At 68.1% G+C, this 57,671-nt stretch carries 39 protein-coding genes and 1 tRNA gene (2 of these 40 running past the window's edge); 20 read left to right on the forward strand and 20 right to left on the reverse strand.

What is annotated here, in order from left to right; translation table 11 throughout:
• The 4 genes from CMC5_RS19125 to CMC5_RS19140 all read left to right on the forward strand — a co-directional run.
• A protein-coding gene (locus CMC5_RS19125; RefSeq protein WP_050431780.1) for a M1 family metallopeptidase crosses the window boundary here: on the forward strand, positions 1 to 148 show its 3' portion. 1,898 nt of this gene lie to the left of the window's left edge; only the last 148 of its 2,046 coding nucleotides appear in the window; the start codon falls outside the window, past its left edge; its stop codon occupies positions 146 to 148.
• Positions 145 to 1,053 carry a hypothetical protein gene (locus CMC5_RS19130; protein WP_050431781.1) on the forward strand — a complete coding sequence of 303 codons (909 nt, stop codon included), beginning with the start codon at positions 145 to 147 and terminating at the stop codon, positions 1,051 to 1,053. The genes CMC5_RS19125 and CMC5_RS19130 overlap by 4 nt, the downstream gene beginning before the upstream one ends.
• 64 nt (positions 1,054 to 1,117) lie before the next feature.
• A tRNA-Phe gene (locus CMC5_RS19135) sits at positions 1,118 to 1,190 on the forward strand.
• Positions 1,191 to 2,179: 989 nt separating this feature from the next.
• The gene (locus tag CMC5_RS19140; protein WP_050431782.1) at positions 2,180 to 2,911 is read left to right on the forward strand and encodes an alpha/beta hydrolase; all 732 of its coding nucleotides are present in this window, start codon (positions 2,180 to 2,182) and stop codon (positions 2,909 to 2,911) included.
• A 23-nt stretch (positions 2,912 to 2,934) separates the two neighbouring features.
• Here CMC5_RS19140 and CMC5_RS19145 read toward each other — a convergent pair whose 3' ends face one another.
• The 7 genes from CMC5_RS19145 to CMC5_RS19175 form a co-directional block, all read right to left on the reverse strand.
• On the reverse strand, positions 2,935 to 3,471 hold the full coding sequence (locus CMC5_RS19145) for a hypothetical protein (protein WP_050431783.1): 537 nt from the start codon (positions 3,469 to 3,471) through the stop codon (positions 2,935 to 2,937).
• Positions 3,472 to 3,503: 32 nt separating this feature from the next.
• Complete coding sequence (locus tag CMC5_RS19150; RefSeq protein ID WP_245678511.1) at positions 3,504 to 3,860, reverse strand: hypothetical protein; 357 nt, start codon at positions 3,858 to 3,860, stop codon at positions 3,504 to 3,506.
• A 90-nt stretch (positions 3,861 to 3,950) separates the two neighbouring features.
• Entirely contained in the window at positions 3,951 to 4,865 is a 915-nt protein-coding gene (locus tag CMC5_RS19155; protein WP_050431785.1) for an SH3 domain-containing protein, read from the reverse strand.
• 41 nt (positions 4,866 to 4,906) lie between these two features.
• Positions 4,907 to 7,252 carry a DUF4340 domain-containing protein gene (locus CMC5_RS19160; RefSeq protein WP_050431786.1) on the reverse strand — a complete coding sequence of 782 codons (2,346 nt, stop codon included), beginning with the start codon at positions 7,250 to 7,252 and terminating at the stop codon, positions 4,907 to 4,909.
• Positions 7,249 to 8,925, reverse strand: coding sequence for a GldG family protein (locus CMC5_RS19165; RefSeq protein WP_082363471.1), 1,677 nt, complete (start codon positions 8,923 to 8,925; stop codon positions 7,249 to 7,251). The genes CMC5_RS19160 and CMC5_RS19165 overlap by 4 nt, the downstream gene beginning before the upstream one ends.
• Positions 8,925 to 9,671 (reverse strand): ABC transporter permease, encoded by a 747-nt coding sequence (locus CMC5_RS19170; protein ID WP_050431788.1) that lies wholly within the window; start codon positions 9,669 to 9,671, stop codon positions 8,925 to 8,927. Before CMC5_RS19170 ends, CMC5_RS19165 begins: the two co-directional genes overlap by 1 nt.
• Positions 9,668 to 10,708, reverse strand: a complete 1,041-nt coding sequence (locus CMC5_RS19175) for an ABC transporter ATP-binding protein (protein ID WP_082362610.1) — start codon at positions 10,706 to 10,708, stop codon at positions 9,668 to 9,670. The genes CMC5_RS19170 and CMC5_RS19175 overlap by 4 nt, the downstream gene beginning before the upstream one ends.
• Positions 10,709 to 10,922: 214 nt before the next feature.
• Between CMC5_RS19175 and CMC5_RS19180 the strand changes: the two genes are divergently transcribed.
• Both CMC5_RS19180 and CMC5_RS19185 read left to right on the forward strand, forming a co-directional pair.
• Positions 10,923 to 11,390: a DUF3293 domain-containing protein gene (locus CMC5_RS19180; RefSeq protein ID WP_050431789.1), complete on the forward strand. Its 468-nt coding sequence runs from the start codon at positions 10,923 to 10,925 to the stop codon at positions 11,388 to 11,390.
• A gap of 115 nt (positions 11,391 to 11,505) precedes the next feature.
• Entirely contained in the window at positions 11,506 to 11,946 is a 441-nt protein-coding gene (locus CMC5_RS19185; protein WP_050431790.1) for a hypothetical protein, read from the forward strand.
• Positions 11,947 to 12,013: 67 nt separating this feature from the next.
• Here the strand turns inward: CMC5_RS19185 and CMC5_RS19190 are convergent, their stop codons facing one another.
• Genes CMC5_RS19190 through CMC5_RS19200 form a run of 3 tightly spaced genes read right to left on the reverse strand, consistent with a single transcriptional unit; the run spans position 12,014 to position 15,097 of the window.
• Positions 12,014 to 12,820, reverse strand: a complete 807-nt coding sequence (locus CMC5_RS19190) for a response regulator transcription factor (protein WP_082362611.1) — start codon at positions 12,818 to 12,820, stop codon at positions 12,014 to 12,016.
• Positions 12,817 to 13,776, reverse strand: a complete 960-nt coding sequence (locus tag CMC5_RS19195) for a sensor histidine kinase (protein ID WP_050431791.1) — start codon at positions 13,774 to 13,776, stop codon at positions 12,817 to 12,819. The genes CMC5_RS19190 and CMC5_RS19195 overlap by 4 nt, the downstream gene beginning before the upstream one ends.
• 10 nt (positions 13,777 to 13,786) lie before the next feature.
• Entirely contained in the window at positions 13,787 to 15,097 is a 1,311-nt protein-coding gene (locus CMC5_RS19200; protein WP_050431792.1) for a thymidine phosphorylase, read from the reverse strand.
• Positions 15,098 to 15,801: 704 nt separating this feature from the next.
• On the opposite strand from CMC5_RS19200, the gene CMC5_RS19205 reads away from it, so the two are divergent.
• Positions 15,802 to 17,253 carry an IgGFc-binding protein gene (locus CMC5_RS19205; protein ID WP_156338725.1) on the forward strand — a complete coding sequence of 484 codons (1,452 nt, stop codon included), beginning with the start codon at positions 15,802 to 15,804 and terminating at the stop codon, positions 17,251 to 17,253.
• Between the two features lie 64 nt (positions 17,254 to 17,317).
• Here the strand turns inward: CMC5_RS19205 and CMC5_RS47655 are convergent, their stop codons facing one another.
• The gene (locus CMC5_RS47655; protein WP_342673956.1) at positions 17,318 to 18,625 is read right to left on the reverse strand and encodes a formylglycine-generating enzyme family protein; all 1,308 of its coding nucleotides are present in this window, start codon (positions 18,623 to 18,625) and stop codon (positions 17,318 to 17,320) included.
• 275 nt (positions 18,626 to 18,900) lie between these two features.
• Between CMC5_RS47655 and CMC5_RS19210 the strand changes: the two genes are divergently transcribed.
• The 3 genes from CMC5_RS19210 (at position 18,901) to CMC5_RS47660 (ending at position 22,854) form a co-directional block, all read left to right on the forward strand.
• Positions 18,901 to 20,625 carry an OmpA family protein gene (locus CMC5_RS19210; RefSeq protein WP_050435987.1) on the forward strand — a complete coding sequence of 575 codons (1,725 nt, stop codon included), beginning with the start codon at positions 18,901 to 18,903 and terminating at the stop codon, positions 20,623 to 20,625.
• Between the two features lie 309 nt (positions 20,626 to 20,934).
• On the forward strand, positions 20,935 to 22,152 hold the full coding sequence (locus CMC5_RS19215) for a choice-of-anchor L domain-containing protein (RefSeq protein ID WP_156338726.1): 1,218 nt from the start codon (positions 20,935 to 20,937) through the stop codon (positions 22,150 to 22,152).
• A gap of 63 nt (positions 22,153 to 22,215) precedes the next feature.
• The gene (locus CMC5_RS47660; RefSeq protein WP_245678513.1) at positions 22,216 to 22,854 is read left to right on the forward strand and encodes a hypothetical protein; all 639 of its coding nucleotides are present in this window, start codon (positions 22,216 to 22,218) and stop codon (positions 22,852 to 22,854) included.
• 54 nt (positions 22,855 to 22,908) lie between these two features.
• Here the strand turns inward: CMC5_RS47660 and CMC5_RS19225 are convergent, their stop codons facing one another.
• The 4 genes from CMC5_RS19225 to CMC5_RS19240 form a co-directional block, all read right to left on the reverse strand.
• Positions 22,909 to 25,740 (reverse strand): MopE-related protein, encoded by a 2,832-nt coding sequence (locus CMC5_RS19225; RefSeq protein ID WP_050431795.1) that lies wholly within the window; start codon positions 25,738 to 25,740, stop codon positions 22,909 to 22,911.
• Positions 25,737 to 29,720: a MopE-related protein gene (locus CMC5_RS48560; RefSeq protein ID WP_169796595.1), complete on the reverse strand. Its 3,984-nt coding sequence runs from the start codon at positions 29,718 to 29,720 to the stop codon at positions 25,737 to 25,739. The genes CMC5_RS19225 and CMC5_RS48560 overlap by 4 nt, the downstream gene beginning before the upstream one ends.
• A 319-nt stretch (positions 29,721 to 30,039) precedes the next feature.
• The gene (locus CMC5_RS19235) at positions 30,040 to 32,874 is read right to left on the reverse strand and encodes a MopE-related protein (protein ID WP_050431797.1); all 2,835 of its coding nucleotides are present in this window, start codon (positions 32,872 to 32,874) and stop codon (positions 30,040 to 30,042) included.
• The gene (locus tag CMC5_RS19240) at positions 32,871 to 36,779 is read right to left on the reverse strand and encodes a MopE-related protein (RefSeq protein WP_050431798.1); all 3,909 of its coding nucleotides are present in this window, start codon (positions 36,777 to 36,779) and stop codon (positions 32,871 to 32,873) included. The genes CMC5_RS19235 and CMC5_RS19240 overlap by 4 nt, the downstream gene beginning before the upstream one ends.
• A 1,640-nt stretch (positions 36,780 to 38,419) precedes the next feature.
• On the opposite strand from CMC5_RS19240, the gene CMC5_RS19245 reads away from it, so the two are divergent.
• A complete protein-coding gene (locus CMC5_RS19245; protein WP_245678514.1) occupies positions 38,420 to 39,649 on the forward strand; it encodes a helix-turn-helix transcriptional regulator in 1,230 nt (409 codons plus the stop codon).
• A 150-nt stretch (positions 39,650 to 39,799) separates the two neighbouring features.
• Here the strand turns inward: CMC5_RS19245 and CMC5_RS19250 are convergent, their stop codons facing one another.
• The 4 genes from CMC5_RS19250 to CMC5_RS19265 form a co-directional block, all read right to left on the reverse strand.
• On the reverse strand, positions 39,800 to 41,215 hold the full coding sequence (locus CMC5_RS19250; RefSeq protein ID WP_050431800.1) for a KamA family radical SAM protein: 1,416 nt from the start codon (positions 41,213 to 41,215) through the stop codon (positions 39,800 to 39,802).
• Positions 41,216 to 41,447: 232 nt separating this feature from the next.
• Positions 41,448 to 42,197, reverse strand: a complete 750-nt coding sequence (locus tag CMC5_RS19255; protein ID WP_169796596.1) for a lytic transglycosylase domain-containing protein — start codon at positions 42,195 to 42,197, stop codon at positions 41,448 to 41,450.
• Positions 42,198 to 42,408: 211 nt separating this feature from the next.
• Entirely contained in the window at positions 42,409 to 44,472 is a 2,064-nt protein-coding gene (locus CMC5_RS19260) for a hypothetical protein (protein ID WP_050431801.1), read from the reverse strand.
• A 190-nt stretch (positions 44,473 to 44,662) separates the two neighbouring features.
• Positions 44,663 to 45,655: a CPBP family intramembrane glutamic endopeptidase gene (locus tag CMC5_RS19265; RefSeq protein WP_156338729.1), complete on the reverse strand. Its 993-nt coding sequence runs from the start codon at positions 45,653 to 45,655 to the stop codon at positions 44,663 to 44,665.
• A 350-nt stretch (positions 45,656 to 46,005) separates the two neighbouring features.
• On the opposite strand from CMC5_RS19265, the gene CMC5_RS19270 reads away from it, so the two are divergent.
• The 3 genes from CMC5_RS19270 to CMC5_RS19280 all read left to right on the forward strand — a co-directional run bounded on the left by CMC5_RS19270 (position 46,006) and on the right by CMC5_RS19280 (position 49,597).
• Positions 46,006 to 46,383, forward strand: coding sequence for a hypothetical protein (locus tag CMC5_RS19270; protein ID WP_050431802.1), 378 nt, complete (start codon positions 46,006 to 46,008; stop codon positions 46,381 to 46,383).
• 282 nt (positions 46,384 to 46,665) lie between these two features.
• Positions 46,666 to 48,597, forward strand: a complete 1,932-nt coding sequence (gene speA, locus CMC5_RS19275; RefSeq protein ID WP_082362616.1) for a biosynthetic arginine decarboxylase — start codon at positions 46,666 to 46,668, stop codon at positions 48,595 to 48,597.
• 313 nt (positions 48,598 to 48,910) lie between these two features.
• A complete protein-coding gene (locus CMC5_RS19280; protein WP_050431803.1) occupies positions 48,911 to 49,597 on the forward strand; it encodes a heme exporter protein CcmB in 687 nt (228 codons plus the stop codon).
• Between the two features lie 36 nt (positions 49,598 to 49,633).
• Here the strand turns inward: CMC5_RS19280 and CMC5_RS19285 are convergent, their stop codons facing one another.
• Complete coding sequence (locus CMC5_RS19285; protein ID WP_050431804.1) at positions 49,634 to 50,920, reverse strand: 2Fe-2S iron-sulfur cluster-binding protein; 1,287 nt, start codon at positions 50,918 to 50,920, stop codon at positions 49,634 to 49,636.
• A 93-nt stretch (positions 50,921 to 51,013) separates the two neighbouring features.
• On the opposite strand from CMC5_RS19285, the gene CMC5_RS19290 reads away from it, so the two are divergent.
• The 6 genes from CMC5_RS19290 to CMC5_RS19315 form a co-directional block, all read left to right on the forward strand.
• Positions 51,014 to 51,625 carry a hypothetical protein gene (locus CMC5_RS19290; protein WP_050431805.1) on the forward strand — a complete coding sequence of 204 codons (612 nt, stop codon included), beginning with the start codon at positions 51,014 to 51,016 and terminating at the stop codon, positions 51,623 to 51,625.
• Between the two features lie 41 nt (positions 51,626 to 51,666).
• Positions 51,667 to 52,260 (forward strand): nicotinate (nicotinamide) nucleotide adenylyltransferase, encoded by a 594-nt coding sequence (gene nadD, locus CMC5_RS19295; RefSeq protein ID WP_063796601.1) that lies wholly within the window; start codon positions 51,667 to 51,669, stop codon positions 52,258 to 52,260.
• Complete coding sequence (locus CMC5_RS19300; protein WP_179955528.1) at positions 52,257 to 53,345, forward strand: DUF2520 domain-containing protein; 1,089 nt, start codon at positions 52,257 to 52,259, stop codon at positions 53,343 to 53,345. Before nadD ends, CMC5_RS19300 begins: the two co-directional genes overlap by 4 nt.
• A gap of 257 nt (positions 53,346 to 53,602) precedes the next feature.
• A complete protein-coding gene (locus CMC5_RS19305) occupies positions 53,603 to 57,187 on the forward strand; it encodes a sigma 54-interacting transcriptional regulator (protein ID WP_050431807.1) in 3,585 nt (1,194 codons plus the stop codon).
• 32 nt (positions 57,188 to 57,219) lie between these two features.
• Positions 57,220 to 57,555, forward strand: a complete 336-nt coding sequence (locus CMC5_RS19310) for a hypothetical protein (protein ID WP_050431808.1) — start codon at positions 57,220 to 57,222, stop codon at positions 57,553 to 57,555.
• 106 nt (positions 57,556 to 57,661) lie between these two features.
• Positions 57,662 to 57,671, forward strand: the start of a protein-coding gene (locus tag CMC5_RS19315; protein ID WP_050431809.1) for an ATP-binding protein. 2,195 nt of this gene lie beyond the right edge of the window; only the first 10 of its 2,205 coding nucleotides appear in the window; the start codon lies at positions 57,662 to 57,664; the stop codon falls past the right edge of the window.

Raw genomic sequence — 57,671 nt, forward strand, 5'->3', positions numbered from 1 at the left:
TGCCGTCGTCGATCCCGAGCGCCGCGTCCTTCTCGACGAGGATCTCACCAACAACGCTCGGAGCCTGCGCCCTCGGTGGGTCGCGCCCCGCGTCCTCGAACGCGCGACCTTCGCTGCAGGCGCCGCCCTCTGGACGATCGGCCCGTGAGTTCCGACGACGTGCACAGCTCGCCGCCGCGCGCTCGTCACCCGGGGGTGTGTCGGCGTCCTGGCGTGGTCGCCGTCTACTTCGCCTACCGGACCCTCGCCGCGTGGATCCTCGCAGGGCCTCTCGCTCTCCTCGTCGGCGGCCTTCTCGGCCACTTTCCAGGCAATGACGCCGCCCTCTTCGAGCCTGGGGCCCTCGTCCTCTCGGAGGTCGCGCGTCTCTCGACGATCGCTGTCGCCCCCCTGAGCTTCCAGCTCGGGACGGGAGCCGTCCTCGCTGCGGCGCTGGGCCTTCTCCCTCTCGCCGTCCTCATCGTCGCCCTGGCCCACGAGGGGGCGCTTCACGCCACGTTCCTGGCAGCGCGCGTGGGGCGTGCCCTGGGGCCGCTGGTCCTCCTCTGGGGGATCGCCTCCGTCACGCAGCTCGTCGTGGCCGGCTTTCTGCTGGTGGCGGGTGGCAAGCTGCTCGTGCCCCTTGGCTTGACGGAGCAGGCCGCAGGGATTGCCCATGCGGTCCTCCTGGGACTTGCGCTCCTCGTGGCCGCCTTCATCGGAGCGATTCACGACCTGGGCCGGGTCGTTCTCCTGCTGGATACGTCGAGCCTCCTCGATGCCATCGAGCGCTCGTTCCGACTTCTTCGCGCGGCACCCCTCACCATCGTCCAGCCCTGGCTTTCACGCGTCGGCGCTGGGGCAGTCCTTCTCGGCCTCTCCTTCTGGTTGGTCCCCTACCTGGGCCTCGCGACGCCGATGTCCATCGGCGTGAGCTTTGTCATCCACCATGGTGTGCTGCTCGTTACTGTGTTGCTGCGTGCCTCGTGGCTCGCTGCGGCCATCCCACGAATCTCACCGCCAGATTTCAGGGGAACTCCAGAGAACGCATTTTCTCCCGTCGATCCACCTTGACAGAAATGACCAGCTGCGTAACTTAGCCCGCCCGTGACGACGCAACGATGACGTTGCTCGGAGCGCCCAGGTAGCTCAGTTGGTAGAGCAGGGGATTGAAAATCCCCGTGTCGGCGGTTCGATTCCGTCCCTGGGCACAAAGAGTCCCTAAATTCCCTGCAAATCCTTACGCAGCGCTTTCTCAACCGAGCACGGTACGTGGACAGCAAGTGACGACCTGACGTCACGGCGCCGTCACGTCGAATCCGTGGTTCTGGCAGCACATCTCGGGTCACGGACTGGCTGCCTGCATCTGGCGGCCGCACCCCGAGCGTCTCGACGAGGTGCGTCGCGCAGTATCGCCGCGCTTTTTCGTCGCTCGGGTGGCGAAGGCCCTTGCGAAGCTCGTCGAGAGCAGCCCGCTGCCGCGCGGAGCCAACCGTTTCCGGTGGTCGCTTGGGTGCGTTGTCACTCGGCCAGACCGTAACGGGTGTCAGGCGCAGACGTAGGCGACGCAGCTCCGGCCTGGGCACAAAGCACAGTGGAGAAGTGGAAGCACGGAGCTTCCGGTAGCGATGGCTTCGTCCAACGTTGCCTTCATGAAGCTGAGTCGAGCATTGCGTCGAGGGGTATGGAGCGTTCTCCAGGGACTGGCCCGACGGTTTCAGCGTCGTCTGAGTTCGTCCGAGTTTGCAGGGGAGATGGTGCGCCCCTCCACGAGAACCGAGCGGGGGGTAACGGGGAGCGAAGGGGCTCGAACTCCGCTCGAGCGGGGAGAGTCGGGCGCGGAGCGCAAAGCACGCACGACGGAGGGGCAGTCGTCGCGGCGATCGCATTCTCCGCGGAAGGGGGGAACCTCGGGGGGGCGTAACAGTGCGCGCGGCCGTGGGACCCTGAACCGTGGAACTCAGCGTCTTCAGGACAACGAGGAGGAGCTGGCCGTCCAGCCACTCCACCAGCGGCCGGAGCAGGTGGAGCCCCAGGCACGGGAGGAGCGGATGCCAGGCGGCACCCGCCACATGCGCTCGATGCGTCGTGGTGCCTGAGGTCGCGCGCATGGGAGACGTCCGAGCGCGGTGTCTCTCCGGTGCGAGGCCCGTCGACGGGGTACGCTGAGCACCGGGCCGAGTTGCGCTATGGTCGCGCGATGACGACCGTGACCTTGGGACCCCTGAAGGTCCACACCGTGGGGGGGGCTGACCGAAAGGGAGGGGGAGATGGCCCCGCCATCCTGCTTTGCCACGGATTTGGCGCGCCTGGAGACGATCTCGTGCCGCTCGCGCGTGTGATCGACGCGGGTGAAGGGGTTCGATGGTTTTTCCCCGAGGCGCCGCTCACGGTGAACCTCGGCTACGGGATGAGCGGGCGCGCCTGGTGGCCGCTCGATCTCGCCCTCCTTCAGCAGCAGATGATGGAGGGGCATGCGCGGGATCTGGCGCAGGAGACCCCGCCGGCACTCGCCGAGGCGCGCGCTGCGCTGGAGGCATGCATCGAGGCCCTGGTGACCCACCACGGCGTGAGGAGAGACCGCCTCCTCGTGGGCGGGTTCTCTCAAGGGGCGATGGTCACCACGGAGGTCACACTCCACGCGGAGGAGCCCTTCGCCGGCCTCGCTGTGCTCTCCGGGTCGATTCTGAGCGCGGACCGCTGGCGTGTGGCCTCGAAACGGACGGCGCCAGGCCTGAAGGTCCTGATGACCCATGGACGCGCCGATCCCATCCTGCCTTTCCCGAGCGCAGACGCTCTCCGCGCGCTGCTCACGGACGCGGGGGCCGAGGTGGACTGGCTGCCCCACGCCGGCCAGCATGAAATTCCGCGGGAAGCCCTCCTGCGCCTGGCGTCGTTTGCGCGAGGCTGCTTCCTTTCCGCGACAGGTTAGTCGTACCGCGCGACAGGTTCGCCTCAGTTGTCCGCGTGGTCCTCCGGCCGGGCTGGCCAGAGCCTACGAAACCCGACGGCGAGGAGGCCTCCCTGGTCTTGCTGGACGAGCGCTCCGTAGCGGCACTTCTCCACGAGCAGGCCCTCCCCCAGACCAGCGTCCGTCTGGTACTGGATCCGCTGTCCTTCGCTGAGCGCGCCGAACACGCAAGCGTCTGCGGCGATGGCGGCCAGCTGTCTTGGAACAGGGGGAGGCAGGGGGACGAGGGTATTGCGGTTCGTGCGACGCACGATGCCCGCTCCAGAGGGTGAAGCGCCCGTCGGTGGTCTTTCCAGCCAGACGTCGACCACGTCTCCAGCGGTGAACAGGACGACGCCCGGCAGCTCTTCACCGCCGGGAGTCGTGAGCATCACCAGCTCTCCTGCGCCCGGGCCCGTCGACGCGCGCCCTCCGAGTCGGGCACGCACCTCGTCCGCGGTCGGTCGTCGCGCCGCGCCCGGGGCAGGGGATCCAGGATCGCGCCCCAGGTTGAGCAGCGGGAGTGGCAGCTTGCGGCCCATGGCTGGACCTCAAGCTTAAGCATGCCAGTGCCTCAGCGGTAGGTCTGGCCGGCGAAGCTGCCCTGCGTGGTGGCGGGCTTCGTGACGCCCTGGCTGCTCAGCAGCTCTCGCTCGAGCTTGACCACTTTGTTGTACAGGCCGATGACGAGGAGGCTCGGTGCCCACTGGCCGATGAAGTTCGCCGCTTGCTTTTTGCCTGCGAGCATGAGGCCGGCGGAGGCGGCCATAGCCCCGATCGACAGCGCCAGGTAGGTGCCCGACGGGACTTTGCTGGTCCGCTCCTCGATCTGAGTCGTGATTTTGCCTTCTTCCTTTTTCTGGAACGACGTATCGAACGTGCCCATATCGCAAACCTCCTGGGCGCTGCCGCATTGCGACATCCAGGCCATGCAGGCACCTGCACGAACTGCCCAGCGGTGAGCGAGTGACCTCATTCCTTCCCCCGCTGAGCGCGTCTCTGAGCGGTCGTTCGGGGGGATCTACAGGCCGATCGCTCCGCGGTAGAGCCAGCCCGATTTGCCGCGATGTTCGACCTTGTACCAGTCGTTCTCCCGGCCGATCAGCTTGATGCGGGTGCCGCGCACCAGCCGGAGCACGACGTCACCGTTCTTGGGTCGGCTGCGGACCAGGGCCGTGTCCCACGCGACGTCGGCGGTTCCCGTCGTCCCATCTTCACTGGGAGCGGCCCCCTCTTCACCTTCGGCTGGTTTCGTACCGGCGCTCCCGGCTTCGTCGGGGTGCTTGCCAGGTGGATAGAAGGTCGCGGTGTACGCGAGCGAGTAGCGCGCGTGCTTGTGAGGGATGGCGTCGAGCGCGACGTTGGTGAACTCGCGCGCCGCGCACTGGAGGATGCCGTTGATGGTCGAGGAGGGAAGATTCGACTTCTTCTTCCCCTTCACCACCTGCACTTCGCTCTTATCGAAGTTGATATCAAAGCCGAGCGAGAGCTTTCCCTCCAGCCCGAGCGCCGAGGGGCACTGGGCGAGCTCCTGTAGCTTCGGCAGGGCGACGGCGTCGAACTTCAGCTCTCCGCAGTCATCGACCTTCTTGTTCTTCTTGTCGGCGCAGCGCGTGACAGACCCTGGGCCGACGACCACGAGCTGCTCGTTCTTGCGGCTGGCCTCCGCCGGAGGCGGCGTGGTCTCGGGCGCTGCCGTGTCAGGAGGCGGGGCGAGCGCAGGGGCAGCCGTGGGCGTGGCTTCTGCTTCGGTCTTGCGGCCATCCCCTGGAACGCTCGGCCCGATGCGCACGCCAGCGAGCCGTGGCCAGGCGACGCCGATCACGAAGCCGATCGCGGCGATGACGCCTACCCGCGTCCACACCGGCTGCTCCTCCGCGGGGCGAGGAATCTGCACGGTGACCGGGCGCTCCTTCTTCACGGTCCCCTTCACCATCGCCTGTCGCCTAGCACAGATGCCGCTGGGCTCAGAAATTGTCAGCGTATTCCAGCCGCTTCCAGGAGCGGACGGACCCTGGACTGGGCGATGACGTAGGTCGCCGGGATGCCTTCGCGCCGTGCGTAGTACACCGTGGTGCCACGGATCACGTCGCCGGCTCCCAGGGTGAAGCGGAGCGGCCCCTCCGGAACGTCACCCGGAGACAGGGCGATCTCGACCCGCAGGCGTGGTTTGTCCAGCCCCTGAGCTGCCGTGGGCGCCCCCAGAGACACCGCCTCTTCGGCAAGGAGGCCGTTCAAAGCGTCCCTGACACCGGCCGCCAGCATCGTCGCCTCCGCTCCTTCGTGCAGGGGTCCGCTGGTGAGGCGAAGCCCCCCGGGGCCAGCCGTGACCACGGTGGGAGTCCCACGTTCAGGAGTGAGGGTGATCTGGCGGATGCGGTCCAGGGGCGGCATGAACACCGCTCGGCTGAGCAACAAGCGCGAAGCGGCCGTCTCCAGGGAGGCTGGCGCGACGAAGACCGCAGGGGACTCTCCCGTGCGCGCATAGGCGCCAGACGTCGCCGGTGCGCCGAGTTCCACGCGGATCTCACGGGTCTGGCGGGCAGCGTCGCTGTTGCCGCCTTCGGCATCCTGCTGGATCTCCGCGGTGATGATGGCTCTGGGACGGGCGAGACCATAGCCGTTGCCGGCGTCCGCGCTCACCCAGCGCTGCGCCGAGAGGCCTGCAAGCAGCTCGGCGACGTCCGTCGCGAGCCCGATGTCGGCGACGAGTCCTTCGGCGCTGGGTTCGACGAGATCCCATGCACCCGTGGTCGTGCGCTGCAGCCGTTGCACACGACCGCCCACTTCCAGTCTCAGGGAGCGGATCTGGCTCGTCCGGAACGAGAAGATCTTCAGCGGTCGCACCGCGAGTTCGCTGGGCACGAGCGCTTCGGCTTCGGCGCGTGGGATCTCGAGGATCACGCCGTCCTCGGCCCGACGTACATGGACGAACTCGCCCACGGGAGCGCCGATGTCGAGCGTCTCGATCCGTTCGCCGGGGGTTTGCTGCCCGAAGGCAGGAGGCGTGGAGATGACCTTCAACGTGGCGCGCGGTGACTCCAGACCGCGGGCGTCGCCGGCGGGGATGATGCGAGCTGCCTGCACGTCGACGAGCGACTGGGCGAGCGCACGGCCCGCGTCGCTCGAGACCCTGCGATCTTCGGGGGCACGCTGATGCCACCCAGCGTCCTCGCGCGCGAGATCGAGTGTCTGCGCACCAGCCCAGGTCATCTCCACGATCTCGTCGATTGGTGCGGCGATCGGCCAGAGATCGACGTAGTCGTCCACAGGCCTGGTCAGTGCCTCCAGGACCGATGCAGGAACGCATGCTGCGGCGATCGTGGGCTCACGCCGTACGGCCACCACGAGGGAAGAAGCGGGATCGTCGTTCCCTGAAGGCGCGGCGGAGTCTTCTCCAGGGGGCTGTGCCGCGCGGGGGGTCGACGGTGTGAGCTTGGTGCGCGGGCAGTCTCCGCCCAGCTCGATGATGGCTGGCGCGTCCGCCGCATCGCGAGGCAACAGGGTGAGGGTGACCCTCGGCTTCGCGGATGCGGTGGCTTCGTCGCTGGACAGAAAAACGTCGGCCTGCATTTTCCCGAGAGCGATCAGCGTCCGATCGATGGCTTCGGCCCGCACCCGAGCGGTGCCTTCGGGTGTCGTCCCGTCGAAGCGGAAGCCATCTCCGCGGGTTCCGCCCCAGGGCGCCTTGGTAAACCGCCGGGTTCCACCTTCCCCTTCGAGACGCAGGCCCGAGAGCTGGGTCGAGAGGTAAGGGACGATGCTGCGAGAGCGAAGTCGCTCTATATCCAGATCGAGCGCCGTGGCGAGTTGCTTGGTGACGACGAACGTGCCGCGGCCCGCGACCTCAGCATACATGGCGCCCTGCGGTGTGGGCGCGCTCCCTCCCAGCGTGATGCGCTCACGACGAGCCCCCATGACGAGCTCGACGATGACTCTCGGGGTGCCCAGGCCGAGCGCGCTGGGGTCGGCGGCATCTGCAGAGACGCGACGTTCGGCGGTGGCGAACTCCAGCGTGCCGAGGAGCTGGTCCACCATCTGCTCATCTGCGGGGTGAGTGCGCCCGTCGAGGGTGACCGTCCACGGCTTCTGTCCGATGCTGTCGGGGGGACTGCGGCGAAGGATCGCCGTCTTGCCGCCGGCGGTCAGGGTGAGTTCCGAGATGTCTGCTGGACGCCAGGCTTCGAGGAGGTTCCGCTTGCGACCCTCGGCCTCGTCGGTCGTCACGACATCGCGGTCGACCACGAGCACCACGACGGCCGCGGATGCGGCGAGCAAGACCAGGGTCAGTGTGGTCGCGTGTCGACGCAGCGCGAGCTTCACGACGCGCTCTCCGATGCCCCGGGACGTGCGACGGCGTCATCAGGCTTCGACGACCCGGATGGGGTGGGCTCGTCGGGCTCGGATGGCTTGTTCGTCGCAGGGCCTCTGGGGCGGCGAGCAAGATGGACCGCCACCCCGAGCAGGGCCGCGGCGAGAGGCATGTAGAGCACGACGTAGCGGAAGATCGACGCCAGCGAGCCCTCGCTGATCTTCAAGCCAGCGACGATCGCTGCCTTGTCGGGAATGTCGAGGAGTGCCGGACGTGCCGACAGCCACGAGATGGCGCTGTCCACGAAGACCGCCGTGCCACGAAGCTCGGGGTTCTGCCAGTTGGCACCGAACAGCAGGCTGGGCGAGCTGACCACCACCATCCGTGGCCCGATCGACGAGGAGGAATTCTGCGGCCTGGGCAACTCGACGGCATACCCCACCGTGAGAGGCCCTCGATGATCGCCCTCGGAGGGCTTGGGCGCCGAGGGATCCTTGGCCCAGGCGAAGAAATCGACCATGCCAAAGGCCTTCTCGCTGGTCTCGAGCAGGCTCACCGGTGCCGCGCTGCCAGAGCCGGTGGGCCGGAGCGCGCTGGCGATCGTGAGGACGGGCTCGAGCCCGAGCTTGCGCGCCTGAAGAAGCCCTTCGGTCACCGGGTGGGGTCGCACGATGGGCAGGAATGTCTCCCCGTGGCCCTGCGTGGATCGGTGGGCGGGATCGAGCTCGAAGATGAAATCCTTCTCGAGCCGCACCCCTGCCAGCGAGAGCAGCTCGTCGAGGCCCAGCTCGAGATAGTGGCGATCGTCGCTGTCCGGGACCGGACCGGCCACGACGAGCGCGCTGCCGCCCTGCTCGACGTAGCGGCGCCACGCCGAGACCTCCGCCGTGGGGACGGGGTCGCTGGGCGAGGCGACGATCAGCAACCGGCAGGACGCAAGCTCTTCGGCAGAGGGCGTCCTGGCGCGAACGACGGCGCCTTGATCATCGTCGTGCCCGACCTCTTCACCGAGCTGGACGACCTCGAAGTTGTTCTTGTTGAGGCGATCGCGCAGAGCAGCGAGGCCCATCGTACCGCCCGCCTCGACGGAGCGCTCGGCGTGCCCACCCGTGAAGCAGATGCGCGGACGCTCGGTGGACAGCACGCTCCGGATGGCACCGGTGAGTGCCTGCTCCAGGCGAGGGCGGGAGCGGAGATCTTCCTCATCCTCGACGGCGACGAGATCACGCGCCGTGAGGTAGTGAGGGCGGTCGCCTCGCGCGACGATCACCACGGCATCCGTGATGATCTGACCCTCGTCGGTCTTGCCAGCGACCACCCCGAAGCGCTGCTGGACGGCGAGAAACTCGGCCGGATGGTTGTCGGGGTCGGTGTACTGCACCTGAAGGCGTCTGGTCTCTCCGCTGTAGGCTTCGAGCAGGTGCCGGATCGACAGATTGAGTGGATCGCTGGCGGGCAGAAGTACGTAGACGTTGATCGGCTCCTCGAGCGCTCTCAGCGTCTGCACGGTGGCATCGCTCAGGGTGTACAGGCCGCCCCGCGTCCAGTCCCATCGCTTGTAGTGCCGGGAGGCGAGCACGTTGACCAGCACCGCGAGCACCATCGCGGCGATGATGCCGGCGCTCGCGGAGAGCTTGGTCAGCAACGGCGTACCGTGTCGGGCGTGAGACGTGCGCTCGGACATCACCCCCACCTCCAGGCATCGACCGCGCGCACCGTGATGAACAAGGGAAGCGCGATGAGCGTCGCATCGAACGTGAGACGACGCAGGTCGACGATCCCCCTAGAAAAGTCATTCATCTGAGTCCACACCGAGAGGTACGCGCACAGATCGTGGACCGGGCCGCTGGGGACGATGAACTCCCCGATCCCGAGCATGAACAGCGCAACCAGTGTCATGGTGCTGAGCCCCGCGGCGAGCACCTGGCTGCTCGACATGGCAGAGGTCATCGTGCCGATCGCGAGATAGCCTCCGCCCACCAGGATGAGCCCCAGGTACGAGGCCCCCACCACACGCCAATCGACCTCGCCCGTCTGCTGGATGAGCACCAGGTAGAGCAGCGTTGGCGCCCACATGACGATGTACGTCACCAGGGCCGCGAGGTACTTGGCGAGCACGACGCCGGTCGTCCCCACCGGAGCCGTGAGCAGCGCCTCGATGGTCCCGCTCCGTCGCTCCTCGGCGAAGAGCCGCATAGTGAGCAGCGGACAGATGAAGAGGAGTGGCAGGTAAAGAAAGATCGTCTGTCCGAAGAAGCTCTGCACTGGCCCACCATCGGCTGCGAGATCGGCCTGGTTGGCGAAGTGAGTGACGATCAGGAAGAAATGCAGGCCTTGTACGACCAGGAAGGCCGTGAGCAGCACCCAGGCCAGGGGCGTGACGAAGAGCGAGAACAGCTCTCGCTTGAAGATGGGCCAGAAGCCTCTCATCGCTTCCCCTTTTTGCTCTTCCGGGGAGGCGTCGGCGTCCCAGGCACGCTCCCCGTGGACGCGCCTGGCTCGTGCGGGAGCGCTGCGTGAGTAGATTCGCCTCGTGTCAGCTCGGAGAAGACCTGCTCGAGCGACTCCGCACGATGGGAGATGGAGCGGATGCCGATGTCGGCTCCCACGAGTGCGCGCACCACGGCTTCGGTGACCTCACCCGCATCCACCTCTTGATCGAGCTCGACCTCGACACTCCCGGTGGCGTCGTCGCTGAATGCTGACGGCGTGAGCACGGTACGCACGCCCGTGACGGCGCGCGCTGCTGCAACCGCTCGCTCCGTGTCACCCCTGACGGCGAGGCACACGGCGGGTGGGCGACGCATCGCACGGATCTCGTCGATGGTCCCCTCGGCCACCAGACGTCCCCGGGAGATGACGATCGCGCGGGAACAGGTCGCTTCGACTTCCGAAAGGATATGCGTCGACAGCAGCACGGTGCGGTCGTCACCCAAGCGCCGGATCAGCGCGCGAACCTCGCGGATCTGGTTCGGATCGAGCCCTGCGGTGGGCTCGTCCAGGATGAGCAGGGGAGGGTCGCTCACGAGCGCATCTGCAAGGCCGACGCGCTGACGATACCCCTTGGAGAGGTGGCCGATCGGGGTGCTTGCGACGTGCTCGACGCCTGCGTCCCGCATCGCCCGTTCCACTGCACTGCGGCGAGCGGCACGCGGCACCAGCTTCAGCTCGGCGCGGAACGTGAGATACTCGGAGACGCGCATCTCCGGGTACAGCGGTGAGGTCTCGGGCATGTAGCCGAGCGCCGCTCGCGCTTTCAGTGGATCGTCGACGAGATCGTGCCCCGCGACGCTGACCCGCCCGCTCGTCGCACCCAGGAAGCCTGCGAGGATGCGCAGGGTGGTGCTCTTGCCGGCACCATTGGGGCCAAGGAATCCTACAATCTCACCCCGGTCGACCTTGAAGCTGATGTCGTCGACCGCCAGGTGGGTGCCGTACCGTTTGGAGAGGTGCTCGACCTCGATCATGGGTTCCGGGGCCTGGGGCGACGCAGGCTCATCCAGCGAAAGCCCTCTGGCGTTGCGCAACGGCTTAGCGCACCCTCCGGAGCAAAGGAAGCGGCCCTCTCGGACACCACCTCCTTCCATCCCCGAGTGTATCGGGGCATAACCCAGCGTTTCCTGGCGTCTAGCCAGGGTCGGGACTCTCTGATAACCCTCGCCCGGCGTTCGGGCAAAACCGATGGATCAAGCGCTTCTTCGTTCGTATTTCTCCACGATCTACGAGTTGCCGACCGCGAATGGCCCACTGCGGGCCTCGCTCGACGGCGAGATCGTCCAGGATCAGTCGTTGCTGCCCGAGCTGCTCAACCGGAAGTTCGCCGTGCTCACGGCCTACAATCCCCGGTCGATGCTGATCCCCCGGCGCGTCAACGATCAGCGCCACATGGTCCTGCGCGACCTGCTGATCCTCGGCTGCTACCGGGTCGAACCTTGCGTGGGTTCCGAGGCGGAGCCGGAGGGCGTGTGGCGTGAGCCTGCGTGGCTCGTCCACGGGATGGATCGGGACGAGGCCATCTCGTTTGGCCGTGTGTTCCGGCAAAACACCGTCGTTTTCGCACAGAATGGCCGGCCAGAGCTGATCATCACCGATCCGACGGCCGATGACATCGGAAGAACTTTTCAAGGGAACTGGCGGGTTCGCGCCTGACCGCATGCCCTGCGCAGGGCAGGACGGCAGCCTGTCGCGAAATATCGTTTCATCCCGAACCACTTCGCGGCTAAGCGAAGGTGCGCGCGATCCATATCCAGGAGAGGACAGCAGAATGCGGGATCAGGTCATCAAGGCGGCGCTCCTCGTCGGGGCCGGGCTCCTCGCCCTCGTGACCGGCTGTGGGCAGAACAAGATCTCCGAGTGCAATGCCCTCATCGAGGTCATCAACAAAGGCGTTCAGAGCCTCGAGAAGGGCCAGAAGGCCAACCCGGACCCCACCGGTGCTGCCGACCTGAAGGTGATGGCCGACGCCATGGAGAAAGTGGCGGCGGATGCCGCGGTGGTGAAGCTGACCCTCCCGGAACTGCAGAAGTTCTCGACCGACTATCAGGGCATGGCCAGAGAGGTCTCCAAGGCAGCGCGCGACATGGCAGCTGCCGCCGAGGCGAAGGACCCGGACAAGATCAACGTCGCGCAGGCCGCGATGGAGAAGGCCGTCAAGCAAGAGGACCCTCTCGTCGACGGCATCAACAAGTTCTGTCAGGCGCCCTGAGGCGCGCCGCGCCATCTCTTCCGACGGAGGAGGCTACGCCAGGAGAGCCTCCTCCGCACGTCGTGCTTCAAGCGATGAAACGGTAACCAACGCCGCGTACCGTGATGATGTGTCGCGGTGCGGCGGGGTTCTCCTCCAGCTTGCTTCGTAGCTGGAGGATGAAATTGTCGATGGTTCGCGTGGTCCCGTGGTGAGCCGGTCCCCAGACGCGCGCCTGGATCTGCTCTCGTGACAGCACGCGGCCGGACGACTCGACGAGACAGAGGAGCACGTCGAACTCGGTGGCCGTCAGCTCCACCAGCGTCCCCCCTCGCCGCACTTCCCGCGTGTCGCGGTTGATCTCCACCTCACCCGAGCGGAGCATCGAGCCGTCCGGCCTGGCGATGGCATCGCGGCGCAACACGGCCTTCACGCGAGCGAGCATCTCGGCGAGTCCAAACGGCTTGGTGATGTAGTCCTCGGCGCCGAGCTCCAGGCCCATCACCTTGTCCATTTCGGCACCCCGCGCCGACAGCAGGATGACCGGAAGCACATGACCTTCGGCGCGGAGGATGCGCAGCAGCTCGAAGCCATTCAGCCGTGGCAACATCAGGTCGAGGATCAGGAGATCGAAGTCATTCGACCGGGCCAGGGACAGGCCCTGCTCTCCGTCCTTGGCCACGGTGACCTGGTAGCCCTCGGCCTGCAGGTTCATCTCGAGCCCCATGGCGATGCTGTCGTCGTCTTCGACGACGAGGAGCCTACGCGCCGACGCGAGCCTGCGAGCCGTGGTGTCGTTGAAGACGTTCCCTCGCTCGGATCCAGCGATGCGGCGGCTGGGGTTCACGCTTGTCACGGCGGCTTCGTCTCCGTCTCCCTGGGTCGGGTGCTTCATGCGGGCTGGCTTCCTGTGACGGCCTGGGATCGTGATGAGAGCTTGCTGGGCAAGATCAACGTGAAGGTACTGCCCTTCCCCGGTTCGCTGTCGACCGTGATCCTGCCGCGGTGTGCTCTCATCACGTGCCGCACGATCGAGAGCCCGAGGCCAGAACCTTCTTGCTGCCTCGCGAGGAGGTCGTCGACGCGGTAAAATTTCTCGAAGATTCGCTTGTGTTCGCGGCGTGCGATCCCCTTGCCATTGTCGCGAACCGAGATCGATACGCCCTTGGGGATGGCCACCACGTTCACGCCGATCCACCGCGGTGAACCCCCGTACTTGTAGGCGTTCGACAGCAGGTTCACGAGCGAGTCGACGATGGCGCTCTTGTCGCACGAGACCTTGGGGATACTGGCGTCGATGGAGATCTCGAGTTCGACGTCCCGTCTCTCGCGCGTGGGCTCGAAGGCCTTGATGGCCTCGTCGATGATCTCGTGGATATGGTACTCACCCAGCTCGTAGATGCGTCGGCCGCTCTCCATGCGGCCCCAGTCGAGCAGGCGATCGATGAGCTGCTGGAGCCGAGAGCTCTCCTTCGTCAGCGCCTCGATGCACCTGTCCTCGCTGAGAGGATCCCCCCGCCGCAGCTGCAGGGTCTCGGTGAACATCCGGATCGAGGTGAGCGGCGTCCTGAGCTCATGCGAGACCTTCGAGACGAAATCGGCCTGAAGCTCGGACAAATTGCGTTCTCGGCGGAGAAACACCCAGACCAGGATCACACCGGTCGCCAGCGTCCCGCAGAACGTCAGCACCAGGATCCCCATCAGCAGGTTGTACTGCGCCTCGCCAAGCACGAGGAGGAGGAACCCCACGGCGCTGAGCAGCACGCCGGGGACGATCACCAGGTAGACGAGCAGCTGGATGATCCGGCGGTAGCCGAGCGTGGTGAGGTCGCGCCGAGGCCTGACCGCCATGTCCGTGCTCTTAGGCGTCGATCCGGTCGATGACCAGAGGAGAATCCGGGGCAGGGGAGGGGCCGAGCTGGAACGCCGCCTTGACCCGCTCCTGGATTCCCTCTCCGTCCGTCCGGCGACGGGCATGGATGTGGCAGAGCGGCTGCCCGCGCGTGACGCGAGTTCCCATCGGCGCGAGCAGCGTGAGGCCCACCGCTGGATCCACCTTCTGATCGGCACGCGTGCGACCGGCACCCAGCGCAACGGCGGAGAGCCCGATCTCGAGCGGATCGATGGCCACCACGTACCCATCCTGCTCGGCCGTGATCTCGAGCTTCTCGGGCGCCTCGGGGAGGCGGTCCGGGTGGTCGACCACCTTCGGATCCCCGCGCTGCGCTTCGATCATGCGGCGCAGCACCTCGGCCGCGGCGCCACTGGTGATCGCGCGCTCGAGGTGCGGGCGAGCCTCGGCGGCGGTCGGCGCCACGCCGCCGGCGACCAGCATCTCCTCTCCGAGGGCCAGCGTGCACGCGACGAGGTCTCTGGGGCCTCGACCATGCAGCACCTCGATGGCCTCTCGCGTCTCCAGCGCGTTGCCGACGGTGTGGCCGAGTGGCGCGTTCATGTCGGTGAGCAGCGCCGTGACCCGCTTTCCAGCCAGCGTCCCCACCCGCACCAGTGCCTTCGCGAGCGCCCGCGCATCGGCTTCCGTCTTCATGAATGCACCACGCCCGACCTTCACATCGAGGACCAGCGCATCGATCCCCTCGGCTAGCTTCTTCGAGAGAATGCTCGCCACGATGAGAGGGATCGACTCCACCGTGGCCGTCACATCTCGGAGCGCGTACATCCTGCGATCGGCAGGTGCGATGCGATCGGTCTGACCGATCATGCACGTCCCCACCTCACGGACCGTGCGTGTGAAAGCCTCGACGTCGAGTCGCACATCGAAGCCAGCGATGGCCTCCAGCTTGTCGAGCGTACCGCCGCTATGGCCGAGGCCCCGCCCGGACACCATGGGCACCGGAACACCGCACGCCGCCACGAGAGGAGCGAGGCAGATCGACACCTTGTCGCCGACCCCCCCGGTCGAGTGCTTGTCGACTTTGATCCCGGGGACGCTCGACAGATCGATGACATCACCCGAGTGGAGCATCGCCCGGGTGAGCGCCACGATTTCGTCCTCCTCCATACCGCGCAGGAAGACCGACATGAGCCACGCGCTCATCTGGTAGTCGGCGAGATCGCCATCCACATACGCGCGGATGAGCCGGGCAATCTGCTCCTCCTTCAGGCGCCCGCCATCACGCTTGCGGGCAATGAGTTCGACCAGGGTCTCCATGGGCACGAGAGCTTAGTACACGCAGCCTCCTGCCTGCCGCTGTCCTGGACACCGGGGTGACGATGAGGGACTGAAAGGAAGGGCTGGAGCACAGACGAAAGGCGACTCACGCCATGGCGCTCGCGCACGTCATCGCACCTCGTTGCTCGATTGCCACGTGGTGTGTTCGGTCCATGGCGCCTCAGGTGCGACCCGAGTCTCCGCGCGCAACGCCCGGATTGATGACTCGATGCAAGCGCATCTGGCAGAGGTCGTTCTCCCCAGTCGTCACCTGCCGTGTTAGGCTCCGGCCCATGTCCGCCTTTGGTTCTTAAGAGAAAGAGGAGGAGCCCGTACAGATGATCCGAAGCAATCCTCGCTCAGTTGTCCATGTGATCCTGGCAGCGGCCCTCGTCCCGGCGGCGGTCTTCGTCTCATGCACCGACTCTTACCGTAGCGACGTGTCTGGTGAGACCGGCGGTGGGGGCGTTGGCGCTGGCAACTCCGGCCCTGGAGGGACAGGCGGAGAAGGCGGAACGCTCTTCGGCGATGGAGGCGTGTGTAACAATACATGCTCCAATGACCTGAAGAAGGTCGTCGACTGCGAAGGCTCCCTGGTCAAGGAGTGCACCCCGGAGGAGGGGTGCGTCAACGCGGAGTGCGTCCCCGGACCCTGCCAGGCCGCGGTTGCTTCCAAGAGTTCGTATGGCTGCGAATTCTACGCAGTGAAGACGGCCATCAATGCGCCTGGCGCGTGCTTCGCCGCCTTCGTTGCGAATACCTGGGATCGTCCGGTCAAGATCTCTGTCGAGCGTAACGGGATCCAGTACAACGCCGCCAACTTTGCCTATATCCCCGTCGTTCAAGGGCAGTCGGTCGATTACGAGCCTTACGACGACGCCGCCGGACTCGACGTCGGCCAGGTCGCGATCCTGTTCCTGTCGCGTAACAATTCTGGCGGCCCTGTGGCGCCACCTTGCCCGCGTACTCCGGCTGTCTCGGCGGAGACGGGGGTGAATACGACGGGAATGGGTAACGCCTTCCGCATCGAGACGGATTACCCTGTCGTGGCTTATCAGCTCGTGCCCTTCGGTGGTGGACAGACCAACGTGACAGGGGCCTCACTTCTCCTGCCTACGAGCGCCTGGGACACGAACTACATTACGATCAATGGCTTTGCCTCCTCAGAGCCCGAGGTCCAGAATGGCAATCCCTCGTTGACCGTCGTAGCTTCGCGGGATGGAACCGAGGTGAACCTACTCCCGGGGGTCAATGTCGTGGGAGGCAATGGCATCCCGGCCACGGTGGCTGGAACGATGGCAACTTACTCTCTGGACAAAGGGAGGTTCCTCCAGATCACCCAACCGGAAGAACTCACGGGGAGTCCGATCTCCTCGAATCATCCAGTCGGTGTTTGGGGAGCTCACTCCTGCATGATGGTCCCCAACACGGGCGTAGCCGATTGCGATTCATCACAGCAGCAGCTTGCCCCCGTTCGCGCGCTGGGGAGCGAGTACGCGCCGGCTCCCTATGTGAAACGAGGCGCCAATGATCCTCCCTTCTATCGGCTCATCGGTGCAGTCGATGGAACACAGTTGACCTGGACTCCGAGTGCCCCTCCAGGCGCTCCGACCTCCCTCAGCTTGGGCCAGGTAGCTCAGTTCTCTGCGCCCGACGCCTTCGTTGTTCGCAGCCAGGACAGCAGCCATCCATTCTATGCCGGTCAATACATGACAGGCGGTGCACAGTTTGCTGGTTCGACGGCCGGCATCGGCGACCCCGAGTGGGTCACGGTGATCCCTCCTTCCCAGTTCATGGACTATTACGCCTTCTTCACGGATGCGACGTACCCCGAGACCAGCATCGTGGTCGTCCGGACACGATCGAAGGTGGATGGCTCTTTCGCTGATGTGACCCTGGACTGCACCGGCCCTCTGACGGGGTGGCAGCCTTTTGGAGACTACGAGTACACCCAGGTTCGTCTAGTCACGGGTAACTTCCAGAGCGTCGACGGCTGCATGAATGGGCGTCACGAAATGTCCAGTACGCTGCCGTTTGGCGTGACCGTCTGGGGGTGGGGGACGACTTCGACGACCTCTCTCGTGTCCTATGCCTACCCCGCTGGGGCTGGGTTCCAGCCCATCAACGAGGTCGAGATTCCGACGGCGCCTCAGTGAAGTGACGATGCGAATGCCTTGTGGGGCTTGGTCGACCGACGCAGGCCCCACAAGCGCAACGTCGTCAGAATCGCCGTACGCATCTCACACCGAGGATGACGCCTCTCGTGGTGGGATTCTCCCAGGTTCTACTCGCGCTCATAAGACCCGATGTGGTTGGAGCCCAAGCGCTTCCACCTTTCAGGATCTTGTTGGTTCCTGCGGTGAGTTGAGCACAGTCGTCACAGGGAAGAGGATAGTTCGGGTTGGTGCTATGCCAATCCAGCATCATCTCGGCAGCATTCCCAGCTAGATCTGCATGCCCCCACCGCCCATCACCAGCAGGTGAATACGTGCCTACTGGCCGCAGGTCATTTGGCGTGCATGAAGGATCGCCATCGCCGAGGCATCTGTATGACGTCCTCGTCGCGTCAAACTCCGAACCCCACGGCCATTGCCGTTGCTGACTGCCGCCAGCCGCCGCGTGTTCCCACTCGGCTTCCGTGGGGAGTCGACCTCCATCCCAGGCGCAGAACGCGAAGGCCTCGTACCAGGAGATGCACCCGATGGGACGCTGTTCATTGGGCCCCACGCCGTCGGTCCAGTTCCAGGTGTAAGGGCACTTCAACGCAGCCCTGAGCAACGTGGTGCTTGCCTCCAAGGAATCGTTCCACTCGTATCGCCAGCCACTCCCTGCGAGCGTCGGGTGGGCTCCATCCCCCTCCATCGGTGGGTCAGCCTTGGTCCCCTTGCCTGCCTCTACGAAGGCCCGGAACCGCCCGACAGTCACCTCGTAGACATCGAGGTGAAAGTCGCGCACCGTCGCGGGGTAACTCGCATCGTTGCTCCGGTTGAACTTCCCTCCAGGCACCAGCGCGCTTGCACAGCAGTCGCGATCACCCTCGAGCCCGCAGTTCGTCCCCGCACCAGGGCCTCCTCCTGCGCAGCTCGCGGGAACGCAGGTCCCTTCATGGCAACCTGGCTCGGGATCCGCGCACGTCGTCTCGAGCACCCAAGCGCCCTCCTCGCAGCGTCGGGGTCTGTTGCCATCGCAGCCCCGCTGCTCCTCGACGCAGACGACGCACGCCCCCCCCGCGCACACGGGGGCGCCCCCGCTGCAAGGAGCCTGCGTCACCCACACGTCGTCGGCACACTCACGTGGTGTGTTTCCCACGCAGTCACGCGCCCCCTGGGAGCATCTCTGCGCGCCTCCGCTCGTGGTGCTGCTCGTTGGCGCCTCTCCTCCTGCGCCACCTGCCGCTGCATCCACGAACTCGTCCAGCCCGAGAACCCAGCCGCAGCTCGCTCCGCCGAGCGCAAGCGCAAGCGCAAGCGCGCCACCTTCCAGGGCTTTTCGTCTGAGCATCGTCCCGATCCCACTGACGCTCCGCATATCGCACCGTGAGCGTAGGTCACCCGTGAGCGCGTAGAAAGCTACTGCGCTGCTTGCTGGCGGTTGCTGTGGGCGGGGATGTCCTTCCTGTCCGTGGCGCTCGACGGTGTCCCGCTCGGAAGCGCCGCTCGCTTTCACGTTCGGAGACGTTCGGAGGACGAGCTTTCCTGCCTTCAGATGAGTAAAGTCCGCGCACGAGCAGCTGACTGCGCCCGAGGGACAGGACCATGCCGCTTGAAATACGAAAAGATCGCTTGGAGGATGGAGAGAGGGTGATGCAGGGGAGAGATGTTCCGAGCCGCCAGCGGCGGGGGTGGGCGCGGCGCAGCGTTGCGCTGGTGGTAGCGGCTACGGCGCTCGCACCGGCGGTTGCGACGGCTCAGGACAGGACGTTCTATCTCGACCGGCTGCGCATCGGCGGCGCTCCCGAGGATGGCCTCGGCGTGTGGCGCCCCGAAATGGGCAAACAGACCCGCATCTTCGGTCAGCTCGGGATGGGGTTCTCCCTCAACCCCCTCCGCACCGACAACTACGTCGACGATGAGCGGCTCGAGGAGCAGCTCGCGGGCAACCCCGTCGACCGGCAGCTCATCACCTATTTCAGTGCCGGCGCCGAGTTCTTCGATCGCGTCGCCATTCAGGCCTCGTTCCCGCTGATCGTCAACCAGGCGGGGGCGGTCACGGGCGAGGGGGCTGACGGCAGACCTGTCCCAGGCATCCGTGAAGCCGTGGGACCCGCGCCGGTCGCCCCGATGGATCTCCGGCTCGACGCGCGCGTCATCGTGTTCCGCACGCCCGATCGTGCCTTCAAGCTGGCGGTGACGGGCGCCGTCTTCGTCCCCACCGGCAATGAGGTGGAGTACGGCGGCGACATCAACGTGGCGGGCTCCCTCGGCCTGGCCGCGGAGTACGACTTCCGCAAGTTCTTCGTCACCGTGAACGTCGGTGGCGCCATCAGGCCACCTGCGCAGCTCCACGAGTTCAACGTGGGCAGCGAGCTGACCTACGGCGCTGCGGCCTACGTGCCGCTGCTCGACGACCGACTTCGCGTCGGCGCGGAGATCTTCGGCTCGTTCGGCCTGCGCAGCTCGACGTTCGGCGAGCTCGACGCCTCGCCCATCGAGTGGATGGCTGCGGGCAAGTACTTCTTCACCCAGAAGAAGCAGGTCTTCGTCGGCGCTGGCGCCGGCACGCGTCTGTCGGGCGGTTATGCCCCTGATTTCCGCGGGCTCCTGGTCGTCGGTGGCGCCTTCAACATTGCCGACGTCGAGACGCGTGCGCCTGACTTCCGGTTCGTCATCGAAAAGGAGAAGGACACGGACGGCGACGGCTACCCCGACGTCATCGACCTCTGCCCGGAGGACAAGGAAGACGGCAAGGCCCCCAAGCCGAGTGATGGCTGCCCCGACATGCCCGATCGTGACGGTGACGGCATCCCGGACGTGGTCGATCTCTGCCCGGACGAGCCCGAGGACATGGACGGCATCGACGACCGCGACGGCTGCCCGGAGACGGACGCCGATCAGGACGGTGTGCCCGACGCCGAGGACAAGTGCCCGAAGGAGCCAGGCCAGCCTGTGGCCGAGGATCCGAGCAAGAACGGCTGCCCGTACTACATCCGCAGGATCACCGGTTCGGCCGAGATCCAGATCTTGAAGCAGGTCGAGTTCCAGTTCGACAGCTGGACCATCCTGCCCCGCAGCTTCCCGATTCTCGACGAAGTCGTGCGCCTCTTCAAAGCGAACCCCGAGATCAAGCTGGTCAGCATCGAGGGGCATACCGACAACCAGGGCACCGTCGAATACAACCAGAAGCTCGCCGACAGCCGAGCCAATGCCGTGCGTCTCTACCTCATCAACCGAGGCGTCGAGCGTCAGCGCCTGACCTCCAAGGGCTTCGGCTCCACCAGGCCGCTGGACTCCAACGACACCGAGCAGGGACGGCAGCGGAATCGCCGCGTCGAGTTCCACATCATCTCCCAGTCGATCGAAGGGCGCTGAGCCCCGGCGGGCTGACGCCTACCTCCTGGACAACGGTTCACGTGGCCCGGCTCCGCGCCGGGCTGCGTCGAGCAGCCTCAGCACCCCCCCTCGTCGCGCCAGCGACTGGAAGAATCTCATCTCATCCGGGAGCTCGCTCTCCGGCTGCGGTCGAGCATTCCTGCTCGCGTTCTCGAGTTCTCGCTCGACACAAACGTTAAAGATCCGCCCGCTGTGCACGCTCGACATTCGCAGGCGTAGACGTATGCTGCTTACCCACGTGGCCCCTGTCCTGGGGACATGCTTTGCATCGCCCTACCGGAGGCCTCGATGTCGCGATTCGCACTAAAAATGCTTGGTATTGCTGGAGTCTTCGGCGTCTTCGCGGCGTGCTCGGCGACGAAGGGGGGCGACAACTCCTTCGGAGGGTCCGAGACCACATCCAGCGACGGGACCTCGCAAGGGGGTCACGGCGCAGCGGGAGGAGACTCTGGTGAAGGCGGTATCGCCATCGAGACGGGCTCGGGCGGCGGGGGGTCTCAGCCTCCGTGCATCGATACCCCCGGCGTCGACGACGACGGTGATGGCTTCGCCGATCCCGAGGACTGCAACGACTGCGACCCCAACGTGAACCCTGCCGCGATGGAGGTCATGACGGCGGAAGGAGCCGATCCCGTCGACGAGGACTGCGATGGCGAGATCGACAACATTGCGGGGACTTGCGACGAGAACCTCCTCGTCGAAGACCCCGACCCCATGAGCGCCGTGCGCGCCCTCGACATCTGCCGAAATGCGCAAGGCCCCCGGGACTGGGGCCTGCTCGGTGCGGCCTGGGTGCGAGCGAACGGCACTCCTCTGACCGCGCCCACCAATCAGTACGGCATTCAGCCCAACTTCGGGCCCAATGTCTCGCCCCGCGGTGGCGATCGCATGCTGGCCATCTCCTCCGGCCGCGCCAGGCTCCCGGGGCAGACGGGGGCCTGCACGACCGAGAGCTGCAATGGTCACGGCCTGGGCACGGCGCCTTCAGGCTTCCCGCAGAGCGTGACGGGGTGCCCGGTCGGCAGCAGCATCAACGATGACGTCGGCCTCCAGGTCCACATGAGGGCGCCCTCCAATGCGACGGGCCTGCGATTCAACTTCCGCTTCTATTCGTTCGAGTATCCCGAATTCGTCTGCATGTCCTACAATGACCAGTTCATTGCCCTGATGAACCCGGCCCCCGCAGGTGCAGCCAACGGGAACATCTCGTTCGACAGCATGGGCAACCCGGTCAGCGTCAACGTCGCGTTCTTCGATGTCTGCGAAGGGTGCCCCCTGGGCATCGCCGATCTCCTCGGCACCGGCTTCGACACCCTGGACGATGCAGGCGCGACGGGGTGGCTGGCGACCACGGCGCCCGTGAAGGGCGGACAGGAGGTCTCTCTCCGCTTCGCGATCTGGGACACCGGCGACCAGCAGTACGACTCGACGGCCCTCATCGACAACTTCGAGTGGATCGCCACCGGCGGCACCGTTCCCGTGGGGACCACGCCGGAGCCGCAGTAACCGAGCGCCCTCGGTCGACGGTCGCTTCAGGGTCGATCCGTGCGACCCTCGCGGCACGATCGCATGAGGACCCTCTCTCTGCAGCTCTCCTGGCTGCTGACCTGCTTCCTGGCCCACGGCCTGGGCTGTGACCCGACGGAAGCGCCTCCCGAGACTCCCACCGCTCTGCAAGGGCCGACATCGGCCGGCTCCTCGGCTCCTCTGGCCTCTGCGACGGCTTCCGAGCTCGCACCGGCCGCTGCCACGGCGTCCCCCCCGGAAGCCCCCTCAGAAGCACCGCCCCCGTCCCTGGAGCCTTCTCCCTCGTCCCGTCCTTCCTCCCTCACTGCGACCGCCTCCGCGCCTTCCTCGGCAGGGGCAGCGCTCCCCATGGTCGTCCCCTCCACGACGGCCTCACCGGTGACCGCCGCCAAGCAGTTCGCCTGTGGAGCCAAGGGCCAGAAATCCTGCCCCATGCAGGGCTGGATGAAGAGCGTGCTGGGTCCTGCCACCTCGAGTGGCGACCCCGAGAAGCTCGCGAAGGCCCTCGCCTACGTCGCCACCAAGCCCCCGCCGGGCATGGGTGAGTGGGTGACCATCTCGAACGACGGCGTGGCCAAGGCGAAGGCTGGCGACATCGAGGGCGCCAAGACGAGCTGCAAGAAATGCCACGACCTCTACAAGGACACGTACAAGCGCACCCTGCGCGACAGCCCCTGGTGAACCCCCCCGGGCGGCAGGCGAACCGCAGGTGGCCGTGAGACCACCTGCACTGCGCTAGAGCGTCGGATCCGCCGAGAAGCAGCAGCGGAAGCCCGTGTCGAACAGTTTGAACACCTCATCGACCGTGTAGTACCGGAAGCTGCACGTCGCCCCGTTCTCCGCGGCCGTGTTGAAGGCGCCGCCCATCAAGGGATACGTGTTCGGCCCGCTCTTCGTGATCTCCCGCAGATTGCCGGTGATGTCGAAGAGATTGCCCCCGGCGCCCCAGTTGGCCCAGCAGTTCGACAGCAACGGAGAGCCCGTGACCAGCAGCGCGTCCTGATCACCTGGCAAGCTCGGGTCCGTATCGAAGGTCGGCCCCAGGTTGCAGCGCTTCGACGTGGTCGCCACCGTCGTGCAGGTGGTCCCGGTCGGGCTGTAGCCCCACGTGCAGTTGGCCCCGGCCTGGCAGCTCGTGGTCCAGAGCGACGTGTCGCACAGGAACCCGCCCACGGCCTGGCAGGTCTGCTCGGCCTCGACGGGCGTCACGTTGAACCAGGGCAGCCGGTTCTGGACCGAGCACGAGCGTGTCCGATCGAGCGTCACACCGCTGGGGGCCGTCGGCACGCCGGTGCAACCGTTCCCCGAGCAGTGGAACCCGTTTCCGCTGCCCGGATCCGTCGCGAGCGCGTTCGCGCGGCTCGACTCGTAGCGGTACATCCAGCGTGTCGGCGAGACACGCGTGACGGAGGGCCGGACGAAGTGGGTGGCGTTCTGGCCCTTGTCATTGAAGGTCTCGTCGACGAGGCCATCGCAGTCGTTGTCGATGCCATCGCACAGCTCGGTGCAGCCACCCGGAAGGGTGGCGCAGTCGGCCTTGACGGCATTGCAAGCGACGGCGTTCGGACCATTGCAGACGAAGGTGCCCGTGGTGCGGCAGGCCCCATGACCTGGCTGCACGCCATCGTCGCTGTTGCAGGGCTTGCCCCAGTTGGGGAAGTTCTCGTTGACGACGCCGTTGCAGTTGTTGTCGAGCGTGTCGCAGACCTCGGGGGTCGCGGCGCAGTTGCCGCCGGTGCAGACGCCGGGCGGGAAAGCGCACTGCCACGCGCCGTTGTTGCAGGTGACGGTGACGCCAGAGGTGCACTCGGGCCTGGTGGCGGAGGGGCTGACCCCGCAGACCTGGACGGGGGAGGGAGCGATGACGCCCTCGTCGATCTGGCCATTGCAGTTGTCGTCGACGCCGTTGCAGACCTCCTGTGCCTGGGTGAAGGTGCAGGCGTACTCGCAGAGGCCGTCGCCATCGAGATCCCAGTAGCCCGGCTGGCAGCCCTGGGACTGACAGACGCCGTTGACGCAGGCCTGGATGGAGTGGACGGCGCCCGCATAGCAGTTGTTGCCGCACGCACCGCAGTTGGCGACGTCGGTGTTGAGGTTGGGCTGGTTGGTGAGGGTGCCGTCGCAGTTGGCGTCGATGCCGCAGGTGTCGGAGGACGCGAGCGGTCCGACGGCCCCCTGGCAGGCGATGAGGCCGCCGACGCAGGCGGTGGTTCCCGCCGAGCACGGGCTGGTGGCGCCCTGCGGTGGCGGGGGATAGACCCCGCACGCATTGCCGACGTCGGAGGGCGGAGAGTTGGTGGCGACGGTGAAGTCGATCATGCCGTCGCAGTCGTCGTCGATGCCGTTGCAGATCTCGAGGCCCGGGGGCACGGCGCCGACGCAGGAGGGCGCGCCGTTGACGCACTGGAAGGTGCCGAGAGAGCAGGGGAAGATGTTGCTGACGCCGCAGGCGCCGCCGACATCGACGGGGTTGTTGTCGATGACGCCATCGCAGTTGTCATCGAGGTTGTTGCAGCTCTCCTGGAGCTGGTTGGGGACGATGACGTTCGGGCCGACGCAGGTGACGAGGCCGTTGACGCACGCGGTGACGCCGGCGTGGGCGGGGTCGGCGCAGACACCTTCGGCGCCGCCCTGGCAAGCAATGCCGATGGCGGGATCCTGGCTGAGATCGTCGGCACCATCGAGGAGGCCATCGCAGTCGTTGTCGATGCCGTCCCCGCAGAGTTCGGGTCCGGTGGGGAAGCACTGGTACTCGCAGCCCGTGGCGTAGACGCCGTCGAGATCGTGCCAGCAGTTGCCGGGCCCGGTGCAGTCGCAGGCGTCGATGGCGCAGTGGGTGTTGAGCAGCGTGCAAGGCGAGGCGCCATTGTTGACGCAGGTGGGGGTGCCATGGAGCACGTTGCAGGCGTAGCCACAGGCGCCGCAGTCGGTGACGCTGTCGCAGTAGTTGACCTCTTCGTCGATGAGGCCATCGCAGTCGTCATCGATGTTGTTGCAGATGCTCTCGGGCTGGCTGCCGCCGAGGCAGTAGTACTCGCAGGAGCCGTTGCCATCGAGGTCGTGGTAGTCGGCGGCGCAGCTGCCGACGCACTGACCCGGAGTCGTGCCCGGGTTCTGGCTGGGGATGCACTGGATGGTGCCGAGGTCGTTGTTGAGCAGCTCCTGGAGGCAGTTCTTGCTGCAGGTGCCGCAGGACGTGAGGCTTTCGTAGTCGATGCCGGGGATGTCATCGACGAGGCCATTGCAGTCGTTGTCGCGGAGGTCGCAGACCTCGTTGGGCGGATCGTCGGGGATGCAGTTGCCACTGCCGCCCTGACCGTCGGCGCCGCTGCCGCCGTTCCCGCAGTCGAGCAAGCAGCCGCCCTCGCCGTTGCCGCCCGTGCCCTGCGTTCCCGAGGACGTGGTGGTGTCCCCAGGGCAGTCGGTGAAGCAGTACGCCGGGTTGTTGCATCCCGCGGCGCCTGCCCCGGAGACCACCGCCGTGAAAGCGAGGGCGAGCGACAGCCAGCCCCGTTTCATTGCGGACCACCGACCCCCCTGCGCAGTGACGAAGGACGACGTGCTCATCGCACCACCTCCTGCGCCCCGCGCGCATCTCGACGTCTGCGCAGTGCGAGTGCGAGGGCCAGACCGATCCCGGCGAGGCCCCCCCACCCCTTCTGCTCCAGCGCTCCAGGACCGACCTCGCAGCTGCATCCACCGCCGCCGGTGGGCAGGCCCCAGACGCCGCCCTCGTCGCCGCCCTGGCCATTCGGGCCACCCGAGCTGGTGGACGTCGCGCCGCCCGCTCCGGTCCCGTTGCTGCTCGAGCCACCCGCGCCGCCGACCCCGGAGGACCCGTCGCGCTCGAAGCAGCTCCCCTCGCGGCAGACCTGACCCTCGGGGCAGATGACGCCGGAGCACGGGCAGTCGATGCACTGGCCAGCGGCGTTGCAGCACCCGCTCGCGCAGTCCGCGGGGCACTGCACGCAAGCCGGCGGTGTCGCGGTCGTGTCGCAGGCCTGTCCGGCCGCGCAGCCGGGCGTGCAAGCGACCTGGCATTCACCCAGGTGGCACGCCTGCCCGCTGGGGCAGCTCACCCCAACGCAGGAAGGCACGCACTCCGCGCTCGACCAGTCCGTATTCGGCTTGCAGCCCTGATCGGCGGCGCAGGGCGCCGTCTCACCCGAGGTGGGCACGCAGGGGTTCGTCTGGCAGACCCCATTGTGGCAGGCCTCGGCGCAGCCACCCGCGCAGGGGATCGACCAGCAGCTCACATCGGAGACGCACTGCCCCGCGTGTGGCCCGATCCTCGCGCACTGCTGCCCTGGGCTGCAGACCACGCCGAAGCACGGCTCCTGGCATCCGTTCTGGCCCTTGCACTCGCACTCGGGCACCTGACCGCACTGCGACGCGGCGGAGCCCGCGGGCGCGCAGACCACGTGATTGCCCGCGCCGGTCACCGTCCGGGTCGCGCAGTTGCCGCAGATGAGCTCCAGATCCGGCACGCAGTAGCGCCCGGACGCACCCCCAGGGCTGCTCGTGGCCTCCACGCAGCGCTGCCCTGGCGGACAGGGGAACTCGCCGCTGGCGCACGGCGGCGCGCACCCGCAGCCGCCAGGTCCTTGCACGCACTCCTTGCCCGCGCTGCACAGCGACCCACCCGCGGGCGGGTTGTCGACCGTGCCGTCGCAGTTGTTGTCCTGGCAGTCGCAGATCTCGGTGTGCGGGAGCTGGCCCCCCTGGCAGAGGACATTGCCGTTCTGGCACACGTAGACGCCCTGCGAGCAAGTCCCGACCGCCTCACCGCACGGCTGACCGATCACCCCCTGGCCGGTGATGCCGTCGGGCGCCGGTCCTGGCTCGTCGATGATCCCATCGCAGTCGTTGTCGATGCCGTCGCAGATCTCGGGCTGCGGGCCCACCCCGCCCACGCAGATCGCATCTCCGTTGGCATCGCACTGGAATACCCCCGGTGAGCACGGCGCTGCCGTACGCGGACCCGGGAAGAGCGTCGTGTCGTAGTAGGGAGTGCACGGTCCACCCGAGGGGATCCCGTCGTCGATCTGCCCGTTGCAGTTGTTGTCGAGGCCATCGCAGACCTCGGGGCTGGGCCCGACGTTCCCCACGCAGGCCAGCACGCCGCCCGCGCAGGCCAGCGACCCTGGCACGCACTCGCCGACGTCGCTGCCGCAGGGCAACCCGACCTGCGGGATGTTCCCCTCGTCGATCTGCCCGTTGCAGTTGTTGTCGACCCCGTCGCACACCTCGGCGAACGGCAGCGTCCCGCCCTGGCACTGCCACCCGCCGCCCGAGCACACCAGCGTGCCGCGGTTGCACGGCGGCGTCAGGGTCCCGTTGCCATTGCACGACGCCCCTGCCGGCGGGCACCACGTCACGCTCGGCGAGCCCGGAGGCCACTGGCAGCAGCTGCCCGGCATGTTCCAGCACCCCGTCTGGCCCGCGGGCGGTGCATCCGCGAGCGGCGCATTGTCGACCGCGCCATCGCAGTTGTTGTCGACGCCGTCGCAGACCTCGGGCTGAGGCCCGACGCCCCCCTGGCAGACCAGCACCCCGTTGACGCACGCCGTGGTCCCTGCCTGGCAGGGCGCCTGATCGATGCCGCACGACTGACCGACGCCGAGCACATCCTCGTCGATCTGCCCGTCGCAGTCGTTGTCGATGCCGTCGCAGATCTCCGGGCTCGGCCCGACGTAGCCCTGGCACACGCCGTTGCACGGCTGCGAACCCTGCCGGCACTGGCTGTTCCCACCGAACACCAGCCCAGGGGGCGCGCCAGGCGGCACGCAGGCCGTGGGCGGCACCTGGTCGTCGACGATGCCGTTGCAGTTGTTGTCGATGCCGTCGCAGACCTCTGGCTGCGGGTTGTTGCTGCACTGGCCGAACCCACCCGGCACGCACGCGCCCGGCTGCGGCACTGGCTGCGGCGTGCACGTCGCCGTCCCCGCGCAGTTGGGCGGGCTCGCCAGCCCGCACGCGACGGGCGCGATCCCGTTGTCGGCGATCCCATCACAGTCGTTGTCGCACCCGTCGCAGACCTCGGGGCTCGGCACGCAGGCCGCGCAGACCCCGCCCTCGTCGATCTGCCCGTTGCAGTTGTTGTCCGCGCCGTCACACACCTCGGGCATGGGGCAGTGCAAGGGGCTCCCGCACTTGACCATCCCCTCGTCCACGCCGGCCTGGCAGTTGTTGTCCGCGTCGTCGCAGATCTCGCCGGGGTTGTGGCAGAGCCAGGTGCTCGAGTTCTGCGACTGCACCACCGTGGTGCAGGGCAGCAAGGCCAGGTCCCCGCCAGGGTTCGCCGACGTGATCGACGCCGTGTAGTTGTTGATGCAGGTCGTGCGCTGGGCCGGCGTCGACCACGCGCAGCACTGCCCCGCGGGCTTCACGTTGCAGTAATGCTGGTAGCCCTCGTCGACGCACCCGTTGCAGTTGTTGTCGACGTTGTCGCAGACCTCTGGCGACGTCGCGCCGGCGATGATGGTCGCCAGCGCCTGCGAGAGCTGCACCTCGTTCGTGGCGAAGTGCGAGCTGCCCGTCCCACCCGCCGCCGCGATCGCGTTCGCGTTCGCCGGGCTCCCACCGACGAAGTTGATGACGAACGTGCGGACCTTGAAGTTCTTGCCGCCGACCGTGACCCCCGTCTGGTACAGCGCCGCCGCCGCGTTGACCGCGTCCTGGTGCGTGTCGCAGGTCTCGTCACCGTCCGTGATCAGGATGACGTTCACCGAGCGACACCCCGTCCCACCGTTCACCCCGGGTCCCGCGAGATCTTCCGCCGCGAGCGGTGACGGCAGCGCTACGCTCCCATCCGGCGGCACCCACGTCCCGGAGTAGTACCGGAACATGTCCCGCAGCATCCCGTTGAGCGGCGTGTTGCCCCTCGCGAACAGCTCCTGGCCGCCTTGCGGGAAGCTGCCCTGACCGCAGCTGTTGTCTGCCCAGTTGAGCATGGTGTTCACATTCGGCGCCGTTGGCGGCTGGCTCCAGAAGTGATCCCGGAGCATCGGCACCCGGATGTACGCGCCGGCGGAGGTCGTGGGGTCGTTGTTCAAGATGCCCCCGCAGCCGGTGCAGGGGGGGCGGGTCTGGAGCTCCAGCGGAAAGCAGCCGTAGCTGCACCCGGAGAAGCAAGCGTTCGTGTCGTTCGTGCACGGGCACGACGCCGCGTTGTTGCAGCTGATGATCCGTGTCGCGAAGGTCGCGAGCCCGAAGTTCACCTGCCCGCTGAAGGCCTGCACCGTGTTCCGCACCGCGCACCGGCCGTGGGACAGCCGGTTCGTCCCGAACTGGCAGCTGTCCGGGTGGGGCAAGCCGCTCTGCGTGACGGTATCGGCCATCGAGCCGGAGGTATCGAACCCCAGCATGAAGTACGGCTTCGACGCGGGCGGCCAGCGCGTCGGATCGGGCGAGGAGCAATCGTACTGTGCCGAAGCGGAGCCCGAGAGCGCGCTGAGAGCGATCCCGAACGTGGTGGCGGTGAAGAGACGAGGGATCGACGAGCGCAGGTTCGGAGAGCGCGGGACCGGGTACTGAGTGCGAGCCATCGCTGGGAGCTCCGCGTGGTCAAACGCCCCCGCTGAGCGAAACTCGCCGGAGTTTCTGCAACGGAGGCAAGGGCGCGAGGGTGGATCGTCCCACGGCTCGCCACGACCTACAAGGGTGAGAGGGCCATGATTCACGCTCTTTCGAGCGCGTCGATGCACACGAGGGCGCGTGGCGACGTTCATGGCGGCGCGTGGCGACGTACGCGGCGGTTCGTGGCGATGCGTGGAGACACGCCGTGACTCGTCGCGGGCGCTCCGGTCGGATGTCGACGCGGCGCGTCCGCCGGGTGCGAAACACCCGGCCGGAGGCGGAGGTGCGTTACTGGGTGGGATTGGAGGAGAAGCAGCAGCGGAAGCCGGCGTCGTAGAACTTGAAGCCCTGCTCCACCGTGTAGAAGGTGAAGTCGCAGCCCGCCGCTTCCTGGTTCTGGGTGCTGAACGCGCCACCCATCAGGCCGAACGCCCCGCCGGGCTTGACCGTGATCTCCCAGAGATTGCCGGTGATGTCGAAGATGCGCTCCGACGCCGGCGTGTTGCCTTGCAGGCCCGACCAGTCGGCCCAGCAGCTCTGGAGCGCGCTCGACGCGCCCGGCAGCAGCCCGTCCTGGATCCCCGGCGTGACGGGATCGAAGTCGTACGTCGACCCCAGGTTGCAGTACTTCGTCCCGGCGACGGCCGGCGTGGTGCAGGTCGTTGCCGCGCCGCTGTTGCGAGGTGCGTAGCCGTACGCGCAGTTCACCGTGGCGCGGCAGGCCGTCTGCCAGTCCGCGAGGGAGCAGATGGTGCCACCCATCGCCGTGCAGGTCTGCTGGACCTCGTCGGGGCTGACGTTGAACCAGGGCAGCCGACCCGGCACCGAGCAAGCCGGCGTCGCGTCGCGCGTCGCGCCCGCGATGGCTTGCGTCCAGTAGCCGTTCCCATGCCCCGAGTCCGTGCTCGTCGCGCTCGGCCGGCTCGCCTCGTACGAGTGGATCCAGCTGTTCGCCCCGATCCGGGTCACGGCGGGTCGGACGAAGTAGGTGGCGTTCTGACCCCTGTTGTTGAAGGTCTCGTCGACGAGGCCATCGCAGTCGTTGTCGATGCCGTCGCACAGCTCGGTGCATCCGCCCGGGAGGGTGGCGCAGTCGGCCTTGACGGCATTGCAAGCGACGGTGGTGGGGCTGGTGCAGGCGTAGGTGCCCGTGGTGCGGCAGGCGCCGTGGCCGGGCTGGATCCCATCGTCGCTGTTGCAGGGCTTGCCCCAGTTGGGGAAGTTCTCGTTGACGACGCCGTTGCAGTTGTTGTCGAGCGTGTCGCAGACCTCGGGGGTCGCGGCGCAGTTGCCGCCGGTGCAGACGCCGGGCGGGAAAGCGCACTGCCACGCGCCGTTGTTGCAGGTGACGGTGACGCCGGAGGTGCACTCGGGCCTGGTGGCGGAGGGGCTGACCCCGCAGACCTGGACGGGGGAGGGAGCGATGACGCCCTCGTCGATCTGGCCATTGCAGTTGTCGTCGACGCCGTTGCAGACCTCCTGTGCCTGGGTGAAGGTGCAGGCGTACTCGCAGAGGCCGTCGCCATCGAGATCCCAGTAGCCCGGCTGGCAGCCCTGGGACTGACAGACGCCGTTGACGCAGGCCTGGATGGAGTGGACGGCGCCCGCATAGCAGTTGTTGCCGCACGCACCGCAGTTGGCGACGTCGGTGTTGAGGTTGGGCTGGTTGGTGAGGGTGCCGTCGCAGTTGGCGTCGATGCCGCAGGTGTCGGAGGAGGCGAGCGGTCCGACGGCCCCCTGGCAGGCGATGAGACCGCCGATGCAGGCGGTGGCGCCAGCGGAGCAGGGGCTGGTGGCGCCCTGCGGTGGCGGGGGATAGACCCCGCACGGGTTACCGACGTCGGAGGGCGGAGAGTTGGTGGCGACGGTGAAGTCGATCATGCCGTCGCAGTCGTCGTCGATGCCGTTGCAGATCTCGAGGCCCGGGGGCACGGCGCCGATGCAGGAGGGCGCGCCGTTGACGCACTGGAAGGTGCCGAGAGAGCAGGGGAAGATGTTGCTGACGCCGCAGGCGCCACCGACGTCGACGGGGTTGTTGTCGATGACGCCATCGCAGTTGTCATCGAGGTTGTTGCAGCTCTCCTGGAGCTGGTTGGGAACGATGACGTCCGGGCCTATGCAGGCGACGAGGCCGTTGACGCACGCGGTGACGCCGGCGTGGGCGGGGTCGGCGCAGACGCCCTCGACGCCGCCCTGGCAAGCGACGCCGATGGCGGGATCCTGGCTGAGATCGTCGGCACCATCGAGGAGGCCATCGCAGTCGTTGTCGATGCCGTCCCCGCAGAGTTCGGGTCCGGTGGGGAAGCACTGGTACTCGCAGCCCGTGGCGTAGACGCCATCGAGATCGTGCCAGCAGTTGCCGGGCCCGGTGCAATCGCAGGCGTCGATGGCGCAGTGGGTGTTGAGCAGGGTGCAAGGCGAGGCGCCATTGTTGACGCAGGTGGGGGTGCCGTGGAGGACGTTGCAGGCGTAGCCGCAGGCGCCGCAGTCGGTGACGCTGTCGCAGTAGTTGACCTCCTCGTCGACGAGGCCATCGCAGTCGTCATCGATGTTGTTGCAGATGCTCTCGGGCTGGCTGCCGCCGAGGCAGTAGTACTCGCAGGAGCCGTTGCCATCGAGGTCGTGGTAGTCGGCGGCGCAGCTGCCGACGCACTGACCCGGGGTGGTGCCCGGGTTCTGGCTGGGGATGCACTGGATGGTGCCGAGGTCGTTGTTGAGCAGCTCCTGGAGGCAGTTCTTGCTGCAGGTGCCGCAGGACGTGAGGCTTTCGTAGTCGATGCCCGGGATGTCATCGACGAGGCCATTGCAGTCGTTGTCGCGGAGGTCGCAGACCTCGTTGGGCGGATCGTCGGGGATGCAGTTGCCAGCGCCGTTGCCGCCTTGACCGTCGGCGCCGTTGCCGCCGTCCCCGCAGCCGAACAAGCAGCCCCCCTCGCCGTTACCGCCCGTGCCCTGCGTCCCCGAGGACGTGGTGGTGTCCCCAGGGCAGTCGGTGAAGCAGTACGCCGGGTTGCTGCATCCCGTGGTGCTCGAGAGCCCCGCCAGGGAGAGCGCCAGAAAGCCCCACCCGCTCACGCAGAAGGACAACCCGCGCTTCAGCCAACGACTCGAGACGCGGCTCATCGCACCACCTCCTGCGCCCCGCGCGCATCTCGACGTCTGCGCAGCGCGAACGCGAGGGCCAGACCGACCCCGGCGAGCCCGCCCCATCCGCGACGCTCCCCGGCGCCGGGACCGACCTCGCAGCTGCATCCGCCGCCGCCCGTGGGCAGGCCCCAGACGCCGCCCTCGTCGCCGCCCTGACCATTCGGGCCGCCCGAGCTGGTGGACGTCGCGCCGCCCGTCCCGGTCCCGTTGCTGCTCGAGCCACCCGAGCCGCCGACCCCGGACGACATCTCGCCCTCGAAGCAGCTCCCCTCGCGGCAGATCTGACCCTCGGGGCAGATGACGCCCGAGCAGGGGCAGTCGATGCACTGGCCAGCGGCGTTGCAGCACCCGCTGGCGCAGTCCGCGGGGCACTGCACACAGGCCGGCGGTGTCGCGGTCGTGTCGCAGGCCTGCCCGGCCGTGCAGCCCGGCGTGCAAGCGACCTGGCATTCCCCCTGCTGGCATGCCTGCCCGTCAGGGCAGCTCACCCCCACACACGACGGGATGCACTCCGCGCTCGACCAGTCCGTGCTCGGCTTGCAGGCCTGATCGGCAGGGCAGGGCGCCGTCTCACCCGACGTGGGCACGCAGGGATTGGTCCGGCAGACGCCGTCGTGGCACGCCTCGGCGCAGCCACCCGTGCAGGGGATCGACCAGCAGCTCACGTCGGTCACGCACTGTCCCGCGTGCGGCCCGATCCGCGCGCACTGCTGCCCTGGGCTGCAGACCACGCCGAAGCACGGCTCCTGGCACCCATTCTGACCCTTGCACACGCACTCTGGCACCTGACCGCACTGCGACGCGGCGGAACCCGCGGGCGCGCAGACCACGTGGTTGCCCGCGCCGGTCACCGTCCGGGTCGCGCAGTTGCCGCAGATGAGTTCCAGATCCGGCACGCAGTAGTGCCCGGTGGCGCCTCCAGGGCTGCTCGTGGCCTCCACGCAGCGCTGCCCTGGCGGACAGGGGAACTCGCCGCTGGCGCACGGCGGCGCGCATCCGCAGCCGTTGGGCCCTTGCACGCACTCCTTGCCCGCGCTGCACAGCGACCCACCCGCGGGCGGATTGTCGACCATGCCGTCGCAGTTGTTGTCCTGGCAGTCGCAGAGCTCGGTGTGCGGGAGCTGCCCTCCCTGGCACTGGACGCTCCCGTTCAGGCACACGTAGACCCCTTGCGAGCAGGTCCCGACTGCCTCACCGCACGGCTGACCGATCACCCCCTGGCCGGTGATGCCGTCGGGCGCCGGCCCAGGCTCGTCGATGATCCCATCGCAGTCGTTGTCGATGCCGTCGCAGACCTCGGGCTGCGGGCCTACCCCGCCCACGCAGACCGCGGCACCGCTCGCATCGCACTGGAGCACCCCGGGCATGCAGGGCGCTGCCGTGCGCACCCCCGGGAAGAGCGTCGTGTCGTAGCTCGGCTGGCAAGGTCCACCCACCAGCGCGTCTTCGTCGGTCTGCCCGTCGCAGTCGTTGTCGAGGCCATCGCAGATCTCCGTCTGCGGCCCGACACTCCCCACGCAGGACAGCACGCCGCCCGCGCAGGCCAGCGTCCCTGGCACGCACTCGCCGACGTCGCTGCCGCAGGGCAACCCGACCTGCGGGATGTTCCCCTCGTCGATCTGCCCGTTGCAGTTGTTGTCGACCCCGTCGCACACCTCGGCGAACGGCAGCGTCCCACCCTGGCACTGCCACCCGCCGCCCGAGCACACCAGCGTGCCTCGGTTGCACGGCGGCGCCAGGCTCCCGTTGCCACTGCACGACGCGCCCGCCGGCGGGCACCACGTCACGCTCGGCGAGCCCGGAGGCCACTGGCAGCAGTTGCCCGGCATGTTCCAGCATCCCGTCTGGCCCGCAGGCGGCGCGTCCGCGAGCGGCGCATTGTCGATCGCGCCATCGCAGTTGTTGTCGACGCCGTCGCAGACCTCGGGCTGTGGCCCGACACCCCCCTGGCAGACGAGCACTCCGTTGACGCACGCCGTGGTCCCTGCCTGGCAGGGCGCCTGATCGATGCCGCACGACTGGCCGACGCCGAGTACATCCTCGTCGATCAGCCCATCACAGTCGTTGTCGATGCCGTCGCAGATCTCCGGGCTGGGCCCGACGTAGCCCTGGCACACGCCGTTGCACGGCTGCGAACCCTGTCGGCACTGGCTCGTCCCACCGAACACCAGCCCAGGCGGCGCACCTGGCGGCACGCAGGCCGTGGGCGGCACCTGGTCGTCGACGATGCCGTTGCAGTTGTTGTCGATGCCGTCGCAGATCTCTGCCTGCGGGTTGTTGTTGCACTGGCTGAACCCACCCGGCACGCACGCGCCCGGATACGGCACCGCCTGTGGCGTGCAGGAAGCCGTCCCCGCGCAGTTCGGCGGACTCGCGAGCCCGCACGCGACGGGCGCGATCCCGTTGTCCGCAATGCCATCACAGTCGTTGTCGCACCCGTCGCACACCTCGACGCTCGGCACGCAGAGGTTGCAGCCGTTCAGGCCCTCGTCGATCGCGCCGTCGCAGTCGTTGTCGCGACCATCGCAGACCTCTGGCGACGGGCACTGCAGCGGGCTGCCGCACTTGAGCATCCCCTCGTCCACGCCGAACTGGCAGTTGTTGTCCGCCTCGTCGCAGATCTCCCCCGGGTTGTAACAGAGCCCGGTGATCGGGTTCTGCGACTGCGGCACCGTGGTGCAGGGCAGCAAGGCCAGGTTCCCGCCAGGGTTCGCCGACGTGATCGACGCCGTGTAGTTGTTGAGGCACGTCGTGCGCTGGGCCGGTGTCGCCCACGCGCAGCACTGCCCGGCGGGTTTCACGTTGCAGTAGTGCCGGTAGCCCTCGTCGATGCACCCGTTGCAGTTGTTGTCGACGTTGTCGCACACCTCCGGCGCGACCGACCCGCTGATGATGTTGGAGAGCGCGATGCTGAGCTGGGCCTCGTTCGTCGCGCGCTGGGCCGAGAACGTCCCACCAGCGTTCGCGATCTGGTTGGCCGCGTCGCCAGCGTCACCGAAGTCGATGACGAACGTGCGCACACGCCAGAAGATCCCGTCTTTCGTGAAGCCGTTGTACAGCGCCGCCGCGGCCGCGACGGCGTCCGCTGGCTGGTCGCACGTCTCGCCCCCGTCGGTCACCAGGATGACGTTCACCGAGCGACACCCACGCTCCCCGTTCGCCGTGCTCGTCAGCGGAGAGGGGTACGTCGGGGGGCCCGAAGGTGGCAACTGCCACTGGTCCTGGTAGTACGTGTGCAGCCCGCGGAGGATGCCGTTGAGCGGCGTGCAGCCCGTGGCGAACAGCTCCCGGTTGTCCGAGCAGTCGTTGTCCACGTACGCGAGCAGATCCGCCACGTTGCTCGGCGGGTTGAGTCCGATGTCCTGCGGCAGCGGCACCAGGATGTTCGCGCCACGCCGCGTCGACGAGTTCGGCGCGCCAGGCGTCGGCTCCCACCCGCAGCCGCTGTCGCAGGTGAGTCCGGCCCCGTTGTTCGGGTTCCCTTGATCCCCCCCGCTGTTGTTCGGCAGATCGGCGTACGTGCAGAGGTGCGTGAACGGGTTCGGGTTGATGAACTGGCACGGCGACTGGTTGCCCGTGCAGGTCAGCATCCGCCGCGCGAACGTCGCGAGACCGAAGTTCGCCTGCCCGCTGAAGGCCTGCACCGTCTTGCGGATGGCGCAGCGCCCGTGCCCCAGCCGGTCGTTCGGGTAGGCACACGAGTTGTTCCCGTTGACCGTGATGGTCATCGAGCCCGACGTGTCCATCGCCAGCATGAAGTAAGGCTTCGCCGGCGGTGGCCAGTGCGCAGGGTTCGGTGAGCTGCAGTCGTACTGCGCATGGGCCGGCGAGGAGACCAGCGCCGTGAGCGCGCTCGCCACCCCAGCCAACGCCACGGTCATCGCCCAACGAGGGACCTGAGCCCTCCAACGGTGTGTGCTTCTCGTCATGAGCTGCCGGCCCTCTCTGGTGCGCAGCGATCAGGAGTCATCTGGAGCCGGATCGACCTGATTATCCCCAGATGATTTTTTATTCCCGAGCCTGGAATGCTCTCACGACTTTTGGATCGCCCACAAGCGGGGTCCCAGGTGCTTTTCATCGGTTTTCACCGAAAAAAGGCGCCCTTCCCCGTGCGGAACGGGCGCCTCGACCCCCCACCCGTCACCCACGGATCTCCCCACCCCTCCACGGCTGCCCACGGCGCACCCAGGAGCGCACCCTGGTCGGCCCCGGTGTCGACCTCCCGTGCCCCAGCACCCCCCGCGTATCCGGTCAGGTGTGGCCCCGCAGAGCGTGAGCCGAACCGCCTCACCTCCCGAGGAGAGTTCCTGTGATGTGGAGGCGCCATCCCCCAAGGTCACTCATGCGCTCGAGGGAACTCAGGATTTGTCCGATTTTTGTACTGCTACAGCAGTAGCAGGCTCAGGAGTTCTCTGAATTTTTATCTCGAGGGGGTCAGGTGACTCAGGAGATTTCCTAATTTTTATCTCATCGGGGTCAGGTGACTCAGGAGATTTCCTAATTTTTATCTCTGCACTCGTAAGGGATTCAGGAGTTCTCTGAATTTTTGTCTCGTCGGGGTCAGAGGGACTCAGGCATTCCCCTAATTTTTATCTCTGCACTCGTAAGGGACTCAGGAGATTTCCTAATTTTTATCTCGAGGGGGTCAGGTGACTCAGGAGTTCTCTGAATTTTTATCTCGAGGGGGTCAGGTGGCTGAGGGGGGTCTCCGAGTCTCGAACGCACCAGGATCGGGCACAAACAGCACGAGAACTCGCGACATCACGCGAGCCGAGACGCGGAGAGGGACCACGGGTTCGGGCGTGGAGATGACCGGTCGATGCGCTGCATCCCGTGCCGCCGGGGCCACCACGCGTCGCGCTCGCCAGCGGCCCTCGACCCACCAGGGGCAGACGGATCCAGAGCGGGTCCTTCGAAGGGGTAGGGACAGCGCTTCATGGCGGTCTCATTCCTCGTTCCTCTCCAGTCTTCGCGGGCGGGGTCGGATGGACCGCGGACCGTTGCGCTCACGAGTTGCTGGACGCGCCGGAGGGTCGGGAGCGTCGCGTTCATTCAAGGGAAGGCGCAGTGTGGGGCGACTCACGCCCAGGTGTCGTGGCTGCTCGTGGCGCGGAGCGGTCCGTGGCGCGACCTGGGGTCGGCGTCGTGTCCTGGGTGATGGCTCGCGGTCCGAGGAGGCGTTTGCCTTGCTGGTAGCGAGATGCGATTGCCGCCGAGGGATGTCGTTCGTGCCAGTGCTGGCGTGGGTCGTGGTGACCGGGTGCAGACGCGGTTCGTGGCGGCCGGGAAGAGTGTGAGCCAGCTCTGAAGCGGCGCTCGCGGCACCCCGGATAGTGCTTGGACGAGGCGGCCCCTTGAAGTAGAGCCCACAGGGATGCCCCGCGCCTCCCGCACCGGTCACGCCAGTGCCCGCGCGCCCTCACCTGCGACGAAGAAGTCCCGGCCTGGGGGTGCGTTCTCCAGCTCGAGCACGTCGCCTCCGCGGCCTCGGACCTCCTCGTCGCCGCCATCACGCGATGGTGTGCGCGCGGGAGCAGCGGGGACCGCCAAGGCCCGCACGTCGGCGGCGCCTGCGGCGCGGACGCAAGGCAGCGTTTCGGGGCCTGCGTCGCAGCGCTTCGCCCCGTCGGCTGCGGAGGATGACGACCTCGACCCGGACTCGTCGTCTTCTCCCTTCGACGACGGCGGGGCCAAGCGCGCGGTCCGTGGCCGCCCGCGCGGGCCGTTCACCCAGCACCGTCGCCTCGATGCTCTCCGCAGCTTGCTCCAGAAGCATCCGGCGGGGCTGACCATCTACGATCTCGCGCGTGAGCTCGACGTCACGCCGCGCTCCCTCCGGCGCTACCTGGCCGAGGTGCGGCGCGAGCTCGACCTCATCTCCGCGCCCGTGCGCCCTGGCGGGCCTCGCCTCTGGCGGCTCTCGCCGAGCGAGGCCCCGCGCCGCGTCGAGATGCGCCGCACCCAGGCGTACGCACTCCTCGCGGCCCGCCGCCTGTTCGAGCCGATGCGCGGCTCCACCCTGTTCGAGGAGATCGACCTGGCGACCCAGCGGCTCCTCGGTGTGGCCCGCCGCCCGGGCCGTGGCGCCAACGCGGGCGTCGCCGATGCCCGCCTCGAAGAGCGCTTCCTCTACCTGCCCTTCGCGCCCAAGGACTACGCCTCGAAGACCGAGGAACTCGACGACCTCTTCCAGGCCGTCGCCGATCTCCGCCCGCTGCGCTGCCGCTACCGTCGCGCGAAGGGCTCCGAGGAGCGCGTCACCATCCACCCCTACGCGCTGGTCCTCTACAAGGACGCCATCTACTGCGTCGGCCTCCACGCCCAGAAGGGCGAGCTGCGCACGTTCCTCCTCGACCGGATGCGCGACACCGAGTGCGCCGTGACCGAGCGCTTCGATCTGCCCGAGGATTTCTCCATCGACGATCACTTCCAGGGCCAGTTCGGCATCTGGCGCGGTGGTGAGCCCCGGCGCGTCATCATCGACTTCGACGAGCGCGTCACCGAGTTCGTGCGGACGCGTAACGTGCACCCCTCGCAGAAGATCACCAGCCTGCCTGGCGGCGGCGTGCGGCTGACCATGGAGATCGGCGACACGACCGAGCTGACCACCTGGGTGCTCGGCTTCGGCGAGACCGCGCGCGTGGTGGAGCCGCCGGACCTGGTGGAGCGGGTGAAGAAGGAGCTGCGAGGCGCCCTCGCCCTCTACGAAGCCGCTCCTGTCTCCGCGCCGATCCGCGAAGAAGCGAACTGACACCGCTGGCGAGCGCGGTGGACGTGCGGCGGCGCAGACGGTGCGCCGAGACGGCGACGTGCTCGTTTGGCTTCCGAGGTGGGTGAGAGGGGCGCGAGGGTGTCGCGCCAGGAGAGAGACGTAAGGAGAGGCTGGCGAGGGCCTGTGACGTCAGTCGGGGCGACCGCGGCCCGGCTCGCGCACGCGGCTCAGGGCGTCGTCGATCATCACCTGGTGCTGGCTGGGATCGGCCCAGCGGGCCTGGCCCTCGGGGGGGAGCAGGTCGATCGGATCGAAGTAGATGTAGCGCTGGCCGGGCTTCACGCTCGGGGCCTGGTAGATGGAGATGCCCGTCTCGCGGTCGTAGAACTCGTACGAGTGGGCGTCGCGCTTGCCGCCGCCGCCAGGGGCGTCGACGACGAAGGTCGGGGTGTTGAAGCCCGCCGTCGTGCCGCGCACGTGCTTCTCGAGCATGAGGCCCGTCTCCAGCGTGGTGCGCAGGTCTTCGACGCCCTGCACGAGATCGTGGACGTACACGTAGTAGGGATGCACGTGGATCTGGCCGAGGCGCTTCACGAGGAGCTTCATCGTCTCGGGGGTGTCGTTCACGCCGCGCTGGAGCACCGACTGGTTCCGGATGGTGATGCCGCGCTCGAAGAGGCGGTTCATCGCGTCACGGGTGATGCCGGTGATCTCGTTCGGGTTGTTGAAGTGCGTGTGGAGGACGACCTCCTTGTGCAGCTTGCGCCCGAGATCCACGCCGCGCGTCACCGCGTCGACCCACTCGTCGTCGGTGAGGATCTTCTGCGGCATGACGGCCGGGCCCTTGGTGGCCACGCGGATGCGCTGGATGTTGGGCATCTCCAGCAGCGTGGTCAGGATGAGCGTGATCTGCTCGGGCCGCAGGTTGTAGGCGTCGCCGCCGGAGACCACGATGTCCTCCAGCTCGGGGCGCGAGGCGATGTACTCGAACGCTTGCTTCCAGCGCGCTTCGTCGACGCGGAAATGCGTCTTCTCCACCTCTTCCGTGTCGATGCCCACCGCGTAGCTGCGCGTGCAGAAGCGGCAGTAGACGGGGCAGGTGTCGAGCGGCAGGAAGAGCGCCTTGTCCGGGTAGCGGTGCGTCAGGCCAGGGACGGGGGCGTCCGCGCGCTCGTGGAGCGAGTCGAGGCCGAGCTTGGGGTGGTCGGGCAAGAGGCGCGACGCCAGCGGGATGAACTGGATGCGCAGCGGGTCGTCGTACGGGTCGTTCCAGTCGATGAGCGACAGCATGTAGGGCGACACGCGCAAGCTCATGGGCGCGCGCTGGAAGCCCTCGGTCGCGTCACGGATGAACTCTTCGGAGACCAGGGAGCGCAGCGCGTCGAGCAGCTTGTCGGGGCGCGTGATCGACTTCTTGGACTGCCACTTGTGATCGAGGAACTGCTCCTCGGTGACGTCGGCGTACGCGGGGATGCGCCGCCAGTCGGGGGCGTCGATGAAGTTCTTGTGGCGCAGCGTCGCCGGGTCGACGGGCGGCTTGAGCGGCACGATGCCGGACGGCTTCGTGCCCAGCTCGATGAGAGGAGTGGGGGTGGTGGCGGTCATGTGGTGTGGCCCTCGCCCTTCGGAAAACGTGGTGTCTTACGGGTTCTAGTGGGCCGGCTCGACTTGCACAACCCCTGTCCGAAGGTCCAGGAGATCCGCCGGTTCCAGGGGTTCTAGCCTGGTTTCGGGTCGTGACGCGCGGCGCATGGAGTCGGCGCGGGGAGCGGGTGGGCGACGACGAGGAGCGTCATGCGTGGCGCGACGCGTTGTGACGGGTGCGGCGAAGTGCCGCTCAGGGTTCGGTCGACGCAGCGGTGGCGTCGCGGTTCGCGCGGTAGCGGGCGTAGTACGTACGGACGCGGGTCACGTAGGTCTGCGTCTCCTGGTAAGGCGGAATTCCGTTGTAGCGGAGGACCGCCCCTTCGCCGGCGTTGTACCCGGCGATGGTGAGATCGAGATCTCCGTTGAAGACGTTGGCCAGCACGCGGAGGTAGCGGGTGCCTCCGAAGATGGCCTCGCGTGGATCGAAGGCATCGCGGACCTGCATGCGCAACGCGGTGGGCGGCATGAGCTGCATCAGGCCCTGCGCACCGGCGGGGGACACGGCGCGCGGGTCGTAGTCGCTCTCCACCTTGATGACGGCGCGGATCAGCTCTTCGGGGATCTGGTACAGCGTCCCCGCCTGGCGGATCCAGGCGTCGTAGCGGGTGAAGCGATCGAGGCTGCGATCGCTGGGGAGCGTGGGGGTGATGCCGTTCCGCGAGGTGCCGCGTCGCTCCTGGGATTTGAGGTACAGCTTGAACTTGGGGTCGGCGCCGGCGCGGTTGGAGAAGTGGGTGACGCCGTCCGCGTCGGTGTACATGTAGATGTCGGCCTCGGCGCGGCCGGGGCACAGCGAGACGCAGAACGCGAGGGCGCCGAGCACCGTGGCGGCGCGGGTGAGGCGCGCGCGGCCGCCAGCGGCGCGAGGTGCGGCGGCGCGAGGTTCGGCGGCGCGAGGTTCGGCGGCGCGAGGGCGGGGGGCGGTGGTGCCGGGCTTCACGGGGTGGCTTCAGGATAGAAGCTGTCCGGTGGGTCGCGCAAAGGATCGCCACCTCGATCCGGGCGGGTTGCCAACTTGTCGCGTCGTGGGCGTTCCGTGCCGGATCGGCACGCCGCAGGAACGCGGGTCGGTGCCAGGCTGGCAGGCGCTCGGTGGGCGCTCATCACGGCGGTCGCCGGCTGCCAGCGCGTGGCTGCGGAGGGCGCTGCCGTCAAGCGTCGAAGCTGCCTGTCACCTTGAAGCGTTGCCAGTCGGCAGCGCGTGGCAGTGTCTCGCGGTTGGTGCGCCGCAACCATGCGGACTTGAAGTCCTTGGCTCGCCGTAGCAGCTCTCGGTCGGAGAGCTGCGGCGCTTCGAGCTGTGCGAGGAGATCCCAGACGGCGGCGCCCCGGGAGAGCGCCCGCTCGGAGAACGTGGCGGCCAGCTCGCGCATGGAGGCGAGTCGCCTCGGTTCGTCGCGTGGACGCACGATCTGCACCACGTCGAGCAGCGCGGCGGGGTGGAGCGCGAGCAGTTGCTTCGCGGCGAGCACGCCGATGAACCACTGATCCTCCGAGCAGAGCAGCACACCCCCACCCGCTGAACCTACCTTTTCTTCCAGCTCGCGCGCGACGCAGCGGTCGTGCCGCAAGACGATGTCGCTTCGCCTCGGCTCGTCCTGGAGCGCCACGGCTTCCGTCGATACGATTCGCTGGGAACCAATCTCGTAGCGTTTCGCGAGGGTCTCCAGCGACTGTTCGACGACGCGACGCAGGCGCCGCGGCTCCTGTGACCACCTGTCGCTCTCCCAGTCGTGGGGAAGGCCAAGATCCTGCAAGAACTCGTCGAAGCGCACGAGGGTTGCGGGCTCGCTCCGGCGCTGCGCCACGGCGTGGAAATGCGCCACGTAGAAGTTCTCGGAGCGCGCCAGGTCCTCGTCGACGCCGATGAAGGAGCGGTATCGGCGTGCCGCCTCCAGGAGGTGTGCGGCCATCTCCTCGATGTAGACGCTCGGAATGACGGCCATGATGCCGCGTTTGCGCAGCGCCTGGTGGAGTTCGACGGCGCTCTCCGAGGTGGTCCAGCCGTGCGCGACCCGATCGAACATGCCGCACAGCATCGGGAGAGCGACGGAAGCATCCAGCCAGATCGTGAGATCGTTGCCGTGCGTGAGCGCCGTGGCGAGTTCGTCGCTCTCGCGGCTCGTCATCTGGATGAAGAGTTCTGCCGCTCCGAGGGCCTTGCCATAGGGGGACGCCGATACGACGTCGACGAGCTCCTTGAGCGCCTCGCTGGAGGTGCCTCCTCGCGGCATGAGATGATCTGCAAGGCGCCGCTCGACCCGGTCGAGGCGCCTCGTGAGTTCTTCCGAGGTGCGCCCGGTCAGTGCGCTGGGGGGGACTTCCCGTACGAGGAGGCCCAGATCGTCGAAGACGTCGTCCACGGCGCTCCTGCGCCGCTCGGCATCGTGAATCCGCCCTTCCAGCGCCTCGATGCAGTCCTCGCGCAGGCGCTCGGCAGCGGCGGCCTGGATGTCCAGGGCCGCCTTCGTCCGCGCCGCGAGCGTGCGGGTCGCGGCGACCTCGGCTTCACGTACCTCGACGAGGCCCTCGGCCGCGAGGGTATCGAGTTCCCGGCGAAACAGGCGCCGAACCGACGTACCGATCCCCGCCGCATCGACCGCATGGCTCAGCAGCGCGTCGACCGAGATCGGTGTGCTGGTCCGGTACAGACATGCCGCGAGTACGCTGCGTGCGACCTCGGCACGAAAGTCGCCCGAATTCTCGTGGAAGAAGGTGAAAGCCAGGCGCGCGTCCACGGATGGGCTCCAGGGGCGCGGTGTGGCTCTGGCGGCCGAGGCGCCGATGATGCGCGCGAGCACGGCATAGACCTCGGGATACCTGTCGGGCTCAGCGGCGAGCGATGCGATGCTGCGCGCGTCGTAGAACTTGATCACGACGCCGTACTTCATCTCGAGCTGCGCGAGCTTTGGCTCCGGAGCGGCTGGTGTCTGGGCACAGACGAAGAACAGCCGGCCGCTCGTCCGCAGTAGTTCGTATCTGTCGAGCGCCCCCGAAAGTTTCACGTCCCAGGCCTCCTTGAGGCCGGAGTGGAGCTGGACAGGCTTTCTACCTGCCTGGAACTCGATCCAGGCATCGGCGCCGCCGTCTCCCGTACCGTCGGCGAGCAGGACGGGCGTCCCGTAGAGCGCACGAAGCGTGGCGAGGGCGACCTCGTTGAAGGCTGACGGCGACAGGACGTTCTTGATGAACTCGACCCAGTCATTCGTCAGCATCGCGGCCTCCCTCGGCGCACCAACCGTGGTTCACGGCAGCCCGGACTCGGTTTCGGCGCGTCCCATGGTGTGCACCAGCACGTTACCATGGAGGAATCTTGCAGTGCAGCTCCCTCGGCACTGCGCCTCCGCCCTCACGTCGGATGATGATGAGGCCAGGCGGGGCTGACGTGGCGCGCGACGCGCAGGATCAGGGGGCCCAGAAGACCTTCGGGATGGCGTTGCGGTTCATGAGGGAGAGGACGTCCATCAAGAGCGCGACGGTGACGTGGACGATGAAGCCGGAGTAGATGCTCTTCGTGCGCATCGCCAGCGAGCCGAGGGCGATGCCGGCGATCACGGCGCCCGCGGTTTCCAGGTACGGCTTGCCGAAGTGGATCATGCAGTACGGGACGATCATGGCGAAGATCGCGCCCGAGCCCATGGTGCGCCGGAGGCCCGACAGCCAGAAGCCGCGGAAGAAGATCTCCAGGGCGAAGAACTGGAGGAAGTACATCGCCTCCCAGACCATGAAGTCGAACCAGGACCGGGAGCTCTGCTTGTAGAAGGGGTAGTAGTTGCCGAAGTCGGGCGAGCTCGCGACGATGAACACGGCGGGGACGACGACGGCGAGGCAGAGGCCGTAGATCCAGGCGTGGCTGAGCAGGCCGCGGACGCGCAGGCCCATGTCGAGGAGGCTGTCCTTCCGGAAGCAGATCTTCCAGGTGACGAAGGGGATGACCACGTAGCCGAGCACGCGGGTGAAGGTCCACCAGCCGTAGCTGTAGAGCTCCGTGTACTTGCGGAGGGAGACGTACTGCCCGAGGCCGCCAGGGTGGAGGGCTTGCTCCAGCTCGACGCCGCGGAGCCAGGGCTTGATGTGGTCGCCGAAGAAGTCGCGTCCGCCGAAGTAATGCTGGAGGGTGAGGACGAGGGCGGTGATGGTGAACAGGACGGCGGGGCGGTAATCGTACTGACCCGCGGCGAGGGTGCGGCGCTGGTGCTCGTGGGCCTCGACGTCCAGCTCGCGCCAGGTGCGCCGGAAGAAGAGCCAGAGCACCGGGGCGATGGCCACGTAGGCCACGATGGGGAGGGCGACCTTGAACAGCGTCTCCGCGAGGGACGGGCCCTCGGGGACGGGCAAGGGGAGGGGAGGCACGGCCTTGGCGGCCTGAGCGAAGAGCCAGCGGCCTTGCTCCAACATGCGGCGCCTCTACCACGGTCGCCCAGGGAGGAGCGGAGATTGGTGGCGCGCGAGGGAGAGATTCGCCGGAGCCAGGGCGCGGAGGTCGGCTGGAGGGGGAGGCGCGGTTCGTCGGAACGGGAGGGGCGCGGAGGGGTGGTGGGGAGCCAGGGAGGCGCGGTTCGAGGGGCGAGGGAGGAGGCTCGTCGGTCGAGGGCGGAGGCTCCGGTGGGGGGCGGGCCAGGCCGCGGGTGGGGGGACGCGGCATTCGGTCTTTCGGCCGGCTTGCGTGTGCGCGCGCTGCTCTGCTAGATCGGCGCCCCACACAAGCCGCGCGAGTCATCTCGCGCCACCAGCAGAAGGAGACGACCATGGCACGCAAAAGCCCGATCTCGATCGTGAAGGAGAAGTTCGGCGAGAAGTCGAAGCTCGTCGAGGCCCTCAAGCAGCTCACCGGCGACGCGCTGTGGCTCGACCGCACCAACGCCGACCGGGGCGGCGCGAAGAGCCTCGAGCACGTCTCGAACGCGAAGCTCCTTCGTCTCCACGCGACGTTCTCCGAGGTCAAGGAGAAGTTCGGCAGCCGCGCGAAGCTCGTGGACGCCATCCTGGAGACGGAGAAGCGCGCCAAGGACGCCGGTTACCGCAAGCGCCTGGAAGCGTGGCCCGTGCCCCGCCTCTACGACCACTACAAGTCCGCCGCGAAGCGCGCCAAGGCCGCCGCTGCGAAGACCCCGGCCCAGGCCTGACCCCAGGCCGAACTTCCCCCCGGGACCCCCCCTCCGCCACCGCACACCGCACTGCGTCGGCTGGTCTTGAAGGACTTGCCCCCTTGTCGTATTGAGCCGCAGCGCGGACGTGCGGGGGTCTCTGCCGTCCCACATTCACACGACCGTTTCACGTTGCCCAGCCGGCCACGTCCAGGGTTCGAACGCTGCTTTTGAGCGGCCGATGAAAGCCGGGCGTGGCCTCTTTAGCTCTCCGTCGCATCGACGAACGACCCTCACCGCGGCCTCAAGGAGGCAAAGAAGTTGAGCAGTACGCAAAAGCAGGAGCCCAACGCGTGGACCACGGACGACGCGAAGGACCTCTACATGATCGACCGCTGGGGCCGGGGCTACTTCGACGTGAGCCCCGACGGTAACATCACGGTCGCGCCGCTGCAGGAGCGTGGCAGCAAGATCTCGATCGCCGACGTGGTGAGGGCTGCGCGTGAGGAGGGGCTGCGCGCGCCGCTGTTGATCCGGTTCCAGGATCTGCTGCACCACCGGGTGCGGACGCTGAACGAGGCGTTCAACCGGGCGATCGCGGAGGTGAAGTACCGCGGGCTCTACCGCGGGGTGTTCCCGATCAAGGTGAACCAGCTCAAGGAGGTGGTGGAGGAGATCCTCGAGGCCGGAAAGGCCTACCACTACGGGCTGGAGGTAGGCTCGAAGCCGGAGCTGTTCGCAGGGCTCAGCGTCCACACGGACAACGAGTCGCTCATCGTCTGCAACGGCTACAAGGACGAGAACTTCATCCGTACCGCGATGCTCGGCCGCAAGCTGGGCAAGAAGGTGATCCTCGTCGCGGAGAAGCTCTCCGAGGTGCGGACCATCGCGCGCGTGGCGAAGGAGATGAACGTCGAGCCGCTGGTCGGGCTGCGCGTCCGGCTGATGACCGAGGGCGCCGGCAAGTGGGCGGCGAGCGGTGGTGAGCACGCGAAGTTCGGGCTGTCGACGGCCGAGATCCTCGCGGCGTGCAACATCCTGAGCGAGGCGGGCATGAGCTCGGCGTTCAAGCTGCTGCACTTCCACATCGGCTCGCAGGTGCCCGACATCCTCATCGTGAAGCGCGCGGTGCGCGAGGCGACGCGCCACTACGCGAAGCTGCGCAAGATGGGGCACAAGATCGAGTACATGGACGTCGGTGGCGGTCTGGCGATCGACTACGACGGGTCGCGCTCGACGTTCCACTCGTCGATGAACTACTCGGTCGAGGAGTACGCGCGGGACATCGTCCACAACATCGCCGACATCTGCGACGACGAGAAGGTGCCGCACCCGAACATCGTCTCCGAGTCGGGGCGCGCGATCGTGGCGCACCACTCGGTGCTGGTGGTGCAGGCGTTCGGCTCGATCGAGAAGACGCCGTCGACGCCGATCGACATCCAGGCCGAGGAGCACAAGCTCATCCAGGCGCTGCTGGAGACGCGGGACAACCTCACGGCCGCGAACCTCGCGGAGTCGTGGCACGACATCCTCCAGGTGAAGGAGGAGTCGCAGAAGATGTTCGAGCTGGGGCTGCTCAACCTCGACGTGAAGGCGCGGGTGGAGACGCTCTACTGGGAGAACGCCGAGAAGATGGCGCTGCTCGCGGGATCGCTCGATCAGCAGGAGGCGCCCGAGGACGTGGTGCAGCTCCGCACGCAGCTCGCGGATCAGTACATCTGCAACTTCTCGGTGTTCCAGTCGCTGCTGGACCACTGGGCGCTGGGGTCGCTGTTCCCGGTGGTGCCGATCCACCGGCTGAACGAGCGCCCGGGGTCCGACAGCACGCTGGTCGACATCACCTGCGACTCGGAGGGGAAGGTGAGCAAGTTCATCGACCTCTCGGATGTGCGCGACACGCTGCCGCTGCACGTGCTGCAAGGCGAGGAGCCGTACTACCTGGGCATCTTCCTGACCGGCGCGTACCAGGACATCATGGGCGACATCCACAACCTGTTCGGCCGGGTGAACGAGGTCCACGTGTTCCTCGATTCGGACGAGGACTGCGGGTACTACATCGAGGAGATGATCGCGGGGAACCAGATCCGCGAGGTCCTCGGGCTGACGCAGTACGACACGCCAGGCCTGATCCAGCGCGTGAAGGCGCAGGTGGACGGCGCGATCAAGCAGGACCTGATGAAGCCGACCGAGGGGATGCGACTCCTCGCCGACTACGAGCGCGGTCTGAAGGATCAGACGTACCTCAGCTTTTAGTCCCGACGAGGGGGCTCGCGCCCCCTCGCCCCGATGGGCGTGAATCCCATCGGGGCCCCACACCCCGCGAACCGCTCGCGTTTCATGGAGCGTGAGGGCCCGTCGGCAGGGCGCATCGATGCAAGGAGTCGATGGCTTCGGGGCGCGCTGGCTTCTGGGCTCGCGCTTCTTCGCTCTGGCGGGCGTGAATCCCGTCGGGGCCCCACGCCCTGTGATCGGCAGGGTGCACCTTCGTGCAAAGTGCTGATAGTTCCTGGAGCGTGATGGCTTCCGGGCAAGGCGCCTCGATGTGCGGTGCGGCGGGTGACCTGCGATGAAGCGGCCGGGGTGGTTGCAGCAGGCGCTGTTCGTGGCAGGCAAGGATCTGTCGATCGAGCTGGCGACAGGGGAGATCATCACCACGAGCGGGTTCTTCGCGGTGCTCGTGGCGGTGATCGCGTCGCTCGCGTTCTTCGCCGGGCAAGGGGCGGCGGAGCAGGTGGCGCCCGGGGTCATCTGGGTGAGCGTGACGTTCGCGTCGGTGCTCGCGCTGAGCCGGACGTGGCAGCGGGAGCGAGAGGATGGGGCGTTGCTCGGGCTCCTGGTGATGCCGATCCAGCGGAGTGCGATCTTCGCGGGGAAGGCGATCGGGGTGTTCGTGTTCGTGGCCGCGGTGGAGATCATCGTGATCCCGGTGTCGGCGCTGCTGTTCTCGGTGGATCTGCGGCTGGTGGGCGGGGGGATCGCGCTGTTCTGTCTGGCGGCGACGCCCGGGATCGCGGCGAGCGGGACGCTGTTCGGGGCGATGACGGTGCGGACGCGGGCGCGGGATCTGGTGCTGGCGAGTGTGCTGTTTCCGCTGCTGGCGCCGACGATGCTGGCTGCGGTGGCCGGGACGCGCGAGCTGTTCGGTGGGGCGTCGATCGGGGAGCTGACGGACTACCTGGTGCTGATGGGGGTGTTCGACGTGGTGTTCGTGGCGGGTGGGGTCGGGATGTTCGAGCTGCTGATCGAGGGGTGATCAGGCGCGGGTGAGGGCGAGCCGTCCAGGCGGAGATCAAGCGGGGGCGCGTGTGGCGTCGAGGATGTCGTCGACGGCGACGCGGGCGCTTTCGAGGAGCGCGGCGAGATCGAAGGGGGCACCAGTACACTCGCCGACGGCCCAGACGCCGTCTGCGGCGCGACCGCGAGGATCGGTGGTCACGGCGTAGCCCTTGTCGGCGAGGTAGGTCAGCGAGGCGCCGGCTTGCGCGGCGACCTCGAAGGCGGGGGCGCCAGGGGCGGCGAGCGCGAGGGCGACGGCCTTCACGGTGCGGCGCTTCGGGGGATCGCCTTCCTTGATGAACACGGCGCTGACCTCGGAGCTGCCGCGCACGCCGAGGAGGGAGGGGAGGGGGACGCGCATGGCGAGGCGCTTGCCGAGGCGGATCGCGGCTTCTTCGGCCCAGAAGCCTTCGCCGGCGAGGACGACGGGGCCGGTCGGTTCGAGGCCGCTGGCGAGGAGGCGACAGAGGGCGCGGGCGGAGAGGACGCCCGGGAGGTCGTTGTTGGGGAAGGCGAGCATGCCGTCGTGGGCGCCAGTGGCGAAGACGGTGGCGCGGGCGCGGAGGAGCACGGCGCCTTCGTCGCTCGCAGCGAGGAGTTCGCCGTCATAGACGCCCGCGGCGACGTGGCGGAGGAGCTGCTGCACGCCTTTCAAGGGGTGGGCGGCGAGCAGCTCGGCGGCGCGGTGGGGGGCCTTCGGGGTGGTGGCGCGGGCGCCTCGCAGGTCTTCGCAGAGGGCGAGGCCGTCGTGGACGAGGGCGACGGTGCGGCCGTTCGCGGCGAGGCGCGAGGCGACGGCGACGCCTGCCGGGCCGCCGCCGACGATGGCGGCGTCGACGTCGAGGCGGCGCGCAGGGCGAGGCTTCAGGGGTTCGTTCGGGAGACGGCCGAGGCCGGCGATCTTCTGGGCGAAGGACTGCATCACGTCCTGGAGGCCAGGGATGCCGGCCATGAGGTGGTGATGGTCGAGGCCGCTGGGGAAGAACCAGTCGGTGACCCGGAGGAGGTCGGCGTTGCGGGAGCCGATGACGTTCTGGGTCTCGATCTGCTCGCCGCCCCGGGCTGGGCGGGCGCAGGTCATGACGTTGGGGACGCCGTCCACCCGGGCGAGGCAGCCGTCGCAGGCGCCGCGCAGGCAGCTGGGGCCGCGGGGGCGGTGCAGCTTGGGGCTGCGCGCCAGGCGGACGTTGTCGGAGGCGAGCAGGGCGACGGCGAGGGGCTCCCCCCGCTCGGCCGGGACAGGATCGCCATCGATCTGGACGGTGACAGGGTCTCGGAGCGCGCGGGTGCGCCGGAACATGGAAGGACCCTAGCGAGCGGGGGGCGGCGCCGGAAGGGGGGAGGCGTCAGAACACTGTCCCCGGTTTTCCGGGGTGGTCTATGCTGGCGCGACATGCGCCTCGGCATCCTTGGCCCGGCCCAGGGCGATCTGCCCGCCCTCGCTCGCGCGGCGCAGCGCCTCCTGGACGAGGCCCACGCGGACAAGGTGCTCTACATCTCCGACGATGACGCGCTCGACCAGGTGGTGGCGGGCTGGGCGCGCGGGCTGGTGGGGGCCGATCCCTCCGAAGCGTCGCTGTTCGCACGGGCGTCCCGGTGCGCGGAGGCGGGGTCGGAGGCGATCGACGCCTTCGTGGTCTCGGAGAGCGCGCGGCTGCGGCTGCGGGTGCTGGCGAGCTTGCCGCCCGGGCAGCGGACGATCGAGATCCTCGACGGGCGGGTGGTGCTGTTCGTGTTCGACAAGGCCACGCTCGACGAGGAGGACATCCTGCCGGCGTCGGTGCTGGTGGTGGGCAAGAGCCCGACGCCCTTCATCCGGAAGGCAGGGGCGAGGACGTTCCTCGCGCCCGGGCCGATCGGGTCGCAGGATGGAGGGGCGGCGCTGCTCGATGATGGCGGTGGGGGGATGCGCATCGAGGTGATGAACCTGCGCGGTGCGGTGACGGCGCGCGAGGTGGTGGGGGCGCCGCATCAGAGCGCGAAGATGCGGGTTCAGGGGGGATAGGAGTCGAGGTGGACGAGGTGGTGGCGCGTCCTGCGGAGGGCATCGGTGCGGCGCGGCGGGTGGCGATCTTCGGAGGGAGCTTCAACCCGCCGCACGTGTCGCACGTGCTGGCGGTGACGTACGCGCTGTCGGTGGCGCCCGTGGACGCGGTGGTGGTGGTCCCCGTGTTCCAGCATCCGTTCGCGAAGGAGCTGGTGCCTTACGAGGATCGGCTCGAGATGTGTCGGCTCGCGCTCGGGTGGATCCCGTCGGTGGAGGTATCGACGGTGGAGCGGGAGCTGGGCGGCGAGAGCTTGACGCTGCGGACGCTGGAGCACCTGGCGGCGGTGCACCCGGGGTGGTCGATGCGGCTCCTGGTGGGCGCCGACGTGCTGCCGGATCTGCCGAAGTGGCATCGGTTCGATCGCATCGCCGAGCTGGCGCCGCCGCTGGTGCTGGGGCGCGCGGGGATCGGGTCGGAGGGGGGCGCGGCGCATGGGCTGTCGGCCCCCGAGGCGGTGTTGCCCGAGGTGTCGAGCACCGAGGTGCGTCGTGCGCTGGCGGCCGGTGATCTGGAGGCGGTGCGCTGGCAGGTGCCGCGGGTGGTGCTGGAGTACGCGCTGGAGCGCGGGCTCTACGGTGTCGGGCGGGGATGAAAGCGAGAGCGAGCAAGGTGAGCGCAAGCAAGGCGAAGGCGTCCGGCGCGAAGGCGGCGGGGAGCAGGAAGACGGCGACCGGCGCGGGGAAAGCGGCGGGCAAGGGAAAGGCCGGCGGCACCGGGAAGGCGGCCCGCAAGGGGAGCGCGCCCGGCAAGGCGAAGGGCGTCCGCAAGGTGAGCGCTTCCACCAAGGCGAAGGCCGGGAGCGACGTGAAAGCCTCTCGCGCCGCGGCGGTCCGCAAGGTCGGGGCGGGTCGCGCCGAGCCGGTGATCTTCATCTACGGTGGCGGCAAGGTGGGGCGCGGGCTCCAGCGGGCGCTGCGGGCCGTCGGGGTGTCGGCTGCGCTGCGGCCGGCCCGTCGTGGGCTCCCTCGGCGTCCGATCGATGCCGATCTGGTGATCGTGGCGCTCCGGGATCGCGACATCGCGACGTGTGCGGAGGCGCTGCGGGCGCGAGGGTTGATCGGTCACCGGCGGTGTGCGGTGGTGCACTGCGCTGGTGCGCTGGGGCCCGAGGCGCTCGAGGCGGTGCGCAGCGAGCGGGTGGCCGTGGCGCAGATGCACCCGATGATCTCGTTCGCGTCCACGGTGTCGACGCCCGGGTTGCTGCGCGGTCAGCTCCACGTGGATGGTGACGCCTACGCGGTGCGGCTGTGTCGGGCGCTCGGGAAGCAGCTCGGGATGAGCCCGCGGACGATTCCAGGTCTGGATCGGGTGGCCTATCACGCGGCGGCAGGCATCGTCGCGAACGGTGCAGCGGCGCTCGCCGCAGGGGGCGTGGGGTTGCTCGAGCGAGCCGGGGTGGCGCGGGCGACGGCGGCGGCGATGCTGGGGCCGCTGCTGCGCACGGTCGCGGACAACGTGGAAGCGCTGGGGCTGCCCCAGGCGCTCACGGGGCCGGTGCGTCGAGGCGATGCGACGGGGGTTGCGCGGCACCTGGAGACGCTGCGGCGGCTCGCGCCGGAGCTGATCCCGCTGTACGAAGCGTCCGCGGCGATCCAGCTCCCGCTCGCGAGGGAGCTGGGCGAGGCGAAGGACGAGGCGTTCGACGCGGTGGAGGCGGCGCTTTCGGGCGCGTCCTGAAGTACCGGAAGAGAGCGCGGGGCGCTTTCGGGCGCTCCAGCCGCGTGCGGACGCTTCCAGCGGAGGGAGGCCGTGGCGAGGCCGTAGCAAGGCCGTGAGGAGCGCCGGCATGATGGAAATGCAGCCGAATTCTTGTCGCGCCCGGTCGCGGTTTTTCTTGTGGCTGCAACTCTTTTCGAGGCGCGGCGGCGCTCCGAAAAAAGGCGTCACGCTTCCATAGACGGGCGAGGTTCGAGGCAGGTAGCCTGGGAGGCGCCTTGCGAAACGCCGTCGCTGCTAGCCCTCTGCCGACGTCGGTCGAACCTGGCGGGTTCCGCCTGCTCGACGATCTCGCGCGCGCTCCGGCCTCTTGCGGCTTGCACTACCTCCACGGTCCTCGCGCCGTGCTGGATGCGAGCGCGGCGCACGTCGCCCGTCGGGCCCGTGCGTCGGGGAGGCCGCTCATCTGGGTGCGCTCCGGAGATGGGTGCGCTTTCCGTGAGCTGTCGATGCGCTGCGGTGTGGTCACCGCGGATCCGCTCGTCGCGGCGAGGGAGCTGCTCTCCGCGATGGATGGAGCGCTGCTCGTGGTGATGGAGAGCGCCGTCACGAGCTGGGGGAGGGCCGTCGCGGAGGAGATGACGCGCCTTCTTGCGGTGCAGCCGTCGCGGGTGCTGGTGCTGGTGTGCAACGAGGGGGCGCCGACGCCGTGGGCCCACGCCATCACGATGCGTGGCTCGATCGGCAAGGAAGAGCTGCACCTCTGGTGGGAAGCGCTGGCGGGCGACGCGGAGCGGCACCTGGTGGCGCGCTTCGATCGTCTGGACGCCCTCGATGGATGGTGGACGTCGGCCCTGTCGGTCGAGCCTGGAGAGACGCGCGCATGGCCGAAGCTGCGGGCCGGGGCGCAGCGTCTGTTCTCGCGGCTCGCGCTGAGCCGGATGCCCTGGCGGGCGGCGCACCTGGGGATGCTGCTGTCGGAGGGCGAGGGGAGCGTCCTCGAGGCGCGCGACGAGCTGCTCTCGCAAGGGCTGATCGAGAGCGATGTGCGCGGCTGGATCGTCGCCATCGCGGCGGCTCCGGCGGAGACGGTCGAGCGAGAGGACGTGCTGGTGGTGGCCGCGGCGCTGGAGCGGCAGGCGGCAGAGCCCTGGGCCTGGATCCGCGCGGGCGAGCTGCTGGCGCAGCTCGGGTCGATGGAGCGGGCCGAGGCGGCCGCGGTGCGCGCGATCGGTGGGGCTGCAGAGCCCGCGGCGCGCTCGGACATCTGGCGTCGCTGGACCCAGACGCTCGAGGCGCTGCCCACGGGGGAGTCCGGGGCGTTCCTGCTGCGGGCCGCGCAGCTCGCCATGCGGGTGGGCGATGTGGATCGCTCGTTCGAGCTGGCGCGTGCGTCGGTGGCGCGTGAGGGGGAGGGCTTCGAGCCGCTGCTGACGCTGGGTCGAGCGGTGATGGCGCGCGGCGATCTGACCACCGCGGGCATCGTCCTGGGCAAGGCGATCGAGCGGGCGGCGGGCCCCGCGGCGCGAGCGCGGGCGGTCGTGCAGATGGCCGACGTGCACTACAAGGCCGGCGATTTCGAGGCGGCGCGTCGGACGGCGGATGCTGGTCTGCTGGAGGCCGCAGATCTGGAGACGCGGCTCGCGGCGCGCAATGTGCTCGGCAAGCTGCTCCTCGCCAGCTCGGCGTGGTCGGAGGCGGAGCGGCACTTCGCTGCCGATGGATGGGAAGCGGCGTGCGGTGGGGATCTGCTGGGAGAGCTGCGCGCGCGGATGAACCGCGCCGTGGCGCTGCTCTCGAACGGGTCGGACGACGAGGCCCGGGCGATGCTGCTCGGGGTGCTCGAGGACGGTGAGCGCCTCGGGGAGCTGCAAGCCACGGGGTTCGCGCTGAGCAACCTTGCGGTGATCGCGACGCAGCGGACCGATTATGCCGAGGCCCTCCGGCTCTCGGAGCAGGCGATCGACGTATCCCGTCAGGTGGGCGATCGGGTGGTGCTCGCGAACTGCATCGCGAACCTCGCGGAGCTGCGTTTGCGGGTCGGGCTCATCGCCGAGGCGGAGCAAGCCCTGGCCTTCGGTCGCAAGGTCTGCAGCGCCGGTCTTCCGGGGACGTGGGCGCCGCACTTCGCGCTGGTGATGGCGCAGATCCGGCTGGCGCAGGACCGGACGGAGGAGGCGCGGACGGAGATCATCAAGGCCATCTCCTCGGCCTCGGGCTCGAACCACGGCGCAAAGCGGGCCGAGTGCTACGCGATGGCGGCGAGGATCGCGCTGGAAGAGGGAGATGTCGCGCGGGCTTCGCAGGCGCTGGAGAAGGCGCGCAGCGATCTCAACCCGCCGGCCACGGTGGCCGAGATCGCGATCCTGGAGGCGGAGCTTGCGCGTGCGGCCGGAGAGCCATTCGGCGAGCTTTCGCTGGTCGCGCTCGAGCGATCTCGCAATGCGAACGACGACGAGCGCGCGCGTGCAGCGCACGTGCTGCTCTACCAGGCGGCCCTGGTTGCCGACGATCGCCGAGGGGCCAGGGCACACCTCGCCGCAGCGGGAGCGCTCCGGGACCAGCTCGCGGACGCGCTCCCCGCCGATCTCAAGCCCAGGTTCCTGGCGCGTCCGGGGATCGCGGCGCTGAGCCGCTGGGAGGCGGCGCTCTGCTTCGAGGAGCGCGAGTCGAGCCGCGGCAGCGTCGGTGGCGTGGAAGGAGAGCCCAGCGGGCGTCCTTCGGTGCCGCGGCCGTCCTTCATGGCGTCGAGAGATGCTGGCAACGCGGCGCCGGCCGTCCAGAGGATGGCGGGTCGTGCGCCCGCCGTCGTCTCGCTGATCTCGCAGATGCACAAAGTCGGTCCGACCGACGCGACGGTGCTGATCTTCGGCGAGAGCGGGACGGGGAAGGAACTCGTCGCGGAGGCGCTCCACGAGCTGAGCCCGCGGCGCGCAGGCCCGCTGGTGAAGGTGAACTGCGCAGCGCTCGTGGAGACGCTGCTCTTGTCGGAGCTGTTCGGGCACGAGAAGGGCTCGTTCACGGGCGCGGCAGCGCGGCGGCGTGGTCGTTTCGAGCTCGCGGAAGGCGGCACGCTGTTCCTCGACGAGATCGGCGACATCTCGCCGCGCACCCAGGTCGCGCTGCTCCGGGTGCTGCAGGATCGCTCGTTCGAACGGGTCGGCGGGGTGACGCCCCTCCGCGCCAACTGCCGCATCGTGTGCGCGACCCACCGTGATCTCCGCGCGATGGTGGCCCGTGGCGAGTTCCGAGAGGATCTGTACTACCGGCTCCGTCAGGTCGTCCTGGATGTCGCTCCGTTGCGACAGCGCATCGGAGACCTCCCGCTCATCGCGGCCGAGATCCTCTCGCGGATCGCGAGCGAGCGCCGGGAGCCGGCAAAGCGTCTCTCGGAGGAGGCGACGGCTGCGCTCTCCGGGTACGCATGGCCCGGCAACGTGCGCGAGCTGGAGAACGCCCTCCGCGCCGCCGCGCTGTTCGCCGAGGGCAACCTCATCGAGCTTCTGGACATCACATCCAACGTGGACGACCTCCGCGGTCTTGCGGCGCCCAGCTCCTCCACGGACGTGGCGGGTGTGTCCTCGATCCGGAGCGTGGAGCCCCTGAGCAGCCCTGGCCCCGTGTCGGTCGATCCTCGGCCCTCGGAGACGGGGCGGACGCCCGTCGAGGCCGCTTACGCCCATGTGCGCGCGGGGGTGAGCCTGAGCGACATGAAGCGCGAAATCGAGCGGGAGTGCATTGCGAGGGCTCTTTCGGAGAGCAACGGGAATATCACCCGCGCCGCAGCCCTATTGGGAATGAAGCGGCCGCGGCTGTCACAGCTAGTCAAGCAGTACGGCTTCGGCGGATGCTCGGAGGACTGACCATGAGCGGTTGGAGGAGAGGGTGTGGTTCGGTGAAGCCAGCGCTCGCGCTCGTGCTTGCGACGATGCTGGGTGGCTGTGCTTTCCAGCCGCTGGACTCCGAGGAGATGGACCTGCTCCTGGGCGAGGAGCTGAGCGAGCTCGGTGTATCCCCGGAGGAGGAAGGTGATGCGCTGGTGGGGGGGACCCTGTCCCCCACGCCAGAGCAGGTGACCGATCCGAACCCGAACCCGTGGAAGGATCTGACGCTTCCCACCAGGATCCAGTTCGATCCGAACCCTACGCCCTGGGAGCCAGGCGGCTCGTCGACGCCCACGACCGAGCCTCCGACGTCCACGCCTTCGAACTCCTCCAACAAGAAGCGCTGAACGCCTCGAGCGGGTCGAGGAGGCACCGCGCCACGCGGTGACCTGATCCGCTCGTCTCTCGTCCTCGCCTCCCACGCCCGCGGGTTCTCTGCGCTACGCTGACGGCGTGCCGCCCC

It is taken from the genome of Chondromyces crocatus, from assembly GCF_001189295.1.
Classification (GTDB): domain Bacteria; phylum Myxococcota_A; class Polyangia; order Polyangiales; family Polyangiaceae; genus Chondromyces; species Chondromyces crocatus.

Coding starts and splice junctions, on each gene's coding strand:
- CMC5_RS19260 (WP_050431801.1), bottom strand. CDS start 44,472: ATGCTGACGAATGACTGGGTCGAGTTCATCAAGAACGTCCTGTCGCCG.
- CMC5_RS19190 (WP_082362611.1), bottom strand. CDS start 12,820: ATGAAGCACCCGACCCAGGGAGACGGAGACGAAGCCGCCGTGACAAGC.
- CMC5_RS19285 (WP_050431804.1), bottom strand. CDS start 50,920: ATGTTCCGGCGCACCCGCGCGCTCCGAGACCCTGTCACCGTCCAGATC.
- CMC5_RS19280 (WP_050431803.1), top strand. CDS start 48,911: ATGAAGCGGCCGGGGTGGTTGCAGCAGGCGCTGTTCGTGGCAGGCAAG.
- CMC5_RS19300 (WP_179955528.1), top strand. CDS start 52,257: ATGAAAGCGAGAGCGAGCAAGGTGAGCGCAAGCAAGGCGAAGGCGTCC.
- CMC5_RS19170 (WP_050431788.1), bottom strand. CDS start 9,671: ATGAGAGGCTTCTGGCCCATCTTCAAGCGAGAGCTGTTCTCGCTCTTC.
- CMC5_RS19240 (WP_050431798.1), bottom strand. CDS start 36,779: ATGACCGTGGCGTTGGCTGGGGTGGCGAGCGCGCTCACGGCGCTGGTC.
- CMC5_RS19195 (WP_050431791.1), bottom strand. CDS start 13,776: ATGGCGGTCAGGCCTCGGCGCGACCTCACCACGCTCGGCTACCGCCGG.
- CMC5_RS19265 (WP_156338729.1), bottom strand. CDS start 45,655: ATGTTGGAGCAAGGCCGCTGGCTCTTCGCTCAGGCCGCCAAGGCCGTG.
- CMC5_RS19180 (WP_050431789.1), top strand. CDS start 10,923: ATGGATCAAGCGCTTCTTCGTTCGTATTTCTCCACGATCTACGAGTTG.
- CMC5_RS19165 (WP_082363471.1), bottom strand. CDS start 8,925: ATGTCCGAGCGCACGTCTCACGCCCGACACGGTACGCCGTTGCTGACC.
- CMC5_RS48560 (WP_169796595.1), bottom strand. CDS start 29,720: ATGGCTCGCACTCAGTACCCGGTCCCGCGCTCTCCGAACCTGCGCTCG.
- CMC5_RS19185 (WP_050431790.1), top strand. CDS start 11,506: ATGCGGGATCAGGTCATCAAGGCGGCGCTCCTCGTCGGGGCCGGGCTC.
- CMC5_RS19200 (WP_050431792.1), bottom strand. CDS start 15,097: ATGGAGACCCTGGTCGAACTCATTGCCCGCAAGCGTGATGGCGGGCGC.
- CMC5_RS19145 (WP_050431783.1), bottom strand. CDS start 3,471: ATGGGCCGCAAGCTGCCACTCCCGCTGCTCAACCTGGGGCGCGATCCT.
- CMC5_RS19175 (WP_082362610.1), bottom strand. CDS start 10,708: ATGATCGAGGTCGAGCACCTCTCCAAACGGTACGGCACCCACCTGGCG.
- CMC5_RS19140 (WP_050431782.1), top strand. CDS start 2,180: ATGACGACCGTGACCTTGGGACCCCTGAAGGTCCACACCGTGGGGGGG.
- CMC5_RS19155 (WP_050431785.1), bottom strand. CDS start 4,865: ATGGTGAAGGGGACCGTGAAGAAGGAGCGCCCGGTCACCGTGCAGATT.
- CMC5_RS19290 (WP_050431805.1), top strand. CDS start 51,014: ATGCGCCTCGGCATCCTTGGCCCGGCCCAGGGCGATCTGCCCGCCCTC.
- CMC5_RS47655 (WP_342673956.1), bottom strand. CDS start 18,625: ATGCGGAGCGTCAGTGGGATCGGGACGATGCTCAGACGAAAAGCCCTG.
- CMC5_RS47660 (WP_245678513.1), top strand. CDS start 22,216: ATGAGGACCCTCTCTCTGCAGCTCTCCTGGCTGCTGACCTGCTTCCTG.
- CMC5_RS19210 (WP_050435987.1), top strand. CDS start 18,901: ATGCAGGGGAGAGATGTTCCGAGCCGCCAGCGGCGGGGGTGGGCGCGG.
- CMC5_RS19250 (WP_050431800.1), bottom strand. CDS start 41,215: ATGACCGCCACCACCCCCACTCCTCTCATCGAGCTGGGCACGAAGCCG.
- CMC5_RS19150 (WP_245678511.1), bottom strand. CDS start 3,860: ATGGCCTGGATGTCGCAATGCGGCAGCGCCCAGGAGGTTTGCGATATG.
- CMC5_RS19235 (WP_050431797.1), bottom strand. CDS start 32,874: ATGAGCCGCGTCTCGAGTCGTTGGCTGAAGCGCGGGTTGTCCTTCTGC.
- CMC5_RS19215 (WP_156338726.1), top strand. CDS start 20,935: ATGTCGCGATTCGCACTAAAAATGCTTGGTATTGCTGGAGTCTTCGGC.
- CMC5_RS19225 (WP_050431795.1), bottom strand. CDS start 25,740: ATGAGCACGTCGTCCTTCGTCACTGCGCAGGGGGGTCGGTGGTCCGCA.
- CMC5_RS19270 (WP_050431802.1), top strand. CDS start 46,006: ATGGCACGCAAAAGCCCGATCTCGATCGTGAAGGAGAAGTTCGGCGAG.